Annotated in this window: 49 protein-coding genes and 8 pseudogenes; 13 read left to right on the top strand and 44 right to left on the bottom strand. The window is 68.1% G+C overall.

Translation table 11 applies throughout. The annotated features are described in order from the left end of the window. Positions 1-112 precede the first annotated feature (112 nt). Together Q8K84_RS04735 and Q8K84_RS04730 are read left to right on the top strand one after the other, a co-directional pair. Entirely contained in the window at positions 113-802 is a 690-nt protein-coding gene (locus Q8K84_RS04735; RefSeq protein ID WP_305281350.1) for a hypothetical protein, read from the top strand. 85 nt (positions 803-887) lie between these two features. After that, positions 888-1,784: pseudogene (locus Q8K84_RS04730) on the top strand (LysR family transcriptional regulator); the annotation flags it as partial. Between the two features lie 14 nt (positions 1,785-1,798). On the opposite strand, the gene Q8K84_RS04725 reads toward Q8K84_RS04730, so the two are convergent. The 24 genes from Q8K84_RS04725 to Q8K84_RS04615 form a co-directional block, all read right to left on the bottom strand. Continuing rightward, positions 1,799-2,047, bottom strand: a complete 249-nt coding sequence (locus Q8K84_RS04725) for a DUF2274 domain-containing protein (protein WP_305281348.1) — start codon at positions 2,045-2,047, stop codon at positions 1,799-1,801. 2 nt (positions 2,048-2,049) lie between these two features. Continuing rightward, positions 2,050-3,300, bottom strand: a complete 1,251-nt coding sequence (locus Q8K84_RS04720) for a TrbI/VirB10 family protein (protein WP_305281347.1) — start codon at positions 3,298-3,300, stop codon at positions 2,050-2,052. Further along, entirely contained in the window at positions 3,297-4,298 is a 1,002-nt protein-coding gene (gene trbG, locus Q8K84_RS04715; protein ID WP_305281345.1) for a P-type conjugative transfer protein TrbG, read from the bottom strand. Before trbG ends, Q8K84_RS04720 begins: the two co-directional genes overlap by 4 nt. Continuing rightward, on the bottom strand, positions 4,298-4,981 hold the full coding sequence (gene trbF / locus Q8K84_RS04710; protein ID WP_370867833.1) for a conjugal transfer protein TrbF: 684 nt from the start codon (positions 4,979-4,981) through the stop codon (positions 4,298-4,300). Before trbF ends, trbG begins: the two co-directional genes overlap by 1 nt. Next, positions 4,981-6,270, bottom strand: coding sequence for a P-type conjugative transfer protein TrbL (gene trbL / locus Q8K84_RS04705; protein WP_305281340.1), 1,290 nt, complete (start codon positions 6,268-6,270; stop codon positions 4,981-4,983). The genes trbF and trbL overlap by 1 nt, the downstream gene beginning before the upstream one ends. Next, positions 6,270-6,563, bottom strand: coding sequence for a putative entry exclusion protein TrbK-alt (gene trbK-alt, locus Q8K84_RS04700; protein WP_305281337.1), 294 nt, complete (start codon positions 6,561-6,563; stop codon positions 6,270-6,272). Before trbK-alt ends, trbL begins: the two co-directional genes overlap by 1 nt. A gap of 6 nt (positions 6,564-6,569) precedes the next feature. Further along, a complete protein-coding gene (gene trbJ / locus Q8K84_RS04695) occupies positions 6,570-7,313 on the bottom strand; it encodes a P-type conjugative transfer protein TrbJ (protein WP_305281334.1) in 744 nt (247 codons plus the stop codon). Continuing rightward, positions 7,310-9,742 carry a conjugal transfer protein TrbE gene (gene trbE / locus Q8K84_RS04690; RefSeq protein WP_305281331.1) on the bottom strand — a complete coding sequence of 811 codons (2,433 nt, stop codon included), beginning with the start codon at positions 9,740-9,742 and terminating at the stop codon, positions 7,310-7,312. The genes trbJ and trbE overlap by 4 nt, the downstream gene beginning before the upstream one ends. Positions 9,743-9,752: 10 nt before the next feature. Beyond that, on the bottom strand, positions 9,753-10,025 hold the full coding sequence (locus Q8K84_RS04685; RefSeq protein WP_293421425.1) for a VirB3 family type IV secretion system protein: 273 nt from the start codon (positions 10,023-10,025) through the stop codon (positions 9,753-9,755). After that, positions 10,025-10,342: a TrbC/VirB2 family protein gene (locus Q8K84_RS04680; protein WP_293421427.1), complete on the bottom strand. Its 318-nt coding sequence runs from the start codon at positions 10,340-10,342 to the stop codon at positions 10,025-10,027. The genes Q8K84_RS04685 and Q8K84_RS04680 overlap by 1 nt, the downstream gene beginning before the upstream one ends. Further along, positions 10,339-11,274, bottom strand: coding sequence for a P-type conjugative transfer ATPase TrbB (gene trbB / locus Q8K84_RS04675; RefSeq protein ID WP_305281352.1), 936 nt, complete (start codon positions 11,272-11,274; stop codon positions 10,339-10,341). The genes Q8K84_RS04680 and trbB overlap by 4 nt, the downstream gene beginning before the upstream one ends. A 187-nt stretch (positions 11,275-11,461) precedes the next feature. Beyond that, the gene (locus Q8K84_RS04670) at positions 11,462-11,899 is read right to left on the bottom strand and encodes a CopG family transcriptional regulator (protein ID WP_305281318.1); all 438 of its coding nucleotides are present in this window, start codon (positions 11,897-11,899) and stop codon (positions 11,462-11,464) included. Next, positions 11,896-13,905 (bottom strand): conjugal transfer protein TraG, encoded by a 2,010-nt coding sequence (locus tag Q8K84_RS04665; protein WP_305281315.1) that lies wholly within the window; start codon positions 13,903-13,905, stop codon positions 11,896-11,898. Before Q8K84_RS04665 ends, Q8K84_RS04670 begins: the two co-directional genes overlap by 4 nt. A 114-nt stretch (positions 13,906-14,019) precedes the next feature. After that, complete coding sequence (locus Q8K84_RS04660; RefSeq protein WP_305281312.1) at positions 14,020-15,774, bottom strand: DUF3363 domain-containing protein; 1,755 nt, start codon at positions 15,772-15,774, stop codon at positions 14,020-14,022. Positions 15,775-16,039: 265 nt separating this feature from the next. Beyond that, the gene (locus Q8K84_RS04655) at positions 16,040-16,882 is read right to left on the bottom strand and encodes a lytic transglycosylase domain-containing protein (RefSeq protein ID WP_305281309.1); all 843 of its coding nucleotides are present in this window, start codon (positions 16,880-16,882) and stop codon (positions 16,040-16,042) included. Between the two features lie 2 nt (positions 16,883-16,884). Continuing rightward, on the bottom strand, positions 16,885-17,400 hold the full coding sequence (locus Q8K84_RS04650) for a S26 family signal peptidase (protein WP_305281306.1): 516 nt from the start codon (positions 17,398-17,400) through the stop codon (positions 16,885-16,887). Continuing rightward, positions 17,397-17,873, bottom strand: a complete 477-nt coding sequence (locus Q8K84_RS04645) for a DUF2840 domain-containing protein (protein WP_305281304.1) — start codon at positions 17,871-17,873, stop codon at positions 17,397-17,399. The genes Q8K84_RS04650 and Q8K84_RS04645 overlap by 4 nt, the downstream gene beginning before the upstream one ends. Next, positions 17,870-18,112, bottom strand: a complete 243-nt coding sequence (locus Q8K84_RS04640) for a hypothetical protein (RefSeq protein WP_305281301.1) — start codon at positions 18,110-18,112, stop codon at positions 17,870-17,872. Before Q8K84_RS04640 ends, Q8K84_RS04645 begins: the two co-directional genes overlap by 4 nt. Next, complete coding sequence (gene parA / locus Q8K84_RS04635; protein ID WP_305281299.1) at positions 18,109-18,747, bottom strand: ParA family partition ATPase; 639 nt, start codon at positions 18,745-18,747, stop codon at positions 18,109-18,111. The genes Q8K84_RS04640 and parA overlap by 4 nt, the downstream gene beginning before the upstream one ends. A 211-nt stretch (positions 18,748-18,958) precedes the next feature. Continuing rightward, the gene (locus Q8K84_RS04630) at positions 18,959-19,840 is read right to left on the bottom strand and encodes a replication initiator protein A (protein ID WP_305281296.1); all 882 of its coding nucleotides are present in this window, start codon (positions 19,838-19,840) and stop codon (positions 18,959-18,961) included. A gap of 17 nt (positions 19,841-19,857) precedes the next feature. Continuing rightward, positions 19,858-20,139, bottom strand: a complete 282-nt coding sequence (locus tag Q8K84_RS04625; RefSeq protein ID WP_305281293.1) for an AlpA family transcriptional regulator — start codon at positions 20,137-20,139, stop codon at positions 19,858-19,860. 143 nt (positions 20,140-20,282) lie between these two features. Next, positions 20,283-20,843: a DUF2285 domain-containing protein gene (locus Q8K84_RS04620; RefSeq protein ID WP_305281290.1), complete on the bottom strand. Its 561-nt coding sequence runs from the start codon at positions 20,841-20,843 to the stop codon at positions 20,283-20,285. Beyond that, positions 20,788-21,030, bottom strand: coding sequence for a transcriptional regulator domain-containing protein (locus Q8K84_RS17375; RefSeq protein WP_370867832.1), 243 nt, complete (start codon positions 21,028-21,030; stop codon positions 20,788-20,790). Before Q8K84_RS17375 ends, Q8K84_RS04620 begins: the two co-directional genes overlap by 56 nt. A gap of 214 nt (positions 21,031-21,244) precedes the next feature. Further along, the gene (locus Q8K84_RS04615; protein WP_305281288.1) at positions 21,245-21,496 is read right to left on the bottom strand and encodes a DNA -binding domain-containing protein; all 252 of its coding nucleotides are present in this window, start codon (positions 21,494-21,496) and stop codon (positions 21,245-21,247) included. Positions 21,497-21,701: 205 nt separating this feature from the next. Between Q8K84_RS04615 and Q8K84_RS04610 the strand changes: the two genes are divergently transcribed. Beyond that, positions 21,702-21,932, top strand: a complete 231-nt coding sequence (locus Q8K84_RS04610; RefSeq protein ID WP_305281286.1) for a helix-turn-helix domain-containing protein — start codon at positions 21,702-21,704, stop codon at positions 21,930-21,932. A 78-nt stretch (positions 21,933-22,010) separates the two neighbouring features. On the opposite strand, the gene Q8K84_RS04605 is transcribed toward Q8K84_RS04610, so the two are convergent. The 3 genes from Q8K84_RS04605 to Q8K84_RS04595 all read right to left on the bottom strand — a co-directional run bounded on the left by Q8K84_RS04605 (position 22,011) and on the right by Q8K84_RS04595 (position 23,694). Then, complete coding sequence (locus tag Q8K84_RS04605; protein ID WP_293418161.1) at positions 22,011-22,334, bottom strand: DUF736 domain-containing protein; 324 nt, start codon at positions 22,332-22,334, stop codon at positions 22,011-22,013. Between the two features lie 619 nt (positions 22,335-22,953). Beyond that, complete coding sequence (locus Q8K84_RS04600) at positions 22,954-23,403, bottom strand: hypothetical protein (RefSeq protein WP_305281279.1); 450 nt, start codon at positions 23,401-23,403, stop codon at positions 22,954-22,956. Positions 23,404-23,532: 129 nt separating this feature from the next. After that, positions 23,533-23,694 (bottom strand): hypothetical protein, encoded by a 162-nt coding sequence (locus Q8K84_RS04595; protein WP_305281278.1) that lies wholly within the window; start codon positions 23,692-23,694, stop codon positions 23,533-23,535. 214 nt (positions 23,695-23,908) lie between these two features. Here Q8K84_RS04595 and Q8K84_RS04590 point away from each other — a divergent pair, with 214 nt between their 5' ends. Further along, the gene (locus Q8K84_RS04590; RefSeq protein WP_305281276.1) at positions 23,909-24,907 is read left to right on the top strand and encodes a hypothetical protein; all 999 of its coding nucleotides are present in this window, start codon (positions 23,909-23,911) and stop codon (positions 24,905-24,907) included. 11 nt (positions 24,908-24,918) lie between these two features. On the opposite strand, the gene Q8K84_RS04585 is transcribed toward Q8K84_RS04590, so the two are convergent. The 6 genes from Q8K84_RS04585 to Q8K84_RS04560 form a co-directional block, all read right to left on the bottom strand. Beyond that, complete coding sequence (locus tag Q8K84_RS04585) at positions 24,919-25,851, bottom strand: DUF2493 domain-containing protein (RefSeq protein WP_305281274.1); 933 nt, start codon at positions 25,849-25,851, stop codon at positions 24,919-24,921. Positions 25,852-26,177: 326 nt separating this feature from the next. Continuing rightward, positions 26,178-27,221 carry a toprim domain-containing protein gene (locus Q8K84_RS04580; protein ID WP_305281273.1) on the bottom strand — a complete coding sequence of 348 codons (1,044 nt, stop codon included), beginning with the start codon at positions 27,219-27,221 and terminating at the stop codon, positions 26,178-26,180. Between the two features lie 13 nt (positions 27,222-27,234). Then, the gene (locus Q8K84_RS04575; RefSeq protein ID WP_305281271.1) at positions 27,235-31,590 is read right to left on the bottom strand and encodes a strawberry notch-like NTP hydrolase domain-containing protein; all 4,356 of its coding nucleotides are present in this window, start codon (positions 31,588-31,590) and stop codon (positions 27,235-27,237) included. An 87-nt stretch (positions 31,591-31,677) separates the two neighbouring features. Continuing rightward, positions 31,678-31,920: a DUF6117 family protein gene (locus Q8K84_RS04570; RefSeq protein ID WP_305281269.1), complete on the bottom strand. Its 243-nt coding sequence runs from the start codon at positions 31,918-31,920 to the stop codon at positions 31,678-31,680. A 92-nt stretch (positions 31,921-32,012) separates the two neighbouring features. Further along, the gene (locus tag Q8K84_RS04565) at positions 32,013-34,115 is read right to left on the bottom strand and encodes a ParB/RepB/Spo0J family partition protein (RefSeq protein WP_305281268.1); all 2,103 of its coding nucleotides are present in this window, start codon (positions 34,113-34,115) and stop codon (positions 32,013-32,015) included. Positions 34,116-34,229: 114 nt separating this feature from the next. Further along, positions 34,230-35,180, bottom strand: a complete 951-nt coding sequence (locus tag Q8K84_RS04560; RefSeq protein ID WP_305281266.1) for an ArdC family protein — start codon at positions 35,178-35,180, stop codon at positions 34,230-34,232. Positions 35,181-35,498: 318 nt separating this feature from the next. Here Q8K84_RS04560 and Q8K84_RS04555 point away from each other — a divergent pair, with 318 nt between their 5' ends. Further along, complete coding sequence (locus Q8K84_RS04555) at positions 35,499-36,893, top strand: hypothetical protein (protein WP_305281264.1); 1,395 nt, start codon at positions 35,499-35,501, stop codon at positions 36,891-36,893. Positions 36,894-36,896: 3 nt separating this feature from the next. On the opposite strand, the gene Q8K84_RS04550 is transcribed toward Q8K84_RS04555, so the two are convergent. Next, entirely contained in the window at positions 36,897-37,334 is a 438-nt protein-coding gene (locus Q8K84_RS04550) for a thermonuclease family protein (RefSeq protein ID WP_305281262.1), read from the bottom strand. Further along, positions 37,334-37,621: a hypothetical protein gene (locus tag Q8K84_RS04545; protein ID WP_305281260.1), complete on the bottom strand. Its 288-nt coding sequence runs from the start codon at positions 37,619-37,621 to the stop codon at positions 37,334-37,336. Before Q8K84_RS04545 ends, Q8K84_RS04550 begins: the two co-directional genes overlap by 1 nt. Here Q8K84_RS04545 and Q8K84_RS04540 point away from each other — a divergent pair. Then, positions 37,608-38,018 (top strand): hypothetical protein, encoded by a 411-nt coding sequence (locus tag Q8K84_RS04540; RefSeq protein WP_305281258.1) that lies wholly within the window; start codon positions 37,608-37,610, stop codon positions 38,016-38,018. The genes Q8K84_RS04545 and Q8K84_RS04540 overlap by 14 nt on opposite strands. Before the next feature lie 236 nt (positions 38,019-38,254). Here Q8K84_RS04540 and Q8K84_RS04535 read toward each other — a convergent pair whose 3' ends face one another. The 7 genes and pseudogenes from Q8K84_RS04535 to Q8K84_RS04505 all read right to left on the bottom strand — a co-directional run bounded on the left by Q8K84_RS04535 (position 38,255) and on the right by Q8K84_RS04505 (position 46,134). Next, positions 38,255-38,467, bottom strand: coding sequence for a hypothetical protein (locus tag Q8K84_RS04535; RefSeq protein WP_305281256.1), 213 nt, complete (start codon positions 38,465-38,467; stop codon positions 38,255-38,257). Positions 38,468-38,898: 431 nt separating this feature from the next. Further along, complete coding sequence (locus Q8K84_RS04530; RefSeq protein ID WP_305281255.1) at positions 38,899-39,723, bottom strand: alpha/beta fold hydrolase; 825 nt, start codon at positions 39,721-39,723, stop codon at positions 38,899-38,901. A 59-nt stretch (positions 39,724-39,782) separates the two neighbouring features. Next, positions 39,783-41,345 carry an acetyl-CoA acetyltransferase gene (locus Q8K84_RS04525; protein ID WP_293317657.1) on the bottom strand — a complete coding sequence of 521 codons (1,563 nt, stop codon included), beginning with the start codon at positions 41,343-41,345 and terminating at the stop codon, positions 39,783-39,785. 30 nt (positions 41,346-41,375) lie between these two features. Further along, positions 41,376-42,164 (bottom strand): annotated as a pseudogene (locus Q8K84_RS04520) (crotonase/enoyl-CoA hydratase family protein). Next, complete coding sequence (locus tag Q8K84_RS04515; protein ID WP_305281252.1) at positions 42,161-43,780, bottom strand: acyl-CoA synthetase; 1,620 nt, start codon at positions 43,778-43,780, stop codon at positions 42,161-42,163. The pseudogene Q8K84_RS04520 and the gene Q8K84_RS04515 overlap by 4 nt, the downstream one beginning before the upstream one ends. A 46-nt stretch (positions 43,781-43,826) precedes the next feature. Further along, positions 43,827-45,020: an acyl-CoA dehydrogenase family protein gene (locus Q8K84_RS04510; protein ID WP_305281250.1), complete on the bottom strand. Its 1,194-nt coding sequence runs from the start codon at positions 45,018-45,020 to the stop codon at positions 43,827-43,829. Next, on the bottom strand, positions 45,013-46,134 hold the full coding sequence (locus Q8K84_RS04505) for an acyl-CoA dehydrogenase family protein (protein ID WP_293317664.1): 1,122 nt from the start codon (positions 46,132-46,134) through the stop codon (positions 45,013-45,015). The genes Q8K84_RS04510 and Q8K84_RS04505 overlap by 8 nt, the downstream gene beginning before the upstream one ends. Before the next feature lie 89 nt (positions 46,135-46,223). On the opposite strand from Q8K84_RS04505, the gene Q8K84_RS04500 reads away from it, so the two are divergent. The 4 genes and pseudogenes from Q8K84_RS04500 to Q8K84_RS04490 form a co-directional block, all read left to right on the top strand. Further along, the gene (locus Q8K84_RS04500) at positions 46,224-46,877 is read left to right on the top strand and encodes a TetR/AcrR family transcriptional regulator (protein ID WP_293317666.1); all 654 of its coding nucleotides are present in this window, start codon (positions 46,224-46,226) and stop codon (positions 46,875-46,877) included. After that, positions 46,874-48,511: an NAD(P)/FAD-dependent oxidoreductase gene (locus Q8K84_RS04495; RefSeq protein ID WP_305281244.1), complete on the top strand. Its 1,638-nt coding sequence runs from the start codon at positions 46,874-46,876 to the stop codon at positions 48,509-48,511. The genes Q8K84_RS04500 and Q8K84_RS04495 overlap by 4 nt, the downstream gene beginning before the upstream one ends. Positions 48,512-48,590: 79 nt before the next feature. Next, complete coding sequence (locus Q8K84_RS17370) at positions 48,591-48,803, top strand: nitronate monooxygenase (protein WP_370867831.1); 213 nt, start codon at positions 48,591-48,593, stop codon at positions 48,801-48,803. Next, positions 48,715-49,379, top strand: a pseudogene (locus Q8K84_RS04490) (nitronate monooxygenase); the annotation flags it as partial. The gene Q8K84_RS17370 and the pseudogene Q8K84_RS04490, both read left to right, overlap by 89 nt. A 72-nt stretch (positions 49,380-49,451) precedes the next feature. Here the strand turns inward: Q8K84_RS04490 and Q8K84_RS04485 are convergent. Then, positions 49,452-49,670, bottom strand: a pseudogene (locus Q8K84_RS04485) (ISAzo13 family transposase); the annotation flags it as partial. Positions 49,671-50,066: 396 nt separating this feature from the next. On the opposite strand from Q8K84_RS04485, the pseudogene Q8K84_RS04480 reads away from it, so the two are divergent. Both Q8K84_RS04480 and istA read left to right on the top strand, forming a co-directional pair. Next, positions 50,067-50,310 (top strand): annotated as a pseudogene (locus tag Q8K84_RS04480) (transposase); the annotation flags it as partial. 127 nt (positions 50,311-50,437) lie between these two features. Beyond that, positions 50,438-51,099: pseudogene (gene istA, locus Q8K84_RS04475) on the top strand (IS21 family transposase); the annotation flags it as partial. On the opposite strand, the pseudogene Q8K84_RS04470 reads toward istA, so the two are convergent. Next, a pseudogene (locus tag Q8K84_RS04470) lies at positions 51,079-51,774 on the bottom strand (IS3 family transposase); the annotation flags it as partial. The pseudogenes istA and Q8K84_RS04470 overlap by 21 nt on opposite strands. A gap of 63 nt (positions 51,775-51,837) precedes the next feature. Between Q8K84_RS04470 and Q8K84_RS04465 the strand changes: the two are divergent. Beyond that, positions 51,838-52,260 (top strand): annotated as a pseudogene (locus tag Q8K84_RS04465) (transposase); the annotation flags it as partial. Between the last annotated feature and the right edge of the window lie 138 nt (positions 52,261-52,398).

The raw sequence follows: 52,398 nt of genomic DNA, 5'->3' as shown, positions 1-52,398 counted from the left end.
TGAGCACAAACTGGCGGCGTAATCTGAACCCGAACCAACCTTAGCCAAGCCGCCAAACTGTACGGAGAACCGGCGCCACCTCAGACTGCTGGCGCGCGCCAGCAAGAAGCTCGTGGGTGAGGAAGGCCTTCTGCCGGAACTCGGGCCCACGCGCCTCGACCGCGATCTTCAGAAGTACATCTGGAACGGCAAGCCGCATCTCTCGCTGAGAGACCTATGGGAGTACCTCAACCGGTACACCTATCTGCCACGCTTGAAGAACCAGGCGGTGCTGGTGAAGACGGTGCAGGCCGCCGTAGGCGGTATGCTGCCCGGCCCCTTTGCATATGCCGAACGCTGGGACGAAAAGGCCGACGCCTATCTTGGTCTGGCAATCGAGCGCGCCGTCAACGCCGCCGTGGTGATCGATAGCGACAGCGTCATCATCAAGCCCGAGGTCGCAGAGGCGCGTCGGCCGGCTCCTGCGGAGCCCACTCCTCCGTCGCCCAATGGCGGCCCCTCGGAGCCGGGGGGAAAGCCCTCCACCACGGGGCCATCCGACGGCGCTCCTGGTGATCAGCCGGTGGAGAGAAGGCCGACCCGCTTTCTTGGAACGGTGATGATCTCTTCCGAGCGCCCTGCGCGGGAAATCCACCAGATCGTCGAGGCGATCGTCGAACAGCTGACGACTATTCCCGGCAGCGAGGTGTCGCTCAAGCTGGAGATCGATGCGGAAGTGCCGAGTGGTCTCGATAAGGCCAAGGTTCGAACCTTGATTGAAAACGCCAATACTCTGGGGTTCATCGAAAAAGATATTCGGTGACTGTCACGGACCTGTAAGCATCTGGCTCTACCGTGCCGTGCAAAAAGCGGCCGTGGACACGCCATGATGATCGGAACTCTATGACATGAGGGCTGGCGTAAAACCCAGCCGTCGCCTTGGCCTGGATCTGGCTTCGGTTCGTCTGGTGCTTGCAATCGCTGAGCATCGCAGCCTTCGCCGTACCGCTACGGCGATCGGGATGAGCGAGGCGGCCTTGAGCCACCGACTCCGCGCGCTTGAAGACGCGCTCACCGTCTCGCTCTTTCACCGATCCTCAAGTGGAGTCGAGCCGACCAAGGCCGGGGCCGCCTTCTTTGAAGAGGCTCGCGAGGCCCTGCGCGTCCTCGATCTGGCGGTCATCAACGCCGCCGCGACCAGCCGCGGCACGGCTGGCAAGCTGACGCTCGGCCTCACCACATCTTTATCGGCAGGCCGCTTGCGGACCGCCCTGAGCGCCTATGCCGAGGAGCATCCAGAAGTCGATCTCCAGCTCGTCGAAGGGGACAGATTTCGGATGGTGGAGGGGATCAGTTCGCGTGCGATCGACATTGCTGTCCTTCACGGCGGGCCCGACGACAAGCTGGGCGAGCCGCTGCTTCTTTGGCATGAGCGGTTGCATGTCCTCATAGCCCAGGGTCATCCGGTGTCAGGCTGCTCTGAAGTGCACTGGTCCGACCTTGAGGAGGAGACGCTTCTTGTCGCCGCCCAAAGCGTCGGCGCCGAGGCGGTGAAGTTGCTTGCCGGCAGGATGGGCAGGCACGGTCGCAGACCGGTGACCCGCTCACATTCGATCAGCCGTGAAACCGTATTGTCGATGGTGGGGATGGGCCTCGGCCTCACCCTGATGATCGAGTCTGCCCTTGGGAGCCTGCCGCAGGGCGTGGTGGCGATTCCCTTGGCTGGCGGCGACCAGGCGCTCGTCCCGCTCACCGCCTATCGCGACCCTAGCAATGACAACCCGCCTCTGCGGCGCTTCTGGTCGTTTCTCAAACGCGGCTACGTCGACCCGGCTCGGGTCGTGGCGCCATGCGATACTGATCGCCGCGCTTTGGCGAAGCCGCGGTCGGAAGCCATGAACCGCGCCAGCATCGGCGCGACCAGCTTGGCCGGTTCTGTGGACGTCCCGGTTTCCCGCGCCAGCACCTCGGCATAGGCCGTGAGGTCGCGATGCACGGCTGCGGGAAGTTCGATGGTCAGCCGGACAGGACGGTCATCGGTGATCGCGCCCAGTTTCAGCGCCGCCATGGTCAACCTCCGTAGGGTTCGAGCACGAGATCGCGGGTGACGATGACCCGCACCGGAACTCCTGGCCGGATGATGATCGTGGGCTGGATGTTGAGCGAACGGCCCACAATCTGACGGCCGGTCTGGCTGATGCTGTCCGAGGCGCCTCGGCGGATGGCCTGCAGGAGGTCGCTCTCGGACGACGATGTACCGGCTTCGGCGCCGATGCTCAGCAAGGTGGACAGCACGGCGCCGCGGAAGAGCTGGCCCCAGTGATTATCGACCTCGTCCTCAAGTCCGGCGTAACCGGAGGCGTCGGCGCCCGGTTGCCGTTCCAGAACGACCGAGCGCCCGTTGGGCAAGATTAGGCGGTTCCAGACCAGCAAGGCGCGCGATTGCCCGAACGCGATCTCGGCGTCGTACTGGCCGATGAGCCGCGCGCCCTGCGGGATGAGGAGAATGCGCCCGGTCGGGCTGTCGTAGACGTTCTCGGTCACCTGGGCGGTGATCTGCCCGGGAAGGTCGGAGCGAAGCCCGGTCACCATGGCGGCGGCGATCACCGCACCCGCCTGAACTGTATAAGGACTGAGCGGCGCCTGGAGCGCTTCGGCGCTCGCCGTCCGGCGGTCCGCGGTCCCATTGAGGAACGCCAGACGCCGCTCTGCATCGCTCGCCGGCGCTGAGGGACCGCCACCCGCTGCGGCGGCAACGCCACGCAGGATGCTATCAGGCGAACCCGACGCCGCGCTGGCGGCGGCCCCGCCGCCCTCGGCGGAAGTCTGCGTCTCACTGGCGAACAGGCGACTGGCGCGGGCGGCTTCGCGTTCCTGAGCAAGCCGCTGGCGCTCCTGCGCCAATCGCTGCGCCTCAGGATCGGGCGCGGGCGCTGCTGGCGCCGGCGCGCCGGGGAGGGGCTCGGGCTGAACGCCTGCATTCAGCATTGGTCGGCCAAGATCCCCCGGGAGCGGCGGCCCAAGCGGCGGCGCTTGCCGCGGCAGCCCCGCATAGTCGGCAGGCAGGCGCGACAGACCGTCGGCCGTGGAGCGATTGTCGGTGTTGTAGAGCTCGGCCTGGTCTGCGGGGCGACTGGACTGAAGCGCCCAGATCAGGCTGCCGCCAATCGCCAGCGCGGATACGCCGGCGAGGATGCCGAGCACCTTGCGCGACAGTCGAACGACCTTGGGCCGCTCGGGTCGCAAGCGCAGCTCCTCGGCGATCTCGCTTTCCGGGCGCGGCCGATCGGCCGGCGCGCCATCGGCATCTCCCGCCGTCACGATGCCGGCCTCCCGTCTATGCGCACGATCCGCACGCGCCGCTGGCGATCGGCGCCGAGACGAAGTTCCGCGCCGCCGAAGAGTCGGTCAACGACCATGTAGCGGCCGCGAACGCGGTAGTTGACCAGCTCGGCGCCGCCTTGGGCCCCGATGATCCACAACGGGGGCATTTCGCCCTGGGCGATGCCGCTGGGAAACTCGATGAACACCTGGCGCCCGTCGTCGAAGGCGCGGACCGGCCGCCAGGCCGGATTGTCGCCCTCGATGCGGTAGCGGAAATTGAGCGTCTCCAGAGCATCGAGCGGACTGGTGGCCGCAGGCTGCGCCGCCCACGCCTCGGCGTTCTGGCGGCGCAGGGCAATGAGTTCGTCTTGCGGATAGGACCAGGAGACGCTCGCCATATAGGTCCGCTCGGCCGCCCTCAGCTCGAGGTGATAGGTGCGCCGGTCGGTGTTGATGACGAGATTGGTCTGCAGGTCCGCGCGGGTCGGCTTCACCAGAATGTGGATCCTCCGGTTCGCGCCGCTTCCGCTTTCGGTGTCGCCGATGATCCAGCGCACCGTGTCGCCGGCAGCCACGGGACCGGTGCCGACCAGTTGCTCGCCCGCTTGCAAGGCGATGTCGGTGACCTGACCCGGCGCGGTATAGACTTGGTAAAGCGCGCCGTCGGCATAGGGGTAGACCTGCACCGCATTAAAGTAGCCGGACCGGCTGGGCTGGATGCGGGCGGCGCTGTTGGCGGCCTCGACGCGTGCTCGCGGGTCTGCCAGCTCGGGCGGCTGCGGTCGCGCCTCCGGGATTCGCTGCAGCTGGCCCGGAAGCGGCAGGGGCGTCGGTATTTCGACGATCTCAATCGCTTTGGGCGGCTCCGCTTCCAGGACCGCCGGCTGCGGGGTCGCCGCGGCGTCATAGGTAATGTCGGGCGGCGTCCAGGTGTGGGAGCAGGCGGCGACGGATACCGACGCGAGTAAAACGAGAGGGAGTGCGGTCAGTCGCATCAGCCGAGCTCCTTGGACCAGTTGAGGGCGTGGACGTAGACGCCGAGCGGGTTCTTACGCAGGCGCTCCACGTCGCGGGGGGTTTGGATGGTGATGGTTAGAATGGCTGTCCACCGCTCGGTGGCGGCCAGGGCGCCGTCGACATAGCGGCGTTCGACCCAGGCGACGCGGAAGCTGTCGGGCGAGGCCCGGATGACGCTGGAGACCTCGATTGAGACCTGTTCACGCCCGAGCTTGGCGAAGGGGTCGTTGACGCGGGCGTAGTCATTGAGCGCCAGCGCGCCTTGGTCGGTGGTGTAGTCGTAGGCACGCAGCCAGTTCTGGCGCAGCACGATGGGATCGGCCGGGATGGCACGCGTCTGCTCAATGAAGCGGGCCAGATGCCAGGCGATCTGCGGATCGGTCGGCCGATAGCTGGCGTCGGCCGGTGCAACCGCCTGCGCCTGACCGAGGCGATCGACCTGCACCACCCACGGCACCACGGTGCCCGAGGCTGCCTGCCAAACCACGGCGGTCGCAAGGCCGGCCGAGAGAAAGAGCGACCCAAACGCCATGAGGCGCCAGTTGCGGGCCTGGACACGCGCCGAGCCGATCCGGTCATCCCAAGCCTGGGCCGCGCGCTGATACGGCGTTTCGGGTTCGGGCGTTCGGCCATAGCGCGTCGACGATCGTTTGAAGAGCATCACTCAGCCTCTCGGACATTGACGGAAGATCCTGCGCCGCTGCCGTCGCCGGCCCGCACGGCGTGCACGGCGGTTTGGACGCCATGCGCCGCGGACTGCCGCCGCCGCATGGCCTTGGCCCAAGCGGGCTCGCTCGGCGCCGAGCCGGCGTCATTGGCGGGGCTCGCGCCAGAGACCTTGCCGCCCAGGCCTTCGAAGGCGGCGCGTCCGCCGGCCTGATATCGTTGGCCGAGGTCCGCGGCCGCCTTGCGCAGCGGCGACGCCGCAGCCGAGGCGCCCGCCCGTGCGACGCCGGAAAGACCGCCCGCGACGCTGCCGCCCTTGGCGGCGCTGCCCAGCTGGTAGGCGGCCGATGCGCCACCGGCGACGCTTGCCCCGCCCCGCGATGCGGCCAGCGCCGCGCCGCCCGCCATGCGCGCGCCGGCCGCGCCGGCCAGCACTGCGCCGCCGGCGGCCAGCCCTGTTCCGACTGCCGCACCGGCGCCCAGCTGCGGACCGCCAGACACGATGCCGTTGGCGATGGACGGACCGAAGATGCCGAGCCCCAGCAGCGAGAGGGCGGCCAGGACCAGAGCCATGGCGTCCTCGATCGTGGGCTGGGCCTGGAAGCCTTGGGTGAATTCGCCAAACAGGGTGGAGCCGATGCCGACCACGACGGCGAGCACCAGAACCTTGACCCCTGAGCTGATGACCAAGCCGAGGACCCGTTCGGCCATGAAGGCGGTCTTGTTGAACAGACCGAAGGGCACCAGCACGAAGCCGCACAGGGTGGCGAGCTTGAACTCGATCAGGCTGATGAAGAGCTGGATGGCGAGGATGAAGAACGAGAGCAGCACGATCGCCCAGGCCAGCAGCAGCACGGCGATCTGGATGAAGTTCTCGAAGAAGCTGATGTAGCCCATCAGCCCGGAGATGGACTCCAGGATCGGCCGGCCGGCGTCGAGACCGACCTGGGCGACGCGGCCGGGGCGCAGAAACTCCGCCGCGCTCAGGCTCGTGCCCGAGGCCTGTAATCCCAGCCCGGCGAAGCTGTCGAACACGATCCGGGCCAGCGTGTTCCAGTTGCCGATGATGAAGGCGAAGACGCCGACGAAGAGGGTCTTCTTGACCAGACGCGCGAGGATGTCGTCGTCCGCGCCCCAGGCCCAGAACAGCGCCGCGAGCGTGACGTCGATAACGATGAGGGTGGACGCCAGCCACGCCACCTCGCCTTGAAGAAGGCCAAAGCCGCTGTCGATGTAGCGGGTGAAGACTTCCAGGAAGCGGTCGATGACGCCCGTGCCTTCCATCAGCGGGCCTCCCGCGCGCCCAGGAAGCGACGACGGTTCTCGGCCCAAGCTTCCTTGCAGGCCGCGTCATCGAGTGCGGCGGCGCCCAGCTCGTTGCAGCGGAGGAGGTCGGCGCGGAGCGGATCTGTCTTGCCGGAGGGCCCGGGCTGAACGCTCGGTCGCGCGTCGCCAGTGGCCTTTGCGAAGAGCCATAGAAGCAGCGCAACGACCACGACGCCGAGGCCGAGCACGAGAAGGGCTCGGCCCGGCCTCGGCGGCTTCATCCCAATCGCGAACGGGCGGAAGAGGCGCATGATGCGTCAGCGATCGTGGAACATGGTGACGTCGGTCGGCTGATAGCCGGGGCCGGGGGTCAGGAAGCGGCGAAGCTGCTCGCGGCCCTGATCGGCCGCGGCGGCCCGTTGGGCGGCTTCGAGACTTTGGGCGCGGCCTTGGGCGGCGACGGCGGCCGTCAGGTCGGCCAGCTGCTGGGCCTGCAACGCGAGGAGCTGGTTGCCGGCCTGGGCCGCCTGCAGCGCGCCGGTCGCCGACTGGCTGGCGCCCACCAGGGCCGACATCTGGGTGCGGTTGGTCTCGATGTTGCCGACGACGCCGGCCTGCACGCGCATGGCGTCCTGCAGCGCCTTCACCGAGGTTTCCCAGCGCTGGCGGGCCGAGGCGAAAAGCGCCTGGTCGGAGCTGGAGGCGCTGGCCGGCGCGTAGCTCGTCTGAAACGCCCGATCGATCTGCTGGACGTCGTAGGCGATGCCTTGCGCCTCATTCAGAAGCTGCTGGGTGCGGGCCACCGACTGCTGGAGCTGTTGCAGCGAGGAATAGGGCAGGCTGGTCAGGTTACGGGCCTGGTTGATCAGGCTTTGCGCCTCGTTCTGCAGCGAGGTGATCTGATTGGTGACCTGCTGGAGCGAGCGCGCCGCCTGCAACACGTTCTGGGTATAGTTGGTCGGATCCCAGACGGTGATCTGGGCTTGGGCGGGAACGGTCAGCGCCGAGAGGCTCACGGCCGCGACACCGGCGGCCAGGAGGGAGCGAAGGCGGGCATTCATGGCATGGTCTCCTGCTGGGGGTGGATCAGATCTGCGGCCCACGCGACGCCGCGCGCTTCGAGCCAGGCCTTGGCGAAGTCTTTGGAGCCATGCCCGGCCATGAGGCGGGCGATCAGGCTTTGATCGGCCTTGCTGGACGCGGCGGTGAAGGCGAGTGCGACCTCGCCCAGGCCCAGTTCGAACAGGCGATTGCCGCGGCGCGACTGGCAGTAATAGTCGCGCTTGGGCGTGGCGCGGCTGAGGATCTCGATCTGGCGGTCGTTGAGGCCAAAGCGCCGATAGATGGCGGCGATCTGCGGCTCGAGCGCGCGCTCATTGGGCAGAAACAGCCGCGTCGGGCAGCTTTCAATGATGGCTGGCGCGATGACCGAGCCGTCAATGTCGGCGAGCGACTGGGTGGCGAAGACGACGCTCGCATTCTTCTTGCGCAGGGTCTTCAGCCACTCGCGCAACTGGCTGGCGAAGCCCTGGTCGTCGAGGGCCAGCCAGCCTTCGTCCACGATCAGCAGGGTCGGTCGGCCGTCGAGCCGGCGCTCGATGCGGTGGAAGAGATAGGCGAGCACCGGCCCGGCGGCGCCGGTGCCGATCAGCCCTTCGGTCTCGAAGGCCAGCACATCGGCCTCGCCAATCCGCTCAGCTTCATCGTCGAGCAGGCGCCCCCAGGGGCCGCCGACGCAGAAGGGCTTGAGCGCCTGCTTGAGGGGCTGGCTTTGCAGCAGGACCGATAGTCCGGTCAGGGTGCGTTCGGCCTTCGGAGCGGAGGCGAGATTGTTGAGGGCGGACCAGACCAGCTCCTTCACGTCCGGCGTGACGTCCACCTTTTCGCGCGCGAGAACCGCGGCGACCCACTCGGCCGCCCAGGCGCGCTCGTCATCGCCATCGATCTCGGCCAGCGGCTGTAGGGCCACAGGTTCGGCGGCGTCCTCGGCAAGCGATCCGCCCAGGTCATGCCAGTCGCCGCCCATGGCGAGCGCAGCCGCCCGGATCGATCCGCCGAAATCGAAGGCAAAGACCTGGGAGCCGGCATAGCGGCGAAACTGGAGCGCCATCAGCGCCAGCAGCACCGACTTGCCTGAGCCGGTAGGCCCAACCACCAGGGTGTGGCCGACGTCGCCGACATGGAGCGAGAAGCGAAACGGCGTCGACCCTTCCGTCTTGGCGAGAAAGAGTGGCGGCGCATCGAAATGCTCGTCCCGTTCCGGCCCGGCCCAGACCGCCGAAAACGGCATCATGTGCGCCAGATTCAGCGTTGAGATCGGGGGCTGGCGGACATTGGCGTAGACGTGACCGGGCAGGCTGCCGAGCCAGGCTTCGACGGCGTTGACCCGCTCGGCCATGCAGGTGAAGTCGCGGCCCTGAATGACTTTCTCGACCAGTCGAAGCCGTTCCTCGGCGACGCGGGGGTCCTTGTCCCACACCGTCACGGTGGCGGTGACATAGGCCGTGCCGACCAGATCTGATCCCAGCTCCTGGAGCGCCAGATCGGCGTCGGCCGCCTTGTTCGCGGCGTCGGTATCCATCAAGGCCGAGGCCTCGTTGGTCATGATCTCCTTGAGCATGGCCGCGATCGACTTGCGCTTGGCGAACCACTGGCGGCGGATACGGCCGAGCACCTTGGCGGCGTCGGTCTTGTCCAGGCAGATCGCCCGCGTCACCCAGCGATAGTCGAAGGCGAGGCGATTGAGGTCGTCCAGCAGGCCTGGCCAGGTCTGCGAGGGAAAACCCATCACCGTCAGCGTGCGCAGATGAGCCTCTCCCAGGCGCGGCTCCAGCCCCCCGATCAGCGGCTTATCGGCGAGGAAGGCGTCCAGGTGCATCGGCGTTTCAGGCACGCGGACCCGATGCCGGCGCGTGGAGATGGTTGCGTGGAGATAGGTCAGCGTCTCGACATCGGAGAGCCAGGCGGCCTCGGGCATGAAGCCCTCGATCAGATTCAGGACCCGATCGGTGCGATCGATGAAGGCGGCGAGTTGCTCGCGCCCGTCGACTCCTGACTGGTCGCGTCCCTCATAGAGCCAGGCTTCAGCGCGCGCGGCGTCCTCCGCTGGCGGCAACCAGAGCAGCGTGAGGAAATATGAGGACTCAAAATGGGCGCCGGCCTCGTCGAACTGGGCGCGGCGTTCATGGTCGACCAGGTTCGAGACGCCGTCGGGAAAGGCGCCTGGCGGATAGCCGCCCGCCGCATGGCGCTGGGCCTCGACGAAGATGGCCCAGCCCGAGCCGAGCCGGCGCAGCGCGTTGTTGAGCCGCGAGGTGGTGGCGACGAGCTCGGCCAGCGTGGCGCTATCGAGATCGGGCCCGCGGAACCGGGCCGTGCGTTGAAAGCTGCCATCCTTGTTGAGGATCACGCCCTCGCTGACCAATGCCGCCCAAGGCAGGAAGTCGGAGAGGCTTTGCGACTTGCCGCGATATTCAGTGAGGTTCAGCATCGCGCCTGCCTCATGCGCCGAGGTGGGTGGGGTAGCGCAGGTGGCGGCGGACAACCTCGACGAAGGCGGGGTCGCGCTTGGCCGCCCACACTGCGGCCATGTGCCCGACGAACCAGATCAGCAGGCCGGCCAGCCACAAGCGGAGGCCCAGGCCCAAGGCGGCGGCAAGCGTGCCGTTGATGATGGCCAGTGACCGCGGCGCGCCGCCGAGCAGGATCGGCTCGGTGAGGCTGCGCCGGACCGGCGCATAGAAGCCGACAGCGGGTTCGTCCGCGCCGAGCATCAGATCAGCGCTCCGCCGCCGAAGGAGAAGAAGGACAGGAAAAAGGAGCTGGCGGCGAAGGCGATCGAAAGGCCAAAGACGATCTGGATCATCTTGCGGGCGCCGCCCGAGGTGTCGCCGAACGCTAGGGTGAGACCGGTGACGATGATGATCATCACCGCGATGATCTTGGCCACCGGCCCCTGGATCGACTCCAGGATCGACTGGAGTGGGGCTTCCCAAGGCATGTTGGAGCCGGCCGCATAGGCCGGCGCGGTCACGATGGCGAACAAGGCGAAGGTCGCGGCGCCGGTGAGGCGACGGCAAAGAGGGGTCATGGCAGATCTCCTGGCGAGGAAGGCAGCTGAGGGACGAGCCGGTAGTCGCCGTCGGGGCCGAGCCCCTCGACGTGCGTGAGTTCGGCCAGGCGGCGGGCGGCGCCGCGGCCCGACAGAACCGCAATGAGATCGATGGTTTCAGCGATCAGCGCGCGCGGGACGGTGATCACCGCCTCCTGGATCAGTTGCTCGAGCCGACGCAGCGCCCCGAGCGCTGAGCCTGCGTGCAGAGTGCCGACGCCGCCGGGATGGCCGGTGCCCCAGGCCTTGATCAGATCGAGCGCCTCGCCGCCGCGCACTTCGCCGATGGGAATGCGGTCGGGGCGCAGCCGAAGCGCCGAGCGGACCAGATCGGTCAGGCTCGCAGCGCCGTCCTTGGTGCGCAGGGCCACAAGATTGGGCGCGGCGCATTGCAGTTCGCGCGTGTCCTCGATGAGGACGACGCGGTCGCCCGTCTGCGCCACCTCCGCCAACAGTGCATTGACCAGAGTGGTCTTGCCGGTCGAGGTGCCGCCGGCGACCAGGATGTTCTTGCGGGCGTGGACCGCGGCGCGCAGGCTCTGCGCCTGATCGGCGCGCATGATCCCCGCCCCGACATAGTCCGACAGGGTGAAGACGGCGACCGCAGGCTTGCGGATCGCGAAGCTGGGCGCCGCCACCACAGGCGGAAGCAGCCCCTCGAAGCGCTCTCCCGTCTCGGGCAGCTCGGCGGAGACGCGCGGATTGCCGGCATGGACCTCGGCGCCGACGTGGTGGGCGACAAGGCGCACGATGCGCTCGCCATCGGCGGCGCTGAGGCGCGCGCCGGTGTCTTCCAGGCCGCCGGCCAGCCGGTCGATCCAGAGGCGTCCATCGGGATTGAGCATCACCTCTACGATGGCGGGGTCGTCGAGGAAGGCGGCGATGTCGGCGCCGAGCGCGGTGCGCAGCATGCGCGCGCCGCGGGCGAAGCTTTCGGATCGGAAGGCGAGCGTGGTCACTGATGTCGTCCCGTTTCCTCGCGTCTCGCCGAAGGCGAGATCCTCAACGGGTCAATCAAGAAGCGGCGATCTGAGGCGGGTTCAACAGCGACGAGGGCGTAGTAGTGCGCTGGCGTACAACGGCAGGGAAACGGCGGTTTTAGTCCTCGTCGGCTTCGGTCTCGGCGGGAACGTCGCGGAGGATTTCGTCGGCGAAGCTGCGGCCCTTGGCGAGTCGCCGGCCCAAGGTCTCGACAAAGCCTTCGAAGCGCTCGCGGCCCTTGGCTTGCGCGGCGGCCTGGGCGGTGTCGGGCAGTGGCGGAACGGCCGTCAGCCAGAAGCGCACGAACAGGGCGATCGTCTCATTGCTGATCATGACGTGGCGCTCAAGCCGATCGATCTGGCGGGACATGCGATCGAGCCGGCGGGCCAGCGCCGCTTCAAGACGGTCGGCGCCGTCGGGGGAGAGGTGCGAAGCCAGCGCGGCCTGGACCACGTCGCCCTGGGCGACGCGGCGACGCCGCGCATAGTCGGCGAGATCCCGGCTGAGATCGGCCGGGATGCGGAAGGTCTGCTTGATCCTCGGCGGCGCCTTCACAGCACGATCCCGTCGTCGGGATCGAGGGCAGCCTGCCGCGCGAGGCCGCGCATACGCGCCTGCAGCGCCTGCGCCCGCAGGCCATCCTCGTCCGGCTCGTCCTCCAGCACCTCGAACTCGCGCGCCGGCCGGTCCGTCTCGGGCGCGACGGCTTCGTGGGGCGGGATCTCAGGTTCGCGGCGAATGCCGGCGTTCGCCGGGTCCGCGTCGGCCTCCTCGCCGCCCACGGATGCGGCGGCAGCGGGCGACACGATCGGCGCCAAGGGGCTGAGGCGGCTCCAGTCGTCGCCGCGATCCTGACCACGCTGTGGCCCTGGCGCCTTGCGCGGCTTCACCGGCGCGGGCAGCAGACGGGCTTTGAAGCGGCGGTCCTCATAGTATCGGGCCTTCTTGGCGCGGATCGGGAAGAGGCCGGAGACCAGGATGATGGCATCGGTCGGCGGCAGCTGCATGATCTCGCCGGGGGTCAGCAGCGCCCGAGCCGTCTCCTGGCGCGACACCATCAGATGCCCGAGCCAGGGCGACAGCCGATGGCCCGCGTAGTTGCGTGCGTCGCGGATTTCGGTGGCGGTGCCCAGCGCGTCGCTGACCCGCTTGGCGGTGCGCTCGTCGTTGGTCGCGAAGCTGACCCGGACATGGCAATTGTCGAGGATCGCATTGTTCGGGCCGTAGGCCTTTTCGATCTGATTGAGGCTCTGGGCGATCAGGAAGCTGCGGATGCCGTAGCCCGCCATGAAGGCCAGGGCGGACTCGAAGAAGTCGAGGCGGCCGAGCGCCGGGAATTCGTCGAGCATCAGCAGCAGGCGGTGCCGGCGGCCTTTGGCGTCGAGGTCTTCGGTAAGCCGGCGGCCCACCTGATTGAGGATCAGCCGGATGAGCGGTTTGGTGCGCGAGATGTCTGAGGGCGGCACGACCAGATAGAGGCTCGCGGGCCGCCGCTGGTCAACCAGATCGCAAATCCGCCAGTCGCACCGCCGGGTGACCCGCGCGACGACCGGGTCGCGATAGAGCCCCAGGAACGACATCGCGGTCGACAGCACGCCCGATCGCTCGTTCTCGCTCTTGTTCAGCAGCTCGCGCGCGGCCGAGGCGACGACGGGGTGGACGCCGTCGTCGCCAAGATGGGGCGTGGTCATCATCGCGCGCAGGGTGGTCTCAATGGGACGCTTCGGATCGGAGAGGAAGCCGGCGACCCCGGCCAACGTCTTGTCTGCCTCGGCATAGAGGACGTGAAGGATGGCCCCGACCAACAGCGCGTGGCTGGTCTTCTCCCAGTGGTTTCGCTTTTCCAGGGCGCCTTCGGGATCGACGAGGATGTCGGCGATGTTCTGGACGTCGCGCACCTCCGAGGGGCCGCGGCGGACTTCCAGCAGAGGATTGTAGGCGTCGGAATCGGCGTCGGTGGGATCGAAGCGCAGAACGCGGCTGAAGCGGGCGCGCCACCCCGCGGTCAGGCCGAAATTCTCGCCTTTGATGTCGTGAACGATGCAGGCGCCCGGCCAGGTCAGGAGCGTCGGGATGACCAGACCGACACCCTTGCCTGACCGGGTAGGCGCAAAGCACAGCACATGCTCGGGACCATCGTGGCGCAGATAGTCCCGGCGATAGCGCCCCAGGACCACCCCGTCGGGGCCGAGCAGCTTCGCGGCGCGCAGTTCGCGCGCCGTGGCCCACCGCGCCGATCCATAGGTCGTCACGTTCTTGGCTTCGCGCGCGCGCCATACCGACATGCCGATGGCGACGGCGATCGAGGCGAAGCCGCCGGCCGAGGCGATCAGCGCGCCTTCGAAGAAGATCTGCGGCGCATAGGCGTCGAAGAAATACCACCACCAGAAGAAGGCGGGCGGCGCGTAGATCGGATGATCGGCGAACACGAACCACGGGGCGCCCAGCTCGGGCTGATAGGCGAGGCGCCAGGCGGTCCATTGGGTCGCGGCCCAGACCGAGATCAACGCGATAAGGGCGACGATCAGAACCTGGCCCCAGAGAATGCGGGTGGCCGACATCGCGACACTCCTGACAGGGCAGTGCGCCGACCCTGGGAAAGGTCATCGGCGTTGCAAGAGTTCGGCCCATGGTGTCGCGCGGCCGGATAGGTTGGCGTGCAGATCGGCGGGGGGTCAGCCGAGGCCCAGCCCGCGCTTGCGCCCGAGCGACCAGTCTACGGTTCCGCCAGGCTGGACCACGCCTGCGATGTGCCGCCCGAGGTGCTGGTCGAGCGCGGTCTTCCACGGCACGAGCTCGAAGCCGAGGCCATTGTCGAGCATCACGAACCGGCCGGAGGCGAGCGTGACCCGTTGGCGATAGACGCCCGCGACCTGATCGCCGGCGCCGGAGGGCCGATGCGGCAGGCGGGCTTCCTTCGCGAGCCGAGCCGCAGCGTCTGCAAGCTCGCGCCGCCGCAGGGTTGCGATCAGATCCTTCTCGAAGGTCGGGCCCTGCGGCTGCCGCCGGGCCAGCCCCTGGCTCGCGAGCCGATCGATCCGTTGTTCGAGCGCCTCGCGAACTTCGCCGCCGAAGCCGCTCGCCGCCACCGGCCCCGGGTCGCGAGCGGTCAGGTGACGGTCGAGCCAGGTCGCTCCGGAGGCCGTGATCTGCTCTGAGAGCGAGAGGTCGGAGCGGACCGAGAGCGCGAGACGTTGCCGACCATCCGCGCCAGTGAACGGCCGGGCTTCAACGATCGCACCGATCGCCGCGTCGCCGGTCGCCGCGAGGTTCGGGAAACGCACGTGATGCGTCCGGCCGTCGATGCCGTCGATCACGACGTAGGCCGATCCGGTCAGCTCGTCCTGCAGGCCGCGGTCGACCAGGCGTCCCGTCACATTGGGCGCGGAGTCCCCGTGGATGGCGAAGGCGGCGACGCCGCGCGATTGCCCTTGACCTTCGAGCGCCCGGTGCATGGTCTTGATGATGTCGCCGCGCTCCCCAAGCGCGCGCAGCGTCGCCTCGGCGTCGGGCGCCATCGTCCATTGGGCGGGGCCGATGGCCTCCGTGACGCCGAGCCGTTCGAGACGCTGAGCGCGTCCGACCAGGACGTCATGGAGCTGGCGGTCGTCATGCGCCGCGCCGCCCGGTCTCAGGTCGATGACGCCGCCGCCGTCGTCGGTGTAGCCGCGCAGCGTCCGATCGAGGCCGGTCCAGCGCTCCGCATCCACCTCACGGCGCAGCGCCGCGGCGATGTCCCGCTCGCTACGCGGCCCAAGCTCAAGCGACACCAGGCGTTCGGCCTGGGCGCGCAATCCGCGGCCGATATAGTCGCGGCTGATGACCAGGTCCGTCTGATCGTCGGCGCGTCCCCGCACGAGGATGTGGACGTGGGGATTGTCGGTGTTGTGATGGGTCACCGCCACCCAGTCGAGGCGCGTGCCAAGGTCTCGTTCCGCCTGGGCCATCAGATCGCGGGTGAAGCCTTGCAGATCGCTCATCTGGCCGGCGTCCTCGGGCGAGACGATGAAGCGGAAATGATGCCGATCGGCTTCGCACCGATCGGCGAAGGCGCGCCCGTCCACATCTTCGCTCTGGGCGTCGAACAGCCGTCCGGCGGCGCCGTCACGGCTGGTTCCGTCGCGCTGCAGGTAGCTGAGGTGGGTGGCGAGCGGCGCGGCGCGAAACCGGCTGCCGCGATGACGCGCGACGCGAGCCTTGATGAGGACCCGGCGTCCGGGACTGCGCAGCGCCGCCCGCGCGCTGGCGAGGCGGCCGCGCCCGAAGGTCGAACGCCCGCGGCCCGCTCCGGCGAAGCGCGAGCCGGGATGGCCGGCGCGCTGGGCGGCGCGCATCACCTTTCCGACGAAGCTCTTGGCCTTGCCCCCGGGCGCGCCGCCGTCCCTGACCCGTCCCGGCCGGACATGAAGATCGCTGTCGCGCTCGCTCATGCGCCGATCCCGCCCACGATGGCGCTGCTGGCGGCCAAGGGCCTGATCGGCCAGGGGAAATGAACAGAATGTCTGGCAGGGTCCGCACTGGTGCCAGACGAAAATAGCCTGAAATCCCAACCGCATAGCCCATCGCCGCAGGCAGGGCTTTTATCTTGCCCTCTGCTCTGTTTTTGCCTGCCGGATCCGCGGTTTGACGGACCCGCGCCGCCGCCGGTGCGCTGCCGCCGCCGATCGCCGCCGTGAGCCCGCCGGTCGAGGAGGATCATCGCTGGGGATTCCGCTCGAAGGTCCGGGGCACGAACAGGCCGCTTGCTGCCGGTACGGGCGGAGCCAAACGCGTGATCGCCGCATCGTTTGCGTCGTTATCGGCCGCGCGCGCGGCGCCAAGTCCCGTGCGCGGAATGGCGATTTTTGGCGGTGAGGATTGGCGATCATTCGGCGCCGCGCGCGTCAGATCGGGCGCTGTGGCTTCGTCAGTCCGCCGCCGATCGACGGGCGATGCTTGCGACGCCAAATGGGCACTGATCTGCACGAAAAGCGGGGCCTCGAAGGGGGAAGGAGGAGGCGATGGGGGCGCGGCGATCGTGGCGCTTTCGAGCGAAACGCCCAGCGCTGGCGCAAGGCGGGCGAGATAGTTGATCGTCTCGGCGGGCAGCGCGCGGCGCCCCGCCAAATGGCTTTCCCAGCGTCCCGGACCGGCATTGTAGGCGGCGAGAAATCCCGGCGCGCCGTAGCGATCATACATCTGTCGCAGATAGGCGGCGCCGGCGAAGATATTGTCGCGGACATCGAAGGGATCAGGCCCCAGACCGTACTGGCGCCGCAGTTCGGCGTAGGTCCCAGGCATGATCTGCATCAGTCCCATGGCGCCGGCCCGGGAGACGGCGGTGCTATCGCCGGCGCTTTCGACGCGCATGACCGCACGTATCCAATGCTGCGGCACGCCAAAGCGGCGCGAGGCTTCTGCGATGGCGTCTGCCACGGGATCGATGCCCCTCGGCGACGCGGCGGGACGATCCTGGGCGGCGGCTTCATGGGCTGTGGTGCAACCGAACGCTAGGATGAGCGCGGCGAAACCAAGGCGAGCGGGGGCGATGATCCGCATCGTCAGTCGCCCTCCCTTGTCCACACGGGCCGGGCGCGGCCGATGATGCTGGAGGCTGGCAGAGGGCCGAAGTAGCGCCCGTCCAGCGACGCTGGGGCGCCGGGGTTCAGCAGGAAGACCTGGCCGTCCGCCAGCGTTATGCAGCCGCTCCAGACGGGCAGGGAGCGCCCGCGGCGATCGCGTAGCGACGCCTCGCCGACGATCTCTGCGTCGACCGTGATCGTGCGGCCGATGCGGCAAACGCGCTGTCCTGGAAGGGCGGCGACATGCTTGAGCAGCGGCACGCCTGGCGGGAGATAGCCGCCTTCGGAGAGAAAGCCGGCGAGCGGCGCTGGTGGCTCGACAGCGACGAGATCTCCCGCCGCCAGCGGCCGAGGCGGACTGATCGCGTAGAGGCCGATCGGCACGCTGGCGCTGGCGTTCCAGATCAGCCGCGGCGGCGGCTGCGTGACCGCCGTGATCGCAAGAAGCGCGACGGCGGCGGACGCCGCCATCAAGGGTTTCCAGGCGCGGGTCATAGGTCCAGGCTCCGCCGTGCGAGCCACGCCGCATGTCGCCGCGCCGTATAGGGGCGCGGCTCGTCAGCAGCGGCGAGGCGGTTGTGGATGTGTCGCCAATGATCGGGACAGGCGTCGGTCGGCGCCACGCCGAGCGCCTCGACCTGATCGATCGCGACGAGGACGCGCTCGACTTTGCGCCATCCGTTCGCCCGCAGCAGCAGTTCGCCGCCGGGAGTGACGCCGGGTATGGTGGTGTAGGCCTGTCCAGCGCGACAGGCGCGAAGGATGTCGATGCGCGAGACGATCGTGCCATGATCGCCCGAGGCCCAGCGGACGAAGGCGAAGACGCTGCCTGGCGCAAACCACAGGGCGCGACGGCGGCGATCCAGGATCTCCTCTTCGGCCACCTCGCCGAAGCGGATCCAGCGTTCGATCTTGCCTTCCAGATGAAGGAGCTCGACCCGGGTTCTGGCGGCGGCGAGCCCAGTCATGAGGCGTCGCCGTCGTCGGGGAACTCGCGGTCGAGCAGGGCGCGCAGCATGTCGGCCACGGTCTGGCCGTTGCGGAAGGCGATGATCTTGAGCCGGCCGCGCATGGCCGGGGTGACGTCGATCGTCAGGCGCGCGGCGAACGCCTCCTTGGGCCCGATCGCAGCGCGGTCCGGTGCGCGCACCCACGCCTCGGGATCGCTGGGACGCTGGATGAAGGCGGGCTTGCGGCTCCCGGTCATGGCGCCAGCCCATCGAGTTCGGCCGCACAGGCGCTGATCTCGCGCGCCGCCAGCTCGCCGCCGGTGATTTCGGAAGCCAGGCGCCCGGTCCGCGCGGCGTCGGCGAAGGCGACGCGCTGACCGATGCGGCTCGCCAGCACCGGGGGATCCTGATCGATGAGGGCCTCGGCCGTCTCGCGGGCGATCACCGTGCGCGCCGCGCAACGGTTCAGAAGCATCCTGGCGCGTAGCTGCGGGCGGAAGACCCGGGCCTCGTCGAGCAGCCTGAGCATTTCGGCCGAAGCCCAGCCGTCGAAGGGAGAGGGCTGAGCCGGAATGACGATTAGATCGGCGGCGAGCAGCGCCGAGCGGGCGATCCCTGCGACGCGCGGCGGCCCATCGACGACCACATGGTCGACGTCGCGTCCAAGCTCCGGAAGCTCCTTGTGCAGCGTCTCGCGCGCCAGGCCGAGAACGCCGAACAGCCGAGGCAGACCCTCGCGCACGCGTTGTTCAGCCCAGTCCAGGGCCGAGCCTTGCGGGTCCGCGTCGACGACAAGCACCCGCCGGCCGCGAGCGCTCCAGGCGCCGGCTAGGTGCAAGGCGAGGGTCGTTTTGCCGACGCCGCCCTTCTGGTTGAGCAGGGCGACGATCATCGGCGTCCACCCGCTGGCGGCCGCCTGAATGAAGCGGCTTGAGGGCGGATGCCGGGCGTTAGAAAGAATCCGTAGGATTCTAGGTTAGGGAAGTTAAGGGGCAGGCAAGTCGCGGAAACATAGGAGTTATTCCGCCAATTCGGTCCCTGATGGCACGAGGCCGCGGTCCCCGATGGCACGATAGTTCCGGTCCTCGATAGCACGAGACAATTCACAGCTTTTCCCCCGTCGCGGCGACCCGCAGGCGGCGAGGAATGGCAAAGTCCAGGGGATCGGTGGTGGGGACGAAGACCAGCCGGTCGAAGCCATAGGGGCGTTCAAGCGTCAGCTTGTAGCCGGGCAGGGGCTGGCGCCGGACGATGTCGCGCAGGTCGTAGGCGAAATGCTTCAGCGGGCTGAGCGAGCCGGACTTGGCGTGAAGATGGGTGAGGTCGAAGCTCCAGCCGCCGGGTTGGCGCCCGCCGTGTTTGCGCACAATGCGGTACAGCCAGCGCTCGAGCCCGCCGGTGAGATCGAAGTAAGCGCGGTCGATGGTGAGAACGAGCGCATCGTCCAGGACCCCTGAGTAGAACCAGTCGGGCAGGATCAGCTCGATGCCATAGGGCCGGCCCTTGGCGTCGGCGGTTTCCTTCCACTCGTTGATCCAGGAGAAGCGGTGTCGCCGCCGCTCGGTGGGCTGGCGAATGGTGGTGGCGATCGTCGTCGCCTGCAGGCGGTCGAGGCCTGCCTTCAACCGGTCGTAGTCACGAACGGAGGTGCCTCGGCCGACAAAGGTCAGGATTTCATAGGGCGTCGCGGCCATCAGGCGGGAGGTGCGAAGGCCGTGGTCGCGGGCTTCCACCAGCTGGCTCGCCGCCCAGATCAGGACATCCGCGTCCCAGATCGTGGCCATGCCGTGCTCGGGGACGGCCTCGACGCGGATGGCGACAGGCCCCGCCTGAAAATCGATCGGCTTGAGGCGCTTGGATTTGGCCAGGCTGAAGAACGGATAGGCCATCAGGTCCTGCGCGTCGCGCGGCGCAAGGTCGCCCGGCAGCGCCCGGAACAGTTCCAGCTGCTCACGCTCAAGGGAGGGGCGTCGCCGCGCCGACATCGCACCGGATCCCGTACTCAGCCGCGCCGCTCGTCGGCGAAAGCCGGCGGGGCAACGGCGTGGCGCTTTGCGGGCAGGACCACGCTGCCGGTCTCATCGCTGGTCGAGGACTTGGCGCCGCGATCAACCCAGATCTGCAGGTCCTCGACGCGGTAGACCACGCGCCCGCCGATCTTGGAGTAGCGAGGTCCGGTGCCATAGGTCCGGTGCTTCTCGAGGGTGCGCCCCGAAAGGCCCAGAAACCGAGCGGCTTCGGGCGTGCGCAGGTAGCGGGGCGGCAAGGCCGCGGGTGAGGACATATCGGGCCTCCGAAGGCTTGCGGCGGCCCGCGAGGGCGGGCGTCGGTCGGAGGCGAGATTGGCGAAGTGCGAAAGGGTCGAGGCGGGTCGGAAACGAGGGTCCGCGTTTGCGACCCGGCGCAAGCCGGGATCGCCTGTCGATGCTAGGGCTTGAGGAGCTTGCGATAACCGCCGGCGATCATGGCGAGGCCGTCGCGGATCAGGCGGGACGTGCGGCTGCGCAGGTGGTGGTCGTCGAAGGCGACGCCGTCAGGCACCGCGTCGGGACCGAAGATGACTTCGGCGATCTCGCGGCGAGTGGCGCTCGCCTGACGGCCATCGGCGGCCCGCAGCGCCATGGCGAGCCGCTCCCGCCGCGAAGGACTGATGTCCCCCGGAGGCGGGCCGGAGGACTGGCCGAGAAGGATGCGCCACAAGTGCGCCAGTGCTTCAAGGCGGGTCGGCGCGCTGGCGTCGAGCGGAACCAGCGCCATGAGCGGAGCGTCCGCCGGAAGGTCGGCCGGACTTAGAGCTATGCTCGCGCCGGTGGGCAGGCCCAGCTTGGAGTAGGCGCCCTCATCGGCGCGCCGCACCTGGCGCACAGGGAGGTCTGATGTGGTGGTGACGGCCAGTCCGCTCGTGTCACCGACGAGCTGGACAAGGCGAGGATCAAGGCTCGGAAGCCAATAGACTTCGGCATCGCCTGCGGGCAGGCGTGGGTCCACGGCGAAATCGCAAGCCCCAGCGCTGCGCAATCACGTCGGCGGCTTCGGGCGTGTGGCGCACCGCGGACGCATAAGCCCGCCGATAGCCGATGTCGCGCCGCAGGAACTCCCAGGCCAGATCCGCAACCGGGAGCTGCGCCGCCTGATGATAGGCGGCCGGATCACGCCAGTTCGGCTTACTCGACATCACGATCCCCCTGACTGAGACGCGCTGGAGTTGCGCGCGCGGCAGAGGATTCGGGTTTCGGACGGAGATATTGAACCCCGGAGATGCTGAGCAAGTGATCGCGAAAACCGATCACGCCTTTTGCTCATCTCGGGCGTTGATTCTGATTGTCTCGCACATTGGCAGGCGCAGCGCAACGCCTCCCCGGCGACAGCGCCTGGGGCGGTCATTTGCTCTAGACAAGACCTTGATAGCCCTGAGCGCTGATCCAGCGCGCCCGGGCCAGATGGCTGTCGTACAGGGTTCGTGCGCGCTCGGTGTGGTCGATGTCGGGGTCAAGGCCGAAGACGATCCGCACCACTTCGCGCCAGTCAGCGCCCTCGTCAGCCGCGTCCAGCAGGCGCAGATAGGTCTGCACATGACCGCGATCATAGTCGGTCAGCTCGGGAGCGTCTGGCGCTTGGTCCAGGAAAGGGCGATCGTTCATCGCGGCGGGCCTTGTAGCGAAGGCTGGAGCGCAGAGTGAGCGAAACGCGATGGCGCGGCCACAGGGTAAATTCGTCGCCCTGCTGGAAGCCAAGAAATGGGGACTGCTTCCACGCTCGACGCCTCCGCGCATGAGGTCTGTAGAGAATACTCCGTGGTGAAATACTCGACAAGCCCGTGCTGTCTCGTCCATGGAGATACGAGAGGTGCTCGCGCTTAACCTGAGGACTTACCGGCAGGCCCAGGAGCTTTCGCAGGAAGAGCTGGCGCACCGTGCCGACATTGACCGAACCTATATCAGCGCATTGGAGCGATGCGTCTATGCCGCGAGCATCGATGTCGTCGATCGGCTGGCGCGGGTGCTGGGCGTAGACGCCGCAGATCTCTTGCGGCCACCCAGCGCATCACGTGACGCCGGAGCGCCGCCGCCGGCTTGACCGGGCGCCTCACGGCCCGCTGTTTTTCGGCTATCAAGCGAAGCCCCGCCCGGGCTGGCCCGGGCGGGGGTGATCGGCTCAGTCGCCGTTGCGCTTGGAGGCGCGGGACCAGATCAGGCTGAAGGTGTCGCCGTCCTCGTCGTCGAAGAGGTTGGCGTAGATCGGAGCGGTGAAGCTGGGATCGTCCAGCTTGAGGCCCAGATAGTCGCGGCCCTCGTTGGAGGTCTTGCTCCAGGCGGCGCCGATCTCGGCCCGGCCGACATAGACCCGGTGGCTGGGCGCGTTGTCGCCGCTGCGGTTGGTCTCGGGCACGATGCGGACGCCCTTGGCCTGAACGCTCAGGGTGACGATCTCGCCGTTGAACTCGTTGCCGCTCTTCTTGAAGGTGCCGATGGTGGCCATGGTCGTTCTCCTTGGATGGTGTCTCGAGCACCGCGCCCATCGCGGCCTCGATGGCGATCGACGGGCCGCAAGGCGAGCGACGACGCACCCGGCAGGGCCGCAGCGCAGCGGAGGATGTCGGTCGGGAGACTTTCTTGTCCCGCGAGGAGGCCCGAAGGGCCGGGGAAGAAAGTCGGACGAACGACGTTGCGGCTGAGGCGCTCGAGGCGAAGCCGTCCTTCGGCCAGATCAGCCCATCAAGAGACCGCGGACGGGGCGTGCTTTGACAGCCGATCCGACGACAGACCTGGCGAACTTGCCAACCGCCAAGCAAGGCGAAACGTCCGGCGTAGAAGTTCCGGCCAGTCCAGCGTGTAAATCGGCGTATCGGGTCCACGCGCCGAACGCTGCCCGACCCGCCTTCTTACCCCGGGTTTTCGGCCGGTGAAGCGTTGCCCGAGCCGCCAAACATCCCCCGGGAGCGTGAGCGCCCAAGCAGGATCGTCCCACGACACCGTCGCTTTGCCGCCTTTGACGCACGGTCCTGCACCCCAGATCAGGGGTCCGTTGCCCCAACGCCCGGCGCAGAGCGCCTGCACCGCTTCAGCCAGTCTGGCGCTTCGCGCGTCCGGAGCACCCATCAGTGCCGGGACATACGCATCTCACGCGCGGCCATGGGTTCGACCCGCTCGCGAGGCAGGCTCAGGCGGGCCAGCGCGGTAAACCCGATGACGAGTCCGCCGATGATCGCGAACGCTTGCCGCCACCCTTCAGTCGGAATCGCCATGGCCAGGCCGAGCGTGGCATGGTAGCCCGCGATGGCTGCGGGAGCCGCGAACAGGGCCGCGACAGCCAGTCTTACCGGGGTCGACGGCGCCAAGGTGAAGACGAGTTGGCCCGCGACGAGCGTGCTCGCCCCGACCAGAAGACCGACGAAAATGCCGCCGAGGGGACCGGCGCCGGCGTCCGTGGCGATCAGCCCGACCGACACACCGGCGAACAGGGGCAGCGCGAAGGCGGCGAGGTTGAACAGCAGCCAGCACATCACGCCTAGCGCGACGGCCAGTACGACGAGACCGGGAATGATCATGGTGGTGCACTCCGTTGCAAAGAGGAACGGTCGCGCCTCCACCACCACCACCACAGCGCGGATGTCAGTATAGCCGCAAAAGCGGCCTTACGGGAGCGCGGTTTTGCGCCCCCGTACGCTGAAGATGGATCATGCCCACGGATCGTATTCATGAACGATGCTCTCGGGATCGCCATCGAACTCGGATGACGGCATCACGCCGAACCCCGGACCGGCCTTGAAGAGGGTGACGCAGACCATCAGGGTTTTGGCGAGGCTCCAGGCGCTGCGTTGGGCGAGAGAAAGCGACATCGTACCGGCTCCTGTCTGGAGGCGGGGACCATCCCCGCTCGACAGGCGCCCGAAGCGTCCGGAACACGGCCGCGATCACCGCGCCGGCGTCAGCCCAGCGGCCGCAAGCTCTGCTTAGCGGACCCCTTGAGGGTTGATCGCTTCGGCTTGGGCTGGACCACGGATTGCGCCTAGTAGAAGGGAATGGTCACGGTGCTCAGGAGCGTAGGAGAAGATGAACGTAGACGACGCTCGTGCACGTCTTGGAGCGCTTGATCCTGACGATGGTCCGGCGGAACTGCCCAGTACCATTTTGGCCAAGCTCACCTTAGACGACATGGCTGACGGCGCCGAGTTTCAGGTGGGATCGCTGAAAGACGGCGTTGTGCATCTCGACTGGAATGGAACCGTCAGGCGAGAGGGTGCGCGTCTGGTTGGTGAGGCCGATCACACCTGGACCCGCAAATATTGGTACGATGCTATCGGTCTTGAGCAGTATCTCGATCTGGTCCGACGTGCTGTTGAAGTGCGGCACCGCGTCCATGGGGACGTGGCACTGACGCACTATGATGACGACGGGGCCTACGTGGCGCTCCGGTTTCAGATCGATACGGCGGAAACGAACCTCCGCCGCGCCTATGACGAGCTGCGACGAATTGCTGAAGAGGTTGAGGAGGCTGCGCGCCAAGCCGCTGATGAGGTGGGGCTGCGCCTGGCCGAGATCGCCGCCAGGCTCTCGGGGTGGGGCTCACGGAGCCACGATGTTCTAGTTGATGCTGTCGGAACAGCTCAGACCGCGGATGAAAAGGGACGTTCGCTCGAGGAGCTTTGCAGCCAGCTGTTCGCCTCGGTGCCGGGCCTCACCGTCAATGGGCGCGTGCGGTCGCAGACAGAAGAGATCGACATCTCAATTCTGAACGACAGCAGTGATCCGCGGCTACGCCGGGAGGGAGCCGTCATCCTCGCGGAATGTAAAAACTGGACAGGGCGATGCGGGAAAAATGAGTTCGTTCTTTTCAAGGAAAAGCTCGAGAACAGGAGTCGCCGCGCAACCTTGGGGTTCCTGATTTCGTGGAATGGGTTTGCGGATACAATCACGAAGGAAATGCTGCGCGGCAGTCGCGAAGAAATCCTCGTCGTGCCGATGACAGGCAAAGATATTCGAGCGGCGGTACAAAACGGTAGCTTTGCGGACGTCGTGTTCGATTGCTGGGATAGAGCAACGCGGGTTTAGGACGGCGGCGTTCACCCGCCGCCGCCCTTGCGGAAGTCGAACAGCGGAATCCCGATCTTGCGGGCCTTGTCGGCAAGGTTGTCGGAGATGCCTGAGCCGGGGAACACCACGACCCCGATCGGCAGCACCTCGAGAAGCTGATCGTTGCGCTTGAACGGAGCGGCCTTCGCATGACGGGTCCAGTCCGGTTTGAACGCCACCTGCGCGACCTTGCGATTGTCGGCCCAGCAGGCGGCGATGCGCTCGGCGCCCCTGGGCGATCCGCCATGCAGCAACACCATGTCGGAATGTTTGGCCCGGACGCGGTCCAGCGCCGCCCAGATGGCTTCATGGTCGTTGAAGTCCGTTCCGCCGGTGAAGGCGACCTTGGCGCCTTCGGGTAGCATCACCTCGTTCTCGGCGCGTTTGCGCGCGGCGATGAAGTCGCGGCTGTCGATCATCGCCGAGGTCAGGGCCTTGCGGTTGACCATCGATCCCGTGCGGGGCCGCCAGGCTGTGCGAAGGTGGGTTTCGAACTGGTCGGCCGCCTGGTCACGCATGAACTCGAAAGCGTTGCGGCGTTCGATCAGGGTCAGGCCTTCGGCGATGAGGCGCTCTAGGTCGACGGACTTGACCTCCGAGCCGTCCTGTTCACGCTGAGCGCGCTTTTGAGCTTGCTCATTATCGTCGAGCTCACGCTCGATCCGCTCGGCGGCGCGGTGGAAGAGATTGACGGTCGACCAGAGCAGATCGTCGAGGTCGGGCTCCAGGCGGGTGTCCTGAAACGTCGAGGCCAGGGCGTCGAAGATGTCGGCGATGGCGCCGCGGGCGTGGCGTTCCTCCGGCAGGGGACGTGGATCAAGCTCGTCCTGAAAGGGGCGGTGGCCGAAGAGCTGGAGTTCATCGAGCAGGGAGGATGTCGAGGATTGCTCGTGCGGCGGTTCGAAATCGGGATCGGTTGTCATGGTTTTCGCCCTTCCGGCTGGCGACCGCGCCCATCGCGGCCTTCGCAGGCGACGAAGAGCGGGGGCGGACCGGGCCTGCACCGCCGGTCCGAAGGACCGGGCGGCCGCAGCGCAGCGCAGGACGGCGAAGGCGGGCTATTTTGGACTCGCGATGCAAAGGTCCGTCAGGACCGGCGGAAAATAGCCCGGCGCAGCCGTTGTCGGTTCGGCCCGCCTCCGGTCCGATCGCCCTCTCAGAAGGCCGTGGGCGCGGCTCTCCCGCCGATGCGAACAACCCACAGCCCCGCTCGCGTTCCGGCCGGCATGATCTTCGCGGACGACGCTGTTCATCGCGCGCAGAAGCACGCCGCATCCTCCGCGACGAGTTGGCTCCGCACCTGTGCCGCCAGCGCCTCGCGTCCCAGTCGCCGAAGATCGTCGTTGAAGTCGTCGTGGGCCGGTTCGAGCGGCGCCACCTCGATGCCGAGGTCTTCGGCCCGTCTGGCGAGCGCTTCGCGCGCGCGATCGCCCGCGGGATCCTTGTCGCTCGCGATGTAGAGCCGGCGCAGCGTCGGCGGCAGGCGCAGGGCGGCCAAGTGACTGGCCGACAGGGCGGCGACCATCGGCAGGTCGGGGGCGATCTGCCGGAGCGACAACATCGTCTCGATGCCCTCGCCGGCGGCGAGCAGGTCGGTTGCGCGGCCGAAACGCACGGCGTTGCCGAGGAGATGGCCCATGGCGCGCCGCGGCGAGGAGACCGGCGCCTTGTCGTCGCCTGAGGAGGCGAGCCAGGTGCGATGTGCTCCGGTGATGGCGCCGTCGAGATCGGTGACGGCGGCGATCAGCGCCGGCCAGGCGTCGCGTGCGCGGTCGCGTGGGTCGTCCGCATCGCCGCGATACCAGCAGCGAGGATGAAAGCGGAGCGCTCCGCAGTCGCGTAGATCCGTAATGCCGCGTTGGCGCAAATAAGCTTGTGCGATGGTGTCCGCGATCGGTCTGGCCATGGCGAACAGGCGCCGTGCGGCTTCAGGCGAGCCGGTCGGCGCCGGCGGCTCGCGGCGTCCGGTGATGGACGCCTCCGGCCGAGGCAGTCTGAGAAACCGCCGCGCTTCATCCAGAGTGTCGCGCAGCGTGGACAGCCGCTTGCGGGCGGCGATCAGGTCGAGGAGATCGCCATGATCGCCGGTGGCGGCGTCGGTCCATTTGCCCGCCCCGCCCGGGGCGTCGTCAGCGCCTCGCAAGCGGACATAGAGGCTGCGGCCTGGATTGTTGTCGACGTCTCCGACCAACCAGTAGCGCCCTTCGCGCCGACCGTTGGAGAGATAGTGACGGCACACCGCTTCGGCCTCGCGCGCGAGGCGGTGCGCCAGCTCTGCGGCTGGTCCCTGCATTGCAGATGTCCGCTCACGCCGCGACATGGGCGCCGCCGGCCCGAGGTGCGACACGGGCGAGCGGATGACGCGAAAGCAGGGCGGCGAGCACCGATGGGCCGTTCGCGCCGGTCGGGATGAACAGCCGCAGCTTCCAGGCGATAATCTCGGAAATAAGGCCCATCGCCTTGAGGCGCGCGACCATGCCGTCGGTGAAACCGACGAGTTCGAGCCGCTGGGCCCCCATGACCAGCGATCGGCGCACGGTCATCGCATCTGCCAGGTGAAGGGTCTCGCCCCGGACCAGCACGCCGGCGAACGCCTCGGCGGGTCCGACGGCGGTAGGTGTATCGTCGAACGCCTCGGCGACCCAGCCGGGTGAGACCTGGCGTCCGATCACACGCTCGCCGTCGTCGGTCTGGAGCCGATAGACGCGGCAGCCTTCGGTCGGCAGGCGCCGCCAGATCGGCAGCAGCAGGCCGGTGACGATATGGAGCGTCGTCTCGGTGAAGGCCGGCAGGTCCGCGATTTCGGCGTTCCAGGCCTGCGTGAAACGGCCCGCATCAGCGTCTTCCCACGCGGTTGCACAGAGTGCGGACTCCGCCATGGCCGTCCGCTCCATCGGGCGCAGCAAGCGGACGCGGCGCTCCACTTCGCCATCGTCCAGGGTGAGGCTAGGGGCGGGGACTTGCACCGCCGCGCGCTGCGAGCGGGTGTTGATCAGCAGACGGCATCCCGGCTCGCCGGCTCGTTGGAGCGCATCTTCGAGGCTCAGCGGCGTGGTCGGGTTGCGCTCGAGGACGGTGAACACCTGGGTTTCGGCGCCCGAAGCCGGATGGGTGTAGAGTGCGCGCCGCTCGGTGACGCGCAGCGAGTGCGCGGTGATGGTTTCGACGCCGCGGTCATAGACGCCGGCGCTGATCGCCCCTTCGATCTTGGCCCGCAGCAGGCCTTCGAACACTTCGAACAAGGTGTCCTGAAGCGCGATCGTCAGCGCCAGCATCCGATTAAGGAACTGGGTGATGGGCGGCAGATCCTCGCGGATCGTGCCGTCGCGATCGGTGAGCTTCAGGCCGGTGGCGTCTTCGAACCGCTGGAGGGAGCAGCCCGGCACCTTGCCGAGCAGGAGCAGCATATAGAACTGCCGCAGCGCGGCCTTGGCGTAGGGGCTTTCGAGGTTGTCCTCGGCCCGGAACAGACCTTGCCCGCCGGTCTGCCGCTGGCCCTTGGTGATGGCGCCCAGGCTGTCGAGCCGCCGGGCGATGGTCGACAAGAAGCGCTTCTCGGCCTTCACATTGGTCGAAATGGGCCGAAAGACCGGCGGCTGGGCCTGATGCGTGCGGTTGGTGCGCCCCAGACCCTGGATGGCGGTGTCGGCCTTCCATCCCGCCTCCAGCAGATAATGGATGCGCAGCCGCTGGTTCTTCGCGCCAAGATCGGCGTGATAGCTGCGGCCAGTGCCGCCCGCATCGGAGAAGATCAGGATGCGCTTGTCGTCGTCCTGAAAGGCGGCGGTCTCGGCGAGATTGGCGCCCGCGGCGCGCCCTTCCACGGCGAGGCGTCGCTCGCCATCTGCCCCCGTGCGGGCGACCACGCGGCGCGAGCGGCCCGTCACCTCGGCGACCTGTTCGGTCCCGAGCCTCTGGATGATCTGATCGAGCGCGCCCTGGACCGGCGCCAGCGCGGCCAGATGCTCGATCAGCCGGTCGCGGCGCTCGACCGCATCGCGGCATTGCACGGGCTGGCCGTCGCGAAAGGCCGGCCGTGACGAGAGGTTGCCCTCGCCATCTGTGAACGGCTCGAAGAGCTGCGTGGGGAAGGAATGGGCGAGATAGTCCAGGACATATTCGCGCGGCGTGATGTCGACCGCCACATCGCCCCAGTCTTCGGTCGGGATATCGGCGAGGCGGCGCTCCAGCAGCGCTTCGCCGGTGGAGACGATCTGGACGACGCAGGCGTGTCCGGCGGCGAGATCGCGGTCGATGGCGCTGATCAGGGTCGGCGTCTTCATCGCGGTGATCAGGTGATTGAAGAAGCGCTGCTTGGCGCTTTCGAAGGCCGAGCGCGCGGCGGATTTGGCCTGGGCGTTCAGCGTTCGCGATCCGCCTTCGGGGCCAGACCCCGTGATGTTGGCGGCGTCCAGCGCGGCCGACAGGTTGTTGTGGATGATCTCGAAGGCGCCGGCATAGGCGTCATAGATCCGGCGCTGTTCAGCGCTCAGAGCGTGCTCGACGATCTCGTACTCGACGCCGTCATAGGAGAGGGATCGCGCGGTATAGAGGCCGAGCGCCTTCAGGTCGCGCGCGAGCACCTCCATCGCCGCCACGCCGCCGGCCTCGATCGCCTCGACGAATTCGGCGCGGGTGGCGAACGGGAAATCATCACCGCCCCAAAGCCCGAGCCGCTGGGCGTAGGCGAGGTTGTGAACCGTGGTGGCCCCGGTCGCCGAGACGTAGAGGATGCGGGCGTTTGGCAGCGCGTGCTGCAGGCGCAGGCCCGCCTTTCCTTGCTGCGAGGCGGCCTGGTCGCCCCGCTCGCCTTTGCTGCCGGCGGCGTTCTGCATGGCGTGGGATTCGTCGAACACGATGACCCCGTCGAAGTCGGCGCCCAACCAATCGACGATCTGGCGGACCCGCGAAACCTTACCGTCGCGCTCGTCGGACCGTAGCGTGGCGTAGGTGGCGAATAGGATGCCTTCGTCCAGCCGGATCGGAGCGCCCTGGCGAAAGCGCGAGAGGGGCGTGACGAGCAGCCGCTCCTGGCCAAGCGCCGACCAGTCGCGCTGGGCGTCTTCGATGAGCGCGTCGGATTTGGAGACCCACAGCGCGCGGCGGCGGCCCTTCAACCAGTTGTCGAGGATGACGCCGGCGACCTGGCGACCCTTGCCGGCGCCGGTGCCGTCGCCGAGCATGAAGCCGCGGCGGAAGCGCACCGCGCCCTCGGTGTGGTCGGCCGCGGCGCTGACCTGGTCGAAGGTCGCATCCACGCTCCAGGCGCCGGCCAGATGGCCGCCATGGGCCTCGCCGGCATAGATGACCGTTTCGAGCTGGGCGTCCGACAACAGACCAGCCGCGACCAGTCCGTCCGGCAGGAGCGGGACATAGCCTGGCTTGGGCGGGCAGACCGACGCCATTGAGGCCGATTGCACCAGCGGGGTGGGATGCGGCTTGGCGGCCTCGATGGCGATCGATTGCAGGACGTCGGGCTCATAGAGCGCTTCGGTCAGCCGGTCGCCGACAGGCGGGCTCCAGTCGCACACCGTGTAGCCAAGCGGCCGACCGCTGATCTGCGCCGGTGGCGGAGCCGGTCGGCGAGCCGCCGAAGCGGCTCTGTGCAAAGCCGGTTTTGGGCAAAGCCGTCGCGTCGGGTGCACGGGCGTGGCGGTGCCGCGCGGCGGCACGTGGGCGTCCACCCAGGCCAGCAATTGCGCGGCGTTGGCGGCCATGCCGGGCGAGTCGGGGAAGTGGTCGGGATCCTCGGCCGGCGTCCGATCGATGATCGTGAGGCGCGTTTCGGTCGTGGTGCCATGCCGCGCATAGACCGATCCATCGATGGCGGCGGAGAACAGGATGCGGCCGCGCTGCTGGAGACGGCTGAAGGCGTCGCGCCAGGCCGCGTTGTGGGGCGACAGAGCCGCGCCGGTGATGGCGACCAAGCGACCCCCATCGGCCAGGCGCGCCAGAGCCGACGCCATGTGACGCAGGGCGGCATCGGCGACTCGGACCTGGACATGGGCCCCGGCCGAGAAGGGCGGGTTCATCAGGACGACGGTGGGGATCACCGCAGCGTCGAGGTGGTCGTGGATGTGGGCCGCGTCGAGTCGGCTGACAGGGGAAGCCTGAAACAGGTGACCGAGCAGTTCGGCGCGCCCGTCGCCCAGTTCGTTGAGCGCCAGCTCGGCGCCCGCGATCTCGGCGAAGATGGCGAGCAGCCCGGTGCCGGCCGAGGGTTCGAGCACCAGGTCTCCGGCTCCGAGCCCCGCGGCGCGCGCGGCGATCCAGGCGAGCGGGATCGGTGTCGAGAATTGCTGAAGCGCCTGGCTTTCCTGGGACCGCCGCGTCTGGCTGGGCAGGAGCCCGGCGATCTTGCTGATCATGGCCAGCTGAGCGGCTGAGGGTTGCCGCGACAGGGCTGGTCCAAACCGGCGCAGGAACAGAAGCTGCGCGGCCTCGCAGGCCTCATAGGCGTCCTTCCAGTCCCAGAACCCTTGCGCGTCGGAGCCCTGGAACGCCGCCTCCATGGCGGCGCGCAAGGCGCGCGCGTCGACGGGAACGCCCTTAACGAGCAGCGGCAGGAGGGTGTCGGCGGCGCGGCAGAGCGCCAAGGCGCGGTTGGTCGGGCTGGCGGGCGTCTCGCGCGGTGCCGGCGAAGCCAGGGCGGTCAGGGTCATGTTCGATCATCCAGGAGAGCGGGAGGCAGGCGAGCCGACCGGCGCTCTCTCTCGACCGCACCGGCTCGCCCCCTCCCGGCCCCGCTCTCACTCTTGCGAGACGAAGCCTCCGCCTTCGGCGGGCGGGAGATAGGCCTCGAAGGGATTGCCGGGTGCGAGATGGCCGAAGGGCGTGAACACGAAGTCCTCGCCGTCGCGGCCGACGGCGCACAGGACGTAGCGCAGCTCGCGCGTCTCGGCGTCGAGGCATTCCATCAAGGCGAGATCGTCGTTGCGAGCCGCCTGGAGGAGGGTCTGGAAGTTGCGGGAGGCGTGGTGTGGGATGGCCATGGCCGACTCCTGAAGCGCAAAACGGCCCGCCATCGGCGGGCCATGAGGGGGAAAGAGTAGGTGCGGGGCGGCGAGCGCCGCCCCGCGGCCGCTCATTCAGCGGCGACGGCGTGAAAGCCCGGCTCGGCCGCGTCCGGCTCGTCCGCCGCGTCCTCTTCCTCGTCATCGATCAGGAAGGCCGGCAGCGCCTCGGGTTCGGCGGTCTCGTCGGCCTCGACGAACGTCTGGTCGTCAGCCGTTCGCAGCGGCTCAGGCAACCAGCCCGATCCGGCCAGGAGCCGTTCGGCTTCCTTGGCCATGTCGCCCTTCTTGAGATGCTCGATGAGCTGGGCCTCGCGTTCGCCCTTGCCTTCGCGCACGGCTTCCAGGATCCGGGTTTTGGTCACTCGGCCCAGGTAGGTCTCGGCGGTCGGCGTCCAGCCCGCCGCGACCATGTCGAGATCGACGGCGCGGGCGAGCGCATCGGCGTGGGCCATGCGTTCGCCCTGGTTCCAGGACTGGTGGACGGCGTTCACGCTGAGCCCAACGCAGTGGGCGAACAGGGCTTGCCGGCTGTCGGCGTCAAACCCGACCAGGGTCTGCCAAAGCCCGCCCGGCTCCTTGGGAAGCTGCTCGGCCCAGCGCGCGTGACGTTCGGCGATCGCCTTGGCGGAGGCCGTCTCGTTCAGATCCGGGGCCTGATGGCCGAAGGTCGAATGCTTGACCTCCAGCTCCAGGCAGGTGGCGGTGCTGAAACGATAGAAGGCCTTCAGCGCCAGGGCGTGGAGCACGGCGAGATAGGCGGTGTCGGGGTCGCCGCCGACAGCATCGCGCAGCGCCAGCGTCCGGTGCGCGGTCAGTTCGGTCATCAGCCGCTCGGGAAGCGGCTTGATCGCGTCCTCCTCCTCGTCCCCCTCGGTAGACGGCTGGGCGGCGCCGCCCAAGGTGATCACGGCGCGCTGCACCCCGCCTTCGGGATCGGAGGGGGCTGCGCCGCCCCCGTGCTCGCCGTCAACGGGCTCGGGTTCGGCCATGGCCTCGTCTTCGGGACGCACATAGCCGCGTTCGATCTTCAGATCGCCCGAACCATCGAGGCTGACGAAGGCGCCGGCGCGGGCGATGTCGTCGGGACCGAACACCGGCGGACGGTTGTCGAAGGCTTCGAGCGCGGCCTCGATCTCGCCGAGGCGCTGATCGACCTCGTCGGGAAGCTCGTCGACCTCGGCATAGGTCTCTTCGAGAGCTCCATATTCCTGGCGCAGGGCGTCATAGACGGCCTGTTCCTCCTCGCTCAGCGGGCTGGTTGAAGTGAGCCGGCGCAGCCCGTGGGTGTGGCCGTAGGCGAAGCCGACATCGACGCTGACCCATTTCCAGCCCTCGGCGGCGACCGTCTCGGCCGCGGCGGCGAGCTTGTCGGCCACCAGCCGGTCGAGCAGGGCGGGATCCTGGAACCAGCCGCCGTCGTCGGCCTGGAACAGGTCGCGCGAGACGACGCCGCCGGCCGCTTCATAGGCTTCGGGGCCGATGAACTGCGCACGCCTGTCGGCGGCGCGGACCGCCCCTTCGGTGAGCATCCGCCGGATCTGATAGGCTTCCTTGTAGGGATTGCGGGCGAGCGCCTCCCAGACCTGCTCCTGACGGGCGTGATCGTTCGTCACCGTGAACGCCATCAGCTGGTCGAGGGTCAGCTCGTCCTCGGCATAGAGGGCGAGCAGCTTTTCGCAGACGGCGGCGAGCTTCAGGCGCTGCCGCACGAGCGCCGGGGTGACGAAGAAGCGCGCGGCGATCGCCTCCTCCCCCTGGCCCTGGTCGCGCAGGGTCTGGAAGGCGCGGAACTGATCGAGCGGATGCAGCGGCTCGCGCTGACTGTTTTCCGCCAGCGAGTCCTCCTCGGCCGAGATGTCGTCGCCCTCGCGCACCACACAGGGAACCGGAGCGGTGCGGGCCAGGCGCTTTTGCTTCACCAGCCGTTCGAGCGCGCGATAGCGGCGCCCGCCGGCGGGCACCTCGAACATGCCGGTCTCATGGCCGTCGCCGTCGAGCACGGGGCGGACGTTGAGGCTCTGGAGCAGGGTGCGCCGGGCGATGTCCTCGGCCAGATCCTCGACCGAGATGCCAGCCTTGATCCGGCGCACGTTGGACTGGCTCAGCACCAGCTTGTTGAAGGGAATGTCCCGCGACCGGGACAGGACGATCTTCTGGGCAGCTTGGGTCATGGAAGGGTCTCCGTGACGGGCGGCCAAGAGCCTCTCTCTCGACCCTGACCCGTCACGAACCCGTCTCGGCCCTCTGCCTCTCTCGACCGTCCGGCCCCCGAGGCGAGCGCGGCCTCACGCCGCCGCCCGGTCCTCCTCCTCCAATGCGTCCGCGGCGCCGGGCGCGAAGGCGAGCAGATAGTCCGCGGCCTTGGACGCGGCGCTCGCGGCCCGGACGATGGCCCGGTTGTCCTCGCGCAGCACTTCGAGCCAGGAGCCGATGTAGTCGGCATGGCGCACGGTCGGCGTGATGCCGAGGCTGGCGCAGCAGAAGGCCGAGGTCATCTCGGCCACCAGCTCCTCGCGGGCATAGGCCTTGGAGCCGAACCCTCCGCTCAGGTCGCGCGTCAGACGACTGGGGTGACCCGACCAGTGACCGAGTTCGTGCAGGGCCGTCCGGTGCCAGTTGACCGGCTCGAAATAGGCCTCGGGGCGAGGGATCTGGATGTAGTCGGGGCCCGGGGCATAGAAGGCCTTGTCGCCGCCCAGGCGCAGATCGGCGCCGCTGGCCCGCAGCAGGGCCTCGGCCTCGGGAAGGATCAGTCCTTGCGGGACCGGCGGCGGCGGGGCCGAGAGCTCTTCAGGCAGGCCGTCGCACTGGGCGATGTTGAAGACTGTGAAGCGCTTGAGGAACGGGATGGCGGCTGCCTCGTCGCCGGTTTCACGCGCGCGCCGGCGCTCGTCGTCCGGGATGAAGCGATCGGCGTAGACGACGGTGGTCCCGTGTTCGCCCTTGCGCACATTGCCGCCGAAGCCGAGCGCCTGGCGGAAGGTGAGCCAGCCTTGGCTCGCATAGCCGTGCTGGACGACCGCGCCCCACAAGATCAGGACGTTGATCCCCGAATAGCCCCGGCCGGTGGAGGCGTTCCTGGGCATGGCGAGCGGCGCGGCCACGGCGCTGGAGCGCCAGGGCTGGACCCAGGGAAGGCGGCCAGCCTCCAGCTCGCCGATGATCCGGCTGGTGATTTCGTCATAGATGTTGGTCCGATCGGTCCGGGCGCGGCCCTTGGAAGCTGAGCGTGTCATCGCATGTCTCCGCGACGGGCCGGCCGGAGCTCCTCTCTCGACCTTCAAAACCCGTCACGGCGACAGCCGCGGCCCTCTCCCTCTCGCGATCGGCGGAGCCTTTCGCCTTCCGCCAGCCTGGCCGGCGCCGGCGCAAAAGGGGGGCGTTGCGGGGCTCCCCCCCGCAGAAGGGGTCGGCCGAGACTTCAGGCTCGGCCGCAGGGGAAGGCTTTCCCCTCCCGGACCTCACGTGAACCGGCGCGATCTATCGGCTAGCGTCGTCTTCGGGGAATCGACGTCGCAACCCAAGAGGAGCAAGCGAGGGCGTCAGGAGGGGCTATGCGCGGCAACATCACGATCGATCCGCTGGCCCGCGCCACGGCGGTGGCGGACCCGCAGATCCGAGAGGTGCGCAGCCTGAAATCGGGGCAGATCCTGGAGGCGCGTCGCCTCATCGAAAGCGTGCGCTACGACCGTCTCGTGCAGGTGCGCAGCCAGATCAAGGAGGCCATGGACGCCGGCAGCCCCCGCGTCGCCTGCGCGATCTGCGGAACGGCGGTCTATATCGTCTCCAGCCCCGACAAGGCGTTCTTCTTCCGCTATCGGATCGAGGACGGTTCCTGCCCGGCCCAGACCCGCGACGGCCTGAGCGAAGACGACATCCGGATCATGAAGTACAAGGGCGCTCAGGAAAGCGAGGCGCACCGCCTCCTCAAGGCCCTGATCGAACGCTCGCTGCTCGCAGATCCCCGTTTCCAGGACGTTCTGGCAGAGAAGGTCTGGCGCGGTCAGCGCGACCCCACCTCGCTCAGGCGGCCGGATATCCAAGCGGGGCTGGATGGTCTGCGGATCGCATTTGAAGCGCAGCTCACCACGACGTTTCTCGACGTCGTTATCGGACGCAAGACCTTCTACCGCGCCGAAGGCGGACTGCTCGTCTGGGTGCTGCCGCACTTCGATCCGGCCTATCGGCAGCTGACGATCGACGACCTGTTGTTCAATAACAACGCCAATGTCCTCGTCGTCGACCGGGAGAGCGCAGAAGCCTCGGAAGCGGCAGGGCGGTTGATGCTGCGCTGCGCGTTCCGGCGGCCGGTGGTGGAGGCGGGCGGCCTCGGATCGGTCTGGGAGAGCGAGCTGGTCGCCTGGGACGATCTCACGATCGATCTGCAGGGTCAGCGCGTCTTCGCCTTCGATAGCGAAGGCGAGGAGCGCCGGCTCATCGCGGAACGGAACCAGGCGCTCGCCGCCGCACGCGAGGCGGCGGATCAACGACTACGCGACAGCCTGCTCGCCATCGCCACCGGGCGCGCCGCCGACGGCGACTGGAAGGCGCGTTCGGCGGCATGGCAGGCGCTGAAGGCGCAGTATGAAGCGCGCGATCTGATGCTTCCCGGTGAGTACGAGATCGACCAGCGGTTCCGCAATATCGCCTGCGGCGTCGCCAGCGCCCTGGCTGGCCGGCCGGTCGGTTACGGCTTCGACAAGCTGATCCAGGTCGCCCATCACCTGGCCGATAATTTTCCCGAGGCGCTGGTGCCGTTCGGCCATGCCCTGCGGTCGGCCGGCCATCAGGGTGTGCTGAAGGATCAGGATCGGCAGGGCCGTTGGACTCGCAAGGCGGCCGGGCATCGCGATGCGGTGCGGACAGGCGATCCGGCTTACGATATCTCGGAGGAGATGCGGGCGCTCCTGCGCTTCGTATTCCCGAGCTTGTCCGCTGCGCTCACCTGAGCGTCAGTTTCCGCCCTCTGGCGCGCGAAGCGCGCGAAGGAGGTCTCCAATGGGGCGGCCGCGGACCCGGCAGACGGCGATGACGCGATCGTAGACGACGACCCGGCCGCTGCGGCCGCGCCGGGCTTCGCAGGTCACGGGCTGTCCCATGGCCACCTGCTCCAGCAGCGCCTTGGACCGGCGTCCATCCGGCGCGTTAAGTTCGGGGGCGTCGAAGTCCGCCAAGCGCACCTCGATCCAGGTGTCGGGGTCGCCGGAGCGGCCGACGCACAGGCCATCGCCATCGCCGACGTAGCGGACTGTGCCGCTGAACCGCTCGCCAGCTCGCGAGGGGAGGCGGCCTTCACACGGGTCCGCGCGCGCCGGGGTCGCCGTCAGAGACAGGATGAGGGCCCCAAACGCCAGGAACGGCAGGCCGAGAATGCGGCGTCCCACGGTCATCATGGTTCCTCAGGCGGAATTTTCAGGCCATAGTCGGCCTCCAGCATGTCGACGATGCGGACGAGCGCGCGGTGGATGCTCAGCTCGTTGGCGCCGAACTTATAGTGGCCGGTGATCAGCGCTTCAGGTTCGAGGTCATCGACCCGGGCCTTGCGCTTCTCTTCCTGGCCATTGCGGATGTAGGTGACCGGGTAGCGGAACGACCGGCCCTCGCCCTCCCAGACGCCCCAAGCGCTGTAGTTCTGGATGTTGGCATAGTAGCATTCGGAGCCGATGATCGCCTCCATCCGCACCAGGATGGTCGCGGATCGGACCGACCTTGGCGCGGGTGCGCTGGACATAGCGATAGCCCTCGATCGCCTGTTGGACCTCCTCGAGTTGAGACGCGAACCAGTCGTGCTCGGCGCCGGCCTTGCGCTTGTGCTCGGCCACGAAATCGGCCGGGACATCCTCTGGAGCCAAGGCCGCCAAGGCGTTGAAGGCATCGACCTCATCGGAGACGAAGCTGAAGATGTCTTCCCAGGGTTCGTGGAACTCTCGGGCCTCTTTGAGGATCGCGGGCTTGTGCTCAAGCGCCGCTCCGAAGTCGAGGTCTTCGAGTGTGCGGTAGGCCGTGGTTTCCGCATCGATCGTGTAGTTCTGCAGGCGACGGTAGATTACTTACTTGAGGCCTCCGGAAGGTGAAGGCAGAAGCGATTCTTTCGGTCCTGGTGTTCAATATCATCCACGCCGTTAATGCCTTCGGGTCTGAAAAGATGATCGGCAGGAACTGAGCGAATTCTACAGCTCTTCTATTTTTCGCGCGCTGCGACTTGTTCACGAGTTTCTGCACAGCCTGGGGACCTCCCCGCAGAAGGGTTCGGATGAGACGCCAGCCTCGTGCGTAGGGGAAGGCTTTCCCCTCCCAGGCCCGCCTGAACCTAGTTTCGGCCTTCCGGCACGCCGACAGAGCGAAGGAGCTCTCCGATCGGGCGACCGCGCACCCGGCAGACGGCGATCACGCGATCGAAAGCGATGACCCGGCCGCTCCGGCTGCGCTGCGCCTCGCCCGTCACGGCTTGGCCTAACGCGATGTGTTCGAGGAGAGCCTTGGCCCGGCGACCATCGGGAGCCTGGAGTTCGGGCGCGTCCATCACCGGGTCTACGCCACCCGAGACCAAGCCCGCCGGGATCTGTTCCTCCCCCTTACCGTCGAAAGTAGCGAGCGTCCCGGATTGGCTTCGCTCGCGCAGGTTTCTGCCGAAGGCGACCGTGAGCGCATTGGCAAGCCCAGAAGTGCTTGTTCCAAGATGTCACGTCGGCGATCGGTTAGCATCTATACCGGCCGAGAATTGTTGTAGCCTTGGTCTGGCTTGAGCTCGGATTGCGCGACCTGAGAGCACATCAGAGTGCTGCTGCGGATTGTGAGTACGGGCGGGGCGAAGTCTTTTCGAGATCTACCCGCAGGCCCCAATGCCGAGTTCGCTGCTTGTGTCGTTCAGCATAACCGTCGTTCAGACCAATCGATCTGCGCCCGGCGCTGTCGCGGCGGCGGACCACGCTTGTCGCAGCCGGACCTCGGTGCTCACCTGGTCTCGGCAGTGCGGTCGAGCTCGAGCCGGACGACATCGGGATGTTCCATGGGAAGCAGGTGGGTGGCGCTCTTCACCTGGTCCATGGAAATCCTGCCAGCGGCGCACAACTCTGTCTCAGCCGTTACGATCGAGGCGCAGGTCGATCCGTGCTCGGCCCAGAGAATGCGCACCGGAGGCCCCGAAGCGAGGAGGGCGGACCAAGAGTCATGTCCGTGCGAGACGAAGTTGCTCACCTCCCACTCGGGCGAGCAGGCGAGCTCAACGCCGCCCTCCGGTCGCTCGCGGAACGCGTCGGCCACGTAATCCTCAAGCTGCGCGTCGCTTAGCGACTTGAACACTCCTCGCCCCCGGTAGGTCTCGAGCGCCTCTTGCCGAGACGCGAACGTGGTGCGCCGTCGCCGCGCGCCATCCGCCAGCGGCGAGTTGATGGGCCCCTTGCGCGCCTGCTCGGCGGATTCGCGGGACAGGATCACGGGTTCGAAGAGCACCAGAGCCCGGACCCGATCGGGCGCCATGTGGGCGGCCAGCAGGCTTGCCGTTCCTCCCATCGAATGTCCCGCAAGCACGACGGTGCGGGAGTCGACGGCTTCGACGAGTGCGAGCAGATCCTCGGCGATGTCGGTCCAAGTTGAGCGCCCCGCCGCATGCGTCGGAAGCGTGCTGCGGCCGTGTCCGCGCAAATCCACCGCCAGGATCCGGTGGCGGACCGCCAGTGGAGCAAGGATGCTGCGGTACGTGCGGCCGTTGAACCCATTGGCGTGGGAGAAGACGATGTCGACTGGACGGTTCGGGTCGCCGAAATCGAGGGCGCCCATGGCCCCGCCCCGCCTGCGGAGGTCGATCAGTCGCTCGCTCGGTTGTCGAACTTGAGTTGTCACGCTTTTATTCCCGACGTGCCCGCGGGCAGGGCGCCAAGCCCAGTCGCCGCGCCTTTGATGTTCCAGACGCAATCGCCACCTGGCCCGAGAGCCGCAACGCCCGAGGATCCGACCGGCTCGGACTTGCCGTCGGTGAGGAAGTCGATGGCGGCCTCGTCCGAGGGCGGGACCTTGGCCAGGAACCGCTGCCCTGCGGGACCGCGGCCGACGACGACCCCAAACTTTGGCCGCCCGTCGCGTTCGTAGAGGACGGTGTAGGTCTCGATCGTCCCTGGACCGATGTAGGTCTCGTCGAGCTCAGGGACCGGCTCCCGGGCGGCGTCGGCCTCGGACTGGAAGTCGAAGTCGGAGCGCACGACGTCAAGGGGGAAGGGCTCGCGGGAGAGGACGATCGTGTGGTTGTTGGTGGCGTAGCCGCCATTGGCGAACAGCAGCCCCTTGCGGCCGCTTTCGCGAAGTTTCAGCACCATTCCGACCACCGCGTGGCTCATGTAGTTGCCGACCGGGCCGCCGCCGAAGGTCAGGCCGCCGAACACCGTGGCCGGCTTCTCCACCGCCCAGCCGATCACCCGCCGGGCCATTTTTGGCACGCAAGGAAAGCAGCTGTAGAGTTCGACGAAGTCGAGGTCTGACGCCGAGACGCCGTTCAGCGCCATGGCCCGGTTCAGCGAGACGGCCATGCTGACCGAACGGTCGTAGCGGTCGCGCCTCAGGTAGTCGCCGGGCTCATGGGCGGCCGCGCCGGCGCCGACGAAGACCAGCCGGTCCTCGGGTATGCCCGCCTCGCGGGCGGCGGCCAGGCTGGTGACGATGAAGCCGGCCCCCTGGTTCACCGAGGAATTAGCCACCATCAGCTTGTTGTACGGGAAGGCGATCGGCCGGTTGTCCGCCGAGGGGGTGACGATGGCCTCCGGGGGCGTCAGCTTGCGGATCCAGGCGCCGGGGTTCTCGGCGGCGACCTGGGAGAAGCGCGACCAGATCTCGCCGCTCTCCGCCTGGGCTTCCGCGAAGGTCTGACCGTAAGCGGCGCGGCCGGCGTTCTCGTAGAGCGGGTAGACGTCGACAGGCGCGGTCAGGCCGTAGCGTTGGCGGAAGGAGGGCGGGCCGGCGCGGCCGGTGGCCCGGCGCAGCGGGTTGTGGGCGGAGGGATCATCGCCCGCCTTGAGGGCCGCGAGCTGGGCGGCCGTGCGCAGGGCCTCGCCGCCGGCTATGGCGGCCACCTGGATCTCGCCCCCGGCGATCCGCCGGGCGGCTTCGTTGAGCATCAGGATCGGCGTGTCGCCGCCGGGGTAGGTGCTCTTGTAGCAGAGCTTGGGGGTGACCCCGAGCCTGGCCGCGAGCGGGCCCGAGAGGTCGCCCAGCTCGCGGAAGGAGAGCTGGTCGACGACGGCGAGCGAGTCCAGCCGGGAGATCCACCCTGTCCCGGCGTCGCGATCGGCCTCGCGCAGGGCGGCCTCCATCAGGCCGATGGGGTCCAAACCCTCGCGCGGGTCCTTGGGCCGGTCGTTGACCTGGCCCACCCCCACGATCACCGGGGTGCGCGCGGCGTCGTCACTCATCTTTCGTCCCTCAACTCGAAAACTGCGGCCTCAGCGGCCCTGCCAGACGGGCGCGCGCTTTTCGGCGAAGGCGCGGGGCCCCTCGCGTCCGTCCTCGGAGCGCAGCAGGGCGCCGATCTCGGCGCGCGTCTGCGTCCAGGCGGCGTCCTCGGAGGCGATCCTGCCGTGCTGGACGCCCAGCGCGATCCGCTTGGAGGCCTGCACCGCCAGAGGCGCATTGGCGGTGATCCGAGCCGCCAGCTTCAGCGCCGCATCGAGCACCTGCGCCTGCGGCACGACGGCGTTGACTAGCCCTAGCTCCAGCGCCCGCTGGGCCGAGATCGGCTCGCCGGTCAGCATCATCTCCATAGCGATCTTGCGCGGCAGCTGCTGGGCCAGGCGGAAGGCGCCGCCCGCAGCCGCCAGGATGCCGCGCTTGACCTCCGGCAGCCCGAAGCTGGCCGTCTCGGAGGCCACGGCCAGGTCGCTGGCCAAGGTCAGCTCGGTGCCGCCGCCCAGCGCCGTCCCGTTCACCGCCGCGATGGTCGGCTTGGAGATATGGTGCTCGACGTAGCCGGCGAACCCCCAGGCCTGCTCGCGCTCGCCGACGGCGAAGGGCTCGCGGTTGGCCAGGGCCTAGAGGTCGGCGCCGGCGCAGAACGACTGGTCGCCCGCGCCGGTGATGATCACCGCCCAGACGTCCGGGTTGCGGTCGGCCTCCTCCAGCGCCTCGCCGACGCCGACGGTGACCGCGCGGTTCACGGCGTTGCGCGCCTCCGGCCGGTTGAGGGTGACGATCATCACCCGCTCCCGCCGCTCGACGAGGACGGCCTCGCTCATGCGCTCACCGCCTCGCCGGCGCCCGTTTCAGCGCAGGCCTTGGCGGCCGCGTAGTCGGCCTTGCCGTTGCTGGCGCGCAGCGAGCGGCTGGCGACGAACACCCGTTTGGGAGTCTTGTAGCCGGCCAGCGTCTTGCGCACGTGCGCCTTCAGTCCGGCCTCGTCGAGCGTCTGCCCGGGCGCCAGCTCGACGACGGCGGTGACGGCCTGGCCCCACTTCTCGTCCGGCAGACCGACGACCAGGGCGTCCTCGATGCTGGGATGGGTCTTAAGGGCTTCCTCGACCTCCTCGGGGAAGACCTTCTCGCCGGCGGTGTTGATGCAGGCGTTGCCGCGGCCCAGCAGGGTCAGAGTGCCGTCGGCCTCGACGATGCACCAGTCGCCGGGGATGGAGTATCGGACCCCGTCGATCACGCGGAAGGTGCGGGCGGTCTTCTCGTCGTCCTTGTAGTAGCCGATGGGGTTCGGCGGGCCGAGGGCCACCAGGCCGCGCACCCCCGAGCCCGGCTCGACCGGCTGGTCGTTCTCGTCGAACACCCGGCAGCGCTCGCCGATCATGAACTTGGCGGTCTTCACCTCGCCCATCTTGGTCATGATCGAACTGCCCATGCCCAGCGCCTCGGAGGAGGAGAAGGCGTCGCTGAGCATGGCCTGGGGCATGTGCTCGAGGAGGCCGCGCTTGACCTCCAGGCTCCACATCACGCCGGACGAGACGACCATGGCGACCGAGGAGACGTCCCAGCGGCCGGGATTGGCGTTCAGCGCGTTAAGGATCGGCCGGGCGAAGCTGTCGCCGACGATGGTCAGCGACTGCGGCTTGTGGCGTTCGATGGCGTCCAGCATCTCGACGGGATCGAACGTCTCTCCCGCTAATGTTACCAGAGAACCGCCCGCAAGGTGCGTTCCGATCGCCGTGAGCAGCCCCGTCCCGTGCATCAACGGGGGCGCAATCAGCGCCCGGCCTCCGGGGCCGATCTTACGGGTGTGCTCACGGAGCGCCTCCAGGGTCTCGGGCACCGGCCCAAGCTTACGCGCCGAACTGAGCGTCACCTCCCGGAGGTCGTGGTGGGGCCACATCACGCCTTTGGGCATGCCTGTGGTGCCGCCGGTGTAGATGAAGAGCAGATCCTGTCCCGAGCGTTCAAGCTGCAGCGCGGAACCGTCACCGTTGTCCGCGAGGGCGTGGAACGGCTCAGCGAACGGCGCGGTTCCCCCCCCCTCCGACACTTCGACCCAGGTCTTGACCTTGGGCAGCCGGTCCCGGACCTGCGTGACGGCGTCGCGGAACTCGGAGGCGTAGACCACCGTCTGTGCGTCGGAGTTGTCGAAAATGTACCAGACCTCGTCCGGCGTGTAGCGGTAGTTGACGTTGACGTGGGTCAGTCGCGCTTTGAAAGCCGCTGAGAGCGTAATCATGTATTCTGGACGGTTACGCATGTACACGGCGACCTTGTCGCCGGGCGCCGCCCCGCGGGCGATCAGGGCGCGCGCGAGGTTGTTGGAGAGCCGGCTCGCCTCGTGCCAGGGAACCGTCCGCTCGCCATGAATGAAGGCGGGTGCGTCCGGTGGCAGCACCGGTTCGATGGCGTCGAGGATGTCTCCGAAATTCCAACCCACGCGTCTCTCTCCCTAGCCTTCTTCGTTCTTCGGGGCTGAGCGCCCTCTAGCTGGTGCGAACCTCGCGGAACGGGATGTCCCGGTCCACCTCCGGCTCCTTGGGCAGGCCCAGGACCCGCTCGCCGATGATGTTGCGTTGGATCTGGTCGGTGCCGCCGCCGATCGAGGTGAAGTAGGCGTTCAGCGTCAGGAAGTTGGCGTCCTCCGCCCGGGGATGGTCCGGGCCCTCGAGCACGCTGCCGGCGCCCAGGATCAGGGTCCGGACGCGCGCCTCCTCGTGCAGGATGCGGCTCATCGCGAGCTTGCCGAGGCTCATCAGCGCGGAGGCCGTGCCCTGCTTGAGGTCGGCCTTGGCCCGGGCGGTGTTGAGGGCGTTGAGCTTCTTCAGGGCGATGACCCTGGCGATTTCCTGGCGGATCAGCGGGTCGGAGAGCACGCCGGCCTCGCGGGCCAGGGCGATCAGCGGCTCGCCGGGGCCCTCCGAGACGCCGCTGCGCGGACCTCTGGCGCCTTCACCCATCGCGGAACGCTCGTAGGCGAGCGCGGTCTGCAGCACGCCCCAGCCCTGGCCGAGCTCGCCCAGCAGGTTCTCGGCCGGGCAGACGGCGTCGGTGAAGAACACCTCGTTGAACTGGCTCTCGCCGGTGATCTGCCTCAGCGGGTGGACCTCGACGCCGGGCTGCTCCATCGGCAGAAAGAAGAAGCTGATGCCGCGGTGCTTGGGCACGTCCCAGTCGGTGCGGGCGATCAGCATGCCGTAGTCGGCGGCGGCGGCGTAGCTGGTCCAGACCTTCTGGCCATTGACCACGAAGTGGTCGCCCTGGCGGTCGGCGCGGGTGCGGACGCCGGCCAGGTCCGAGCCGGCGCCGGGCTCGGAGTAGAGCAGGCACATGCCGACGTCGCCGCGCAGCAGCGGGACGATCAGCTTCTCCTTGAGCGCCTGCGTGCCCCCCGCGAGCAGGGTGTTGGCCCACAGGTTGGTGCGGTCCTGGCCGGTGCCGGGCGCGCCGACGGCGGCGAACTCGCGCTCGACGACGCGGGCCTGGGCGTCGCTCAGGCCCCGGCCCATCCATTCGGTCGGCCAGCGGGGGACGGCCCAGCGAGCCTCGATCACCTTGGCGACCCAGGCCTTGCGCTCGGCCTCGCTCTGCAGCGGGCCGGTCCAGTTGGCGGCCAGCCAGGCGCGGACCTCCTCACGCAGGCTGTCGTCGGTGACCGGTAGGGCGGCGTCGTTAGCCATGGGCGGCCTCCAGTTCGGCGACGTAGCGCTCGCGGTGAAAGGCCGGGGCGCCGAACAGCTGGGCGTCGGCCCGGGCCCGGCGCAGGTAGAGGTGGGCCGGGTGGTTCCAGGTGAAGGCGATGCCGCCGTGCATCTGGATGGCGTCGGCGCAGATCTTCACGAACGCATCGGCGCAGGCGAAGGCGGCGAGCTCCACCGCGGACTTGGCGTCCGGCGCGCCGGCGGCGAGCTGGGCGGCGGCGTGGCGGGCGGCGGACGTGGCGCTCTCGGACTCCACGAGGAGGTCGGCGGCCATGTGCTTGATGGCCTGGTAGCTGCCGATCGACCGTCCGAACTGGATGCGGTTTTTGGCGTAGTCGACGGTGAACTCCAGCACCCGTCGGCCACCGCCGGCCTGTTCACCGGCCAGCGCGACGCGGGCGAGGCCCAGCGCCTCCTCGACGGCGTTCCAGCCGGCATGCTGCTTCCCGACGAGCCTGGCCGGTGCGGCTTCGAAGCTGATCTGCGCCAGCCGCAGCGTGTGGTCGAACACGGGCAGGGGCTTCACCGCCACGCCGCCGGCCGTCGGATCGACCTCGAACACCGAGATCCCGTCAGCCTCCACTGCGGCGACCAGCAGCACGTCGGCGATTTGGCCGTGGGTGACGAAGCTCGCTTGACCCTCCAGACCCCAGGCCTCGCCGTCGGCGCGCGCCCGCACAGCGACGCCGTCCGGCGTCCAGGTTCCGGCGGAGCCGGTCAAGGCGGCGGTAGCGATGCGTGAGCCGTCAGCGATCCCGGGCAGCAGGCGCGCATTGGCCTCCGCATCCCCAAGCGCCTGAAGCAAGCCCGCCGCCAGCACGCCGCTGGTGAGCAGAGGGGAGCAGAGGAGGGCGGCGCCGACCGCTTCCATCACCAGCTCGAGTTCCAGGGGGCCTGCGCCCGCGCCGCCGTACTCCGGGTCGACGAGCAGGCCGACGGCGCCGATCTCCGCCAGCGCCTTCCAGACGTCGGGATCGTAGCCGGCGTCGGTCTCCATGACGCGGCGCACGTCGGCTTCCGTACTGCGCTCGGCCAGCAGGCGCAGCATGGAGCCCTGGAACGCCAGGCGCTCTTCGATCGGGAGGCTGACCATGGTTGCTCCGACGTGACCTCGTTCGAGTTTCGGACGGTGATCGTCAGAAAGACCTACACTTTGTCACCACGCAAGGCTAAAAGTGAGGAATGACCGATGTCGCCACTTCGATCGCTGCGCGAGGTCGCCCGCGCGATCCGTCGATCGAATCGCGTGTGTTCGATGCGGCCATGGCTCAGTATGCAGAGGCGGGCTGGTCGGGGTTCAACTTCGAATCAGTTGCGCGCAAAGCCTGCGTGGGGAAGGCGTCGCTCTACAGGCGCTGGCCGACGCGCGGTGAACTTCTGAGGCATACGCTGCAAGCGCGGTGGCTGACCGTCTCCAGCATCGACACCGGAAATATCCGTGGGGACTTGGAAGAGCTGGCCCGAATGATCGCCCGCACGCTCACCGGCCCGTACAGCGAGGCCCATGCGCGAATTAGCTTAGACTCCGCGCGACACCCGGAGATGCTGGATTTTCTGCGTCCCTATTCGGACGACACAATCCGACACGGCCGCGCCATTGTGCGGCGTGCCATTGCGCGTGGGGAGATCACGCCAGCAACAAATCCCGGCCTGATGATGGACATGGTCGTGGGGGCGGTGACCAACCACATCCGGACGACGCCTGCACGGCTCCGCGGAGTGATGATGGCCAAGATGCAGGATTTCGTATCCGAGCTTGTGGAGGCGGTTCTTCACGGTGTCCGAGCCACAGATATGACAGAGAATGACAAAAAGGACCGGGGGGTGAGTGCGTGAGCCAAGTCAGGGCGCCCATCGTGGCGGAGGTGGACGCGGTGGTCGTCGGGGCCGGGTTCGGCGGCCTCTACATGGTCCACCGCCTGCGCGAACTGGGGCTGAGCATCCAGGGCTTCGATGCGGCCGGCGGCGTCGGCGGCACCTGGTACTGGAACCGTTACCCGGGCGCGCGCTGCGACATTCCGAGCCTGTTCTACTCCTACACCTGGTCGGCCGAGGTGCAGCAGGAGTGGCGCTGGAGCGAGAAGTACGCCGCCCAGCCCGAGATCCTGGCCTACGCCGAATTCGTCGCCGAGAAGTACGACCTGAAGCGCGCCTTCGCCTTCGAGACCAAGGTGAAGTCGGCGGTCTGGGACGAGGCGACCGGCCGCTGGACGGTCACCACCGACCGGGGTGACCGCGTGAGGGCCCGGTTCTGCATCATGGCGACGGGCTGCCTCTCCGTGCCCCGTGCGCCCGACCTGCCCGGCCAGGGCACCTTCCAGGGCAGCACCTTCCACACCGGCAAGTGGCCGCACGAGCCCGTCAGCTTCGCGGGGCAGACGGTGGCGGTGATCGGCACCGGCTCGTCAGCCATCCAGTCGATCACCGAGATCGCCAAGGACGCCGGTCATGTCTACGTCCTCCAACGTACGCCCAACTTCAGCGTGCCGGCCCGCAACGGACCGCTGCGGGACAAGGAATACGCCGCCTTCTGGGAGCAGTACCCGGCGTATCGGCAGATGGTGCTGGAGGGCACGGCCGGGATCGCCGGCGGCAGCCCGTTCCGCAGCCTCACCGCCGAGCAGCAGCGGGCCAGGTTCGAGGAGCTATGGAACATCGGCGGGGCCGGCTACCTGGGCGCTCTGGCGGACCTGTTGACCAACCCCATCGCCAACGACGCGGCGGCCAACTTCGTGCGCGAGAAGATCCGCGAGACCGTGAAGGACCCAGAGGTCGCCGAGGCGCTGCTGCCCGACGACCACCCCATCGGCGCCAAGCGGATCTGCGTCGACACCGGCTACTACGAGGTCTTCAACCAGGACAACGTCACCCTGGTGAACCTCAGGAAGGCGCCAATCGAGGCGATTACGCCAGCTGGCGTGCGGACCACGGCGCAGGAGTACTCGGTCGACGCCATCGTCTATGCCACCGGCTTCGATGCCATGACCGGCGCGCTGCTGAACATCGACATCCGGGGCCGGGGCGGGTTCAGCCTGGCCGAAGCCTGGGGCGACGGGCCGAAGACCTACCTCGGCCTCCAGGTGGCAGGCTTCCCCAACTTCTTCACCGTCGCCGGTCCGGGCAGCCCCTCGGTGCTGTCCAACATGATTAGCAGCTGTGAGCAGCACGTGGACTGGATCAGCGACTGTCTGGCCTGGCTGGACGCGAACGGCGTGGAGGTCATCGAGGCCGACCCGCAGGCCCAGGAGGACTGGGTGCGCAAGGTCAACGAGGCCGCCGACAAGACCCTCTTCCCGAAGGCTAACAGCTGGTACATCGGCGCCAACATCCCCGGAAAGCCGCGGGTCTTCATGCCCTACGTCGGCGGCCACTACCGGCAGATCTGCAACCAGGTGGCGGCCGAGGGTTACCGCGGCTTCCGTCACTCAGCGTCGACGGTCGGCGCCACACAAGCCAAGGCGCGGGCATGACCGCAGTCGCCCCTGCGGCCAGCCAAGCCGATGTTCGTCGGCCGAGACAAACTCCAACCTTGCAGACAGGAACCCCATAATGCCCCTGCACAGCCGCATCTGCGATATATTGAACATCGAGTATCCGATCGTGCTGGCTGGGATGGGCGGCGCCAGCGTTCGGCGCCTTGCGGCTGCGGTTTCGAATGCAGGCGGGGCTAGGGGTGCTGGGCGCAGCGGCCTGTTCGCGCGAGGAGCTGCGCGAGTGGATCCGGGAAGTGAAATCCCTGACGGACAAGCCATTCGAGGTTGACACGCTTCTGCCGGCCTCAATCCGGCGCGATCCGACGGACGCGGCCGGGACTGGAAAGCCCTCACGTTCGGAGTTGATCGGCGAGTACCAGGCCTTCGCCGACGAGTTCATGCGTCAGGAGGGGCTGACGAAGGTCCTCCGGCCTCGCCGCGGATCCAACGCAGACGCCCAAGGCGGCCCGATGTTCTTCTCGAAGGATTTCTTTGAGGAGCAGATGGAGGTGGTTGTCGAGGAGAAGGTGCCGGTCTACGCTGCCGGGCTCGGCAACGCCGGTCCCTGGATGGAGCGGATGCGTGAGAACGGAACCAAGGTGATGTCGGTCATCGGTTCGGTCAAGCACGCCCTTCAGGTGGCGGCCGCGGGTGTCGACGTCGTGGTCGCGCAGGGACATGACGGCGGCGGCCACAACTCGCCGATGGAACAACGGCGCTGATCCCTCAGGTCGTCGACGCCATGGGCGGCCGTGTTCCGGTCCTGGGCGCGGGCGGCATCGCTGACGGGCGGGGCGTTGCGGCCGCCATAATGCTGGGCGCCGAGGGCGCTTGGGTCGGGACCGCGTTCATGGCCACGGATGAGGCCGGCATCCAGCAGTTCCAGAAGGAGGTTCTGGTGGAGTCCGGGGACGCGGACACGGTTGGCGCCTATGTGCTCGAACTGGGGGTTGCGGTCGGGATGGCTCGCGCCTTCAGCGGCCTTGCGGTTGGCCTGGCGCGAGAAGCCGAGCTGGGTCAGCAGCTTGCGCACGCTGTTGGGGCTGATCGCATGGCCCATGTCGGCAAGCGCCGAGGCCAGCTTGTCCAGGCTCTTCGACACCCACAGCAGCAGGCGCTCCGGATCGCCCCGCGTCGCCGGCTCGACAAGACGCATCAGATCGGCCAGCAGCGTCGGATCGCGCTCGCTCAACGGCTTCGGGCCGCCCCCCTCCCGGCGCACCCGGCCGCGCGGCGGAGGCTCGGCATCGAGGTCTCTGACCCCGCGCCCGATCGTCGAGCGCGCCAGCCCCGTGATCGCCGAGACCGCGGCCAACCCGCCCCGGCCCGCAGCCCGCGTCTCGCTCGCGGCGAACACCCGCCGCCCCCGCTCGTCCCGCTTCGAGCCGTCCGCCTCCCACCGCCGCCGTATCCCGAGCCCGTCGATCATCCCGTCCCGGCTAGCCCGCGTCGCCCCTCACCGGAATCCCCTCCACCTGAGTCACACCGCCGCACCCACCACATCGGCAGCATGAGATTCAGTTATCGATGCGGATGTCCTAAGCGGCTACCAGTGGCGGACATTTGCCGCAAGGCCGGGATCAGCCAGGCGACCTATTTTAACTGGAAGAAGAAATACGACGGCCTGCTGCCGACCGAGATGAAGCGGCTAAAGCAGCTGGAAGACGAGAACACCAGGCTGCGAAAGCTGGTGACGGATCTCTCTCTGGACCGGGAGATGCTGCAGCATGTGATCCGCCGACCCAAAGGGCCGCGAAGCACAAGCTCTGAGGCCTGCTCGTAGGCGGGAGCTGGTGTACGAGTGTGAATCGGCGTGGAAAACTGATCCCCATCTCGGGGAGATCGGTGTCGAAAAATGACCCCCTGTTCCTGAGGCTTTGATGGCCAGATCGGCGGCTTGTTCAGCTGCGGATCGAGACGGGGATGTTGGTAGTGGAGACGGTGGCGAAGATCCGGCGCGAGCATTTCCGGCGGGGTAAGGGTGTGAAGACGATCGCGCGGGAGTTGGGGCGTTGGGGCTGTCGCGCAACACGGTCCGCAAGGTGTTGAGATCTGAAGAGACGGCGTTCGAGTACGAGCGGGCCGAGCAGCCTCACCCGAAGCTGGGAGCCTTCATTCCCCAGTTGGAGGTGATGCTCGAGGCCAACGCGGCGGGTGCCAGGAAGGATCGGCTGACGCTGACGCGGATGGCCGATCTGCTATCCCGGGAGGGATATGAGGGTGGCTATGACGCTGTGCGGCGATACGCCGGCCGCTGGTCGTCCAAGCGCCGCGGCGTGAACTTCCCCGTCGAGGCGTTCGTGCCGCTGAGCTTTGCGCCGGGCGACGCCTACCAGTTTGACTGGAGCCACGACCAGGTCGAGATCGGCGGGACGCCGATGACCGTGAAGGTGGCGCACCTGCTGCTGTGCCACAGCCGGCCTCTACATCCGGGCCTATCCGCGCAGACCCAGGAGATGGTGTTCGACGCCCACGCGCGGGCCTTTGCGTCGTTCGGCGGGGTCACGGCGCGGGGGATCTACGACAACATGAAGACCGCCGTAGACGCGGTCTTCGCCGGCAAGACCCGGCGCTTCAATCGACGGCGCTATCCCTTGTCGGGCAAGGGCTGAGCGATAGGTCTCGGCGGCGCGTTGGATCCCACGGTCTGAGTGATGGATCGGCCCGGGCGCTGGCCGCTGTCGCTCGATGGCCATGTTCAGAGCCTCGAGAGCGATCTCGGTGTGCAGGGTCTGGCGCATGGACCAGCCAACGATCTTGCGCGTGTGCATGTCCAGGATCGCAGCGAGGTACAACCAGCCTTCGCCCGTCGGCATATAGGTCAGGTCGGCGAGCCAGACTTTGTTGGGGGCCTGGGCCGTGAAGCTCCGGCCGAGCCTGTTGGACGCGATCGGATAGCCATGACGGCTGTCAGTGGTCCTGGCCCGACGTGGCAAGGCGGCCAGTCCGCGAAGGCCCGCCCGCCGCATCAACCGCTCAATGCGGCTGCGTCCGACGCGGCGGCCGTGGCCCCGAAGGATGGCGTGCACCCGAGGCGAGCCGTAGGTCCCGCTGCTCTCGGAGTGGATCAGCCGGATGTCTTCCAGCAGCGCCCGGTTGGCCGTAGCCCGCCGGCTCTCGGGCCGTCCTCGCCACGCGTAGTAGCCACTGGGCGACAGCCCCAGGACCTCGCACATCACCCGAACCGGCCAGACCTTGCGATGCTCATCGACGAACCCGAACTTCACCGGGAGGCCGCTCCGAAGATGAGCGCGGCTTTTATGGAATGGCCCGCCCCTCACTTACCGGCATCATGATGGTGTCGGATCTGGAGGAGAGGACCAATGACCAAGACACCCATTGCCGTGCTCGGGATCGATCTCGGCAAGAACAGCTGCAGCCTTGCCGGTCTGGACGCGGCCGGAGCGGTGGTGATGCGGCGGAAGATGACCCGCGAGGGCGTAATGGCGTTCACAGCGGCCTTGCCGGCCTGCGTCGTCGCCATGGAGGCGTGCTGCGGAGCGCATTTCTTGGGGCGCGTCATCGCCGACCAGGGGCACACGGTAAGGCTGATGTCGCCGGAGTACGTTCAGCCCTACGTGAAGGCGCAAAAGACCGACGATCGGGACGCCGAGGCGATCGCAGAGGCCGCAACTCGGCCGACGATGCGGTTCGTGACGCTGAAGAGCGAGGCTCAGCTCGACTTGCAGTCCCTGCACCGGGCCCGAGAGCGGCTGGTCCTGGCTCGAACCGCCCTGATCAACCGTGAGCCTCCGGTGGGGGCCGCCTTGTCGGGGTGAGGTGGATGGCGATGCTGTGCTCGTAAGGACGTCCTTAAGAGCGCTCGTAGCTGCACAGCATGGCCCATGTCAGTTTGATCACCGGTCCGGAGCGCCGCCGCAGGT

The organism is Phenylobacterium sp. (assembly GCF_030679875.1).
In the GTDB taxonomy this organism is placed as follows: Bacteria; Pseudomonadota; Alphaproteobacteria; order Caulobacterales; family Caulobacteraceae; genus Phenylobacterium.
The sequence above is the reverse complement of the archived record's forward strand: the minus strand, read 5'-3'. Positions and strand labels throughout refer to the sequence as shown.

Bases quoted from the DNA above. Each gene is read 5' to 3' on its own strand.
- Q8K84_RS04725 (WP_305281348.1), bottom strand. From the start codon at position 2,047: ATGGCGGCGCTGAAACTGGGCGCGATCACCGATGACCGTCCTGTCCGG.
- trbG (WP_305281345.1), bottom strand. From the start codon at position 4,298: ATGCGACTGACCGCACTCCCTCTCGTTTTACTCGCGTCGGTATCCGTC.
- trbF (WP_370867833.1), bottom strand. From the start codon at position 4,981: ATGCTCTTCAAACGATCGTCGACGCGCTATGGCCGAACGCCCGAACCC.
- trbL (WP_305281340.1), bottom strand. From the start codon at position 6,270: ATGGAAGGCACGGGCGTCATCGACCGCTTCCTGGAAGTCTTCACCCGC.
- trbK-alt (WP_305281337.1), bottom strand. From the start codon at position 6,563: ATGCGCCTCTTCCGCCCGTTCGCGATTGGGATGAAGCCGCCGAGGCCG.
- trbJ (WP_305281334.1), bottom strand. From the start codon at position 7,313: ATGAATGCCCGCCTTCGCTCCCTCCTGGCCGCCGGTGTCGCGGCCGTG.
- trbE (WP_305281331.1), bottom strand. From the start codon at position 9,742: ATGCTGAACCTCACTGAATATCGCGGCAAGTCGCAAAGCCTCTCCGAC.
- Q8K84_RS04685 (WP_293421425.1), bottom strand. From the start codon at position 10,025: ATGCTCGGCGCGGACGAACCCGCTGTCGGCTTCTATGCGCCGGTCCGG.
- Q8K84_RS04680 (WP_293421427.1), bottom strand. From the start codon at position 10,342: ATGACCCCTCTTTGCCGTCGCCTCACCGGCGCCGCGACCTTCGCCTTG.
- trbB (WP_305281352.1), bottom strand. From the start codon at position 11,274: ATGCTGCGCACCGCGCTCGGCGCCGACATCGCCGCCTTCCTCGACGAC.
- Q8K84_RS04665 (WP_305281315.1), bottom strand. From the start codon at position 13,905: ATGTCGGCCACCCGCATTCTCTGGGGCCAGGTTCTGATCGTCGCCCTT.
- Q8K84_RS04660 (WP_305281312.1), bottom strand. From the start codon at position 15,774: ATGAGCGAGCGCGACAGCGATCTTCATGTCCGGCCGGGACGGGTCAGG.
- Q8K84_RS04655 (WP_305281309.1), bottom strand. From the start codon at position 16,882: ATGCGGATCATCGCCCCCGCTCGCCTTGGTTTCGCCGCGCTCATCCTA.
- Q8K84_RS04650 (WP_305281306.1), bottom strand. From the start codon at position 17,400: ATGACCCGCGCCTGGAAACCCTTGATGGCGGCGTCCGCCGCCGTCGCG.
- Q8K84_RS04645 (WP_305281304.1), bottom strand. From the start codon at position 17,873: ATGACTGGGCTCGCCGCCGCCAGAACCCGGGTCGAGCTCCTTCATCTG.
- Q8K84_RS04640 (WP_305281301.1), bottom strand. From the start codon at position 18,112: ATGACCGGGAGCCGCAAGCCCGCCTTCATCCAGCGTCCCAGCGATCCC.
- parA (WP_305281299.1), bottom strand. From the start codon at position 18,747: ATGATCGTCGCCCTGCTCAACCAGAAGGGCGGCGTCGGCAAAACGACC.
- Q8K84_RS04630 (WP_305281296.1), bottom strand. From the start codon at position 19,840: ATGTCGGCGCGGCGACGCCCCTCCCTTGAGCGTGAGCAGCTGGAACTG.
- Q8K84_RS04625 (WP_305281293.1), bottom strand. From the start codon at position 20,139: ATGTCCTCACCCGCGGCCTTGCCGCCCCGCTACCTGCGCACGCCCGAA.
- Q8K84_RS17375 (WP_370867832.1), bottom strand. From the start codon at position 21,030: ATGTCGAGTAAGCCGAACTGGCGTGATCCGGCCGCCTATCATCAGGCG.
- Q8K84_RS04615 (WP_305281288.1), bottom strand. From the start codon at position 21,496: ATGAACGATCGCCCTTTCCTGGACCAAGCGCCAGACGCTCCCGAGCTG.
- Q8K84_RS04605 (WP_293418161.1), bottom strand. From the start codon at position 22,334: ATGGCCACCATCGGCACCTTCAAGAAGAGCGGCAACGAGTTCAACGGC.
- Q8K84_RS04600 (WP_305281279.1), bottom strand. From the start codon at position 23,403: ATGATCATTCCCGGTCTCGTCGTACTGGCCGTCGCGCTAGGCGTGATG.
- Q8K84_RS04595 (WP_305281278.1), bottom strand. From the start codon at position 23,694: ATGTCGCTTTCTCTCGCCCAACGCAGCGCCTGGAGCCTCGCCAAAACC.
- Q8K84_RS04590 (WP_305281276.1), top strand. From the start codon at position 23,909: ATGAACGTAGACGACGCTCGTGCACGTCTTGGAGCGCTTGATCCTGAC.
- Q8K84_RS04585 (WP_305281274.1), bottom strand. From the start codon at position 25,851: ATGACAACCGATCCCGATTTCGAACCGCCGCACGAGCAATCCTCGACA.
- Q8K84_RS04580 (WP_305281273.1), bottom strand. From the start codon at position 27,221: ATGCAGGGACCAGCCGCAGAGCTGGCGCACCGCCTCGCGCGCGAGGCC.
- Q8K84_RS04575 (WP_305281271.1), bottom strand. From the start codon at position 31,590: ATGACCCTGACCGCCCTGGCTTCGCCGGCACCGCGCGAGACGCCCGCC.
- Q8K84_RS04570 (WP_305281269.1), bottom strand. From the start codon at position 31,920: ATGGCCATCCCACACCACGCCTCCCGCAACTTCCAGACCCTCCTCCAG.
- Q8K84_RS04565 (WP_305281268.1), bottom strand. From the start codon at position 34,115: ATGACCCAAGCTGCCCAGAAGATCGTCCTGTCCCGGTCGCGGGACATT.
- Q8K84_RS04560 (WP_305281266.1), bottom strand. From the start codon at position 35,180: ATGACACGCTCAGCTTCCAAGGGCCGCGCCCGGACCGATCGGACCAAC.
- Q8K84_RS04555 (WP_305281264.1), top strand. From the start codon at position 35,499: ATGCGCGGCAACATCACGATCGATCCGCTGGCCCGCGCCACGGCGGTG.
- Q8K84_RS04550 (WP_305281262.1), bottom strand. From the start codon at position 37,334: ATGACCGTGGGACGCCGCATTCTCGGCCTGCCGTTCCTGGCGTTTGGG.
- Q8K84_RS04540 (WP_305281258.1), top strand. From the start codon at position 37,608: ATGATCGCCTCCATCCGCACCAGGATGGTCGCGGATCGGACCGACCTT.
- Q8K84_RS04545 (WP_305281260.1), bottom strand. From the start codon at position 37,621: ATGGAGGCGATCATCGGCTCCGAATGCTACTATGCCAACATCCAGAAC.
- Q8K84_RS04535 (WP_305281256.1), bottom strand. From the start codon at position 38,467: ATGGACGCGCCCGAACTCCAGGCTCCCGATGGTCGCCGGGCCAAGGCT.
- Q8K84_RS04530 (WP_305281255.1), bottom strand. From the start codon at position 39,723: ATGGGCGCCCTCGATTTCGGCGACCCGAACCGTCCAGTCGACATCGTC.
- Q8K84_RS04525 (WP_293317657.1), bottom strand. From the start codon at position 41,345: ATGAGTGACGACGCCGCGCGCACCCCGGTGATCGTGGGGGTGGGCCAG.
- Q8K84_RS04510 (WP_305281250.1), bottom strand. From the start codon at position 45,020: ATGGCTAACGACGCCGCCCTACCGGTCACCGACGACAGCCTGCGTGAG.
- Q8K84_RS04505 (WP_293317664.1), bottom strand. From the start codon at position 46,134: ATGGTCAGCCTCCCGATCGAAGAGCGCCTGGCGTTCCAGGGCTCCATG.
- Q8K84_RS04500 (WP_293317666.1), top strand. From the start codon at position 46,224: ATGACCGATGTCGCCACTTCGATCGCTGCGCGAGGTCGCCCGCGCGAT.
- Q8K84_RS17370 (WP_370867831.1), top strand. From the start codon at position 48,591: ATGCCCCTGCACAGCCGCATCTGCGATATATTGAACATCGAGTATCCG.